Raw genomic sequence first — 57,671 nt, 5'->3', positions numbered from 1 at the left:
TAGATTGCCCCATGCCAAGTAGGGACTTAAACGAGAACATGCCCGTCTTGCATATTCCGGCTTAGAAATATGTTGATGGTAGTATTGTCCTCTAGCATCGAAAAAATCTTTTAATACTTGCCAAGCACGCCTTTCACCGCCTGGCTGCATCTTGTTTAATTTTTTTAACTTGTCTAAAACATCTTGCCGATAATAATTCGATTTCTCGCTAAAATGAGTGCCGGTTTGACTAGTAATATGACAATCAAACAGACCAAGCTCATCTAAATTTTTGCAAGCAGTATTGATGTTGTTGTGCTGGGTCCAGTCGACCCAATTAACGCTGTTTATATCAATATCATAGGTTTTCGTTCTAAAGTGACGATCCCAGTTTTGCTGCCATTGCTCACGGTGAGGCAAACCACGCATTACTGCGCCATACTGGGACTCAATATGGTTTATTTTCTTTTTCTTCAAATAGTTACTTACTGAAATGTCACGGTTATGCGTAACGCTCAACCCTATTTCTTGGTAACTCCTAACCGCTGAAATGGCGTAGTGCTGGGCAATAAATTCGAGCGCATCAATAACTTCACAGTGTAAGGTCAGTAAACGGGCGTCTGAAGGCAACTGGGCGTTAATGTCGTCGATACTTTGCTGGATAAATTGCCAATGACGCATGTCCATATGCGGGTCGGCTATAAGGGAAGGTTCCCAACAAAAAAGCGGAAGAATGTTTTCGTTTTTTTCAACTGCACGGTAGAGAGGCTCGTGGTCTCGAAGACGAAGGTCACGTTTAAACCATATGACAGTCACAGATTGTTTAGAATGTACTGGAACCATATGACGAACTAACTACAACCACTTTTTACGAAATTGGCCGTCCGAATCATAAATCTCAGTCTGCTTTTGAAGGTTGAACTGTCTGTGGCCTCGAGGGTCGCTTCCAACACCAGCTAAGTAAAGCCAATTGCCCCAATTACTCCCCACATCGTAATCGATTAATTGATGCTCAAACCACGCTGCACCGAATCGCCAGTCCTGCCTTAGTTCGTGAACAAAACAGCTCGCAACCAGTTGCCTGCCTCGGTTTGACATATAGCCAGTTTCAGCGAGTTGTCGCATGCAAGCATCGACTATCGGATAACCGGTTTTTCCTTCGCACCATAACGCAAAGGTTTCCGGACAATGCTGTGTCGACGGCTTTTTACCCTGGATACCGCCAAAACGAAACCAATTGGCCCCGTATTTACACTGTAACCAGTGAAAAAATTCGCGCCAAAGTAATTCAAAATATATCCAATAAGTGGAATCGTTTTTTTCAACGGTTGCTTCAAACTGTTGAACTTGCCGAATGACTTCCCGTGCAGACAGCGACCCGTTCGCTAACCAAGCCGAAAGCTTGGTACTGTCTTGCCAAGTATCTAAAGCGTTCCTTGTGTCTTTATACGTTGCTGCAGCTTTCCAATCGAAGAGATAAGTATTTAAATGCGTCAGCGCTGCTGTTTCACCTCCAACAAACGATGATTGAGACGGGCTTGGTAAATCAGTATCAATGGCGAATAAAAAAGACTCATCTAATTGCGGTGTAAAAGGGCTTGGTAAGCTTTCCATGGGTGGATGGACAGGTAATGGCTTACAGTGCTTTTCCACTTTTCTGCGAAACGGACTAAAAACGTCGGGCATCTCTTTTATGTTGAAAGGAAGGGTTTGTGCATCAAATAAGCCAAACGTCGGAGTTTCTATTACTGTTACCGAATCGAAAAAGCGCTTTACTGCATTTAATTGTGCTCTCTCATCAAAACCACAGTGCTCGCTTACCCCAAGGTGAGAATATTGTCCGGACTTCATCAATTGAACTAAACACTCAGCAGGGTCGCCTTTGACAATGAGCAAATCATGTCCGAGCTTAGCTAATTGCCGTTTTAAATCCACGAGTGTTTGAAGCAGGAATGTGTGCCTATGTTTCCCCATAGGCGCAAAACCATATGTCGTAGGTGTAAACGCTTTATCATCAAGAATATAAAGAAAAGTAACCTGCTGAACTGCTTCACACAGCGCAGAAATAGCAGCATTATCGTGAAGTCTAAGGTCATGTCGAAACCAATATAAACCTCGTTGATTGTTGTTCGTACGTTTTGTTTGTTGGTGGTGATTTATCATACTAATTTTGAGTACTTTTTTACTATTTCTACGGATCCTGAATCCGAGTTTTATCGTAGTACATGCAATACGAATAATATTAAGATTTGGCGCAATGCCTGAGGAAAAAAAGTGACCGTTCCCGTTAGTATAATGTGGTTCAGACAAGACCTTCGTGTAAAAGACAATCCGGCCTTAAACGCTGCCTGTGATATGGGAAAAATAGTACCCATCTACATATATGATGACACTGCACCTAATGGCAGAGAGCCTGGGGGGGCAAGTAAATGGTGGCTGCATCATTCACTCTCGTCGCTCAATAAACGCTTGAACGGACATTTACAAATATTTAAGGGTGACCCACAGACACTTATTCCAAAGTTAATGAAGTCATTTAACGCTAAAGGTATCTTTTGGAATCGGTGCTATGAGCCATGGCAAATAAACCGCGATAAAACGATCAAGAAAACCTTAATCGAGCATGATTATGAAGCCCATAGCTGTAACGGCAGCTTACTATGGGAGCCAATGAAAGTATTGAAGAAAGACGGTACACCGTATCGCGTATTTACACCCTACTACAAGAAGGGCTGCCTGCAGGTTGAAGAGCCTCGTTATCCCAAAGCACCACCCGCACGTATTACTTATGCGGATGTCGACAACGACAGCGATGGATTAACATCGCTAGACTTACTCCCTTCCATCAACTGGGATGCAACCATTGAAAAAGAGTGGTCACCAGGCGAAGACGGCGCCGCTGATAATTTAGCTGACTTTATTGAAAATTCAGCACGTAAATACAAAGACGGCAGAGACATACCGTCAGCCAATGGGACATCGCGTTTGTCGCCGCATTTACACTTTGGTGAAGTGTCTCCAAATCAAGTTTGGTACGCGATAAAAGACAAGTTTGGAAATAGTGAAGACAAAAGCATTGAAACCTACTTGAGTGAGTTAGGTTGGCGCGAGTTCAGCTATTATTTGCTGTTCCATTTTCCTACTTTGCCTAATAAGAACTTCAACGAAAAGTTCGATAAGTTTCCTTGGCGCACAGATGCGAAAGCGCTTAAAGCGTGGCAAAAGGGAAATACAGGCATTCCTATCGTAGACGCTGGCATGCGCGAACTGTGGCAAACGGGCTACATGCACAATCGAGTTCGCATGATCGTGGGCTCGTTTTTAGTGAAAAATCTATTACTCAGTTGGCATGAAGGCGAGCGATGGTTTTGGGATACATTGTTGGATGCCGACCTTGCGAGTAACAGTGCAAGTTGGCAATGGGTTGCGGGTTCTGGCGCTGATGCTGCGCCTTACTTCAGGATATTTAACCCAATACTACAGGGCGAAAAATTTGATAAAAAGGGCAACTATGTGCGTAAGTATTGCCCTGAATTGAACAAGCTGTCAGACAAGTATATCCATAAGCCATGGGAAGCCCCTTCGGCGATATTGAAAGATGCAGGTATAGAACTTGGTAAGGAATACCCAAAACCTATTGTTGATTTAAAAGCATCGCGTCAACGCGCGCTAGACGCATTCCAAACATTAAAAGAGTAGGGTATGGCAGCACTCATTTTAGTTTTAGGCGATCAGCTTACCGAGACGTTGCCAGCGATTGCTAACGCAGTAAAAAGCAAAGACACAATTTTGATGGCGGAAGTACGTGAAGAAGCCACGTACGTTAAGCACCATAAGAAGAAGATAGCGTTTTTGTTTAGCGCAATGCGTCATTTTGCCAAAGCGTTGCGAGAAGACAATTTTAACGTTAACTATGTTCATTATAGCGACAAAAACAATCAGGGCGATTTGCTCGCTCAGGTTAAGCATGAACTTAACGGAAATGATTTTGACGAAGTAAAGGTGACTATGCCCGGAGAGTACCGCTTACTCAAAAGCATGGAGCAATGGGAAAACGTGCTTGGCATACCCGTTAGTATATGTGATGACAATCGCTTTTTATCGTCCCCACATGAATTTACGGACTGGGCTGAAGGCAAGAAACAACTTCGAATGGAGTTTTTTTACCGTGAGATGCGTCGCAAACACAACGTGCTCATGGAAGGAAAAAATCCCATTGGCGGTAAGTGGAATTACGATGCCCAGAATCGCGAAGTAATGCCTGAAACCCAGAGAGTACCGAAGCATTCTACGTTTGAGATTGATGACATTACTTCGAAAGTTATCGAGCTCGTAAAAAGCGAGTTTAGCGATCATTTTGGCGATATCAATCACTTCCACTTTGCGGTAACTCGAAAAGACGCACTCAGCGTATTGAATACTTTTATAGAAGAAAGATTACCTAACTTTGGTCAGTATCAAGACGCCATGGTGGAAGGCAAGCCTTGGCTTTACCATTCACATATCGCGTTTTATTTGAACTGCGGTTTATTGACGCCAAAAGAAGCCATTCATGCAGCCGAGCAAGCTTACCATGCAGGGAAAGTTCCACTGAATTCTGCTGAAGGGTTCATTCGCCAGATTCTGGGCTGGCGGGAGTATGTCAGAGGGTTCTACTGGCACTTTATGCCAAATCTAAAAACTGATAACTACTTCAATAACAGCCGCGCATTGCCCTCGTTCTTTTGGGACGCCCAGACGAATATGAACTGCATGCGCCAGTGTATTAAAGAAACGCAGCAGAACGCTTATGCCCACCACATACAAAGATTGATGGTTATTGGTAATTTTAGTCTTTTAACTGAACTTAGCCCTGAGGAAGTGCAGGCCTGGTATCTGTTAGTGTATGCCGACGCATATGAATGGGTTGAACTTCCTAATGTTGCAGGCATGATTTTGTATAGCGATGGAGGTAACCTAGCAAGTAAGCCCTACGTCGCAAGCGGAAGCTACATCAACAAGATGAGCAATTACTGCAAAAATTGCGGATACCAAGTTTCTAAAAAGACCGGACCAAAAGCGTGCCCGTTTAACTACTTATACTGGCACTTTATTGACAAACACAAGGAAAAATTGAGTAACAATCACCGCATGGCCATGATCTATAAAACCTACGGGCGAATGAAAGAAGAAAATATCGAAACTATGAAGCAAGATGCCTCAACATTCCTGGCTAAGCTAACGAAAAATGAAGAAGTCTGATTTACCCACCAAAATTTGTCCGGTTTGTCAGAGACCATTTACTTGGCGCAAAAAATGGGAAAAGAACTGGGAAAATGTACGTTATTGCTCAAAACGTTGCGCTTCATCAAAAAAGTCAAAACATCAAGAGCCTTGCTGACACAAAGCGAAAGCGCAGGTAATGAATTCATACCGTGAAAAATATTAACCCTTACCAAGACGACAAAGTAACAATGCGTTAACAAGTGTGACAAATGTAACCTTAATTGATTGCGCCACATAACAAACTTAGGATTGCGTTATATTAATTTAGAGAAGTTGTAATGTCACTTTCTACAAAAGATGCAATCTTACACAACCCATTGATCGGCACTTTTTTTCAGCAAGCTTTCTTATCGCTCATAGGGCTTGTTGCTTTAACGACTGCAAGTCTAGTCGATGGCATCTTTATAGGACAATATGTCGGTGCATCTGGGTTAGCCGCAGTTTCATTACTATTACCCTACATCACCTTTCTGGTCGCTCTCTCGTTAATGCTAGCCATTGGAGGAAGCGTATCGATTGGTACTTTTATGGGGAAGGGCGACACAAAATCTGCCAGTGCGCTATTTACACAAATAATCGTTGTTGCTTTAACGCTTAATATTATGTTGGCAGTGGTAAGCTTCGTTGCAGAGCCTTTTCTATTCTGGCTTCTTCACATTCCGTCCGATGTCGTACCGTTGACTAGAGAGTATTTGTCAGTAATCCGATGGGTCTTCATTTTTCAATTTTCTACGATGGTGTTTTACTATCTTGTCCGTGCAGACGGTTACACCAAGCTTGCAACTATTGCATTAGCCTTGGGTGCAGTGACAAATATTTTACTCGACGCATTATTAGTGGCGTACTTGGAATACGGTATTAAAGGCGCAGCTTACGCAACGGCTGCTGCTCAAATTGTGCAGCTCTCTGTACTACTTCTTTATTTTGCTGACAAAAATCGTGCAATAACCTTTTCGACGTTTAATAAGCCATGGCGTCGTGTATTCAGAGCCGTAAAAAATGGATTATCTGAGTTTACTAATGAAATTTCTGTGGGTGTTCTTTTTCTTGTAATTAACACTCTGCTCGTTATCAATTCTGGCAGCATTGGCGTTGCGGCATACAGTGTAGTTAACTACTTTATCTTTTTAAGTATTATGCTTAGTTTCGGTATAGCAGATGCGCTTCACCTGCTCGTTAGCTACAACCGCGGAGCGAGCCACACGTCACGTGTTAATGCTTTCCTGCTTATAGCGCTAACTACAGCATTCATAGCAGGGCTAATATTGACGGTTTGTTTACTGTGGTTTAATCATGTTTTTGTGGCGCTTTTTATCGAGCCTTCCCAACAACAAGCTACTAAATACGCGCACACCATCATTTTATATGTTTGGCCACTGTTTCTTGTAAATGGCTGTAACGTACTGCTCAGTGTATTTTTGACTGCAATTGAAAAACCATTACATTCCGCTGTCATAGCGTTAGGTAGAAGCATTTTATTCCCTGTTAGTTTCCTAGTATTGCTATTTCACTTCACGCCATCACCCCTGGCTAATGAAGGTAACGACATCAACATTTCCTTCCTTGTTGCGCTGCCTGCGGCTGAATGGGTGACCTTTTTACTCGCAGTGGTTTTGGTTTATAAACATTACTACCTAAAAAATACCCACATGTAACAAATGTAAAATTTATTGCTAATGAGAACCATTCTCACTAGATTGGCCCGGTAATTTGCTCATCTTAAAAGGGTCTGTACATGACTTCAGTAGCTAAGAAACAAGCTAATATCGCGTCGTTTCAAGCGTTTTTTAATGCCTATATTAAAGAAATCGATTCCGGTGTTTGGCACACAAAAGAAGACTGGGTAATTCGGACAGGAATACAGTTACAACCAAACGACAACTATGCCGTAGAGCTATATTTAACCTCTACTAATACTCGACTTTCAATATCAGCATCCTACCGCTCTACAGTAGGTCGTCATGCATTCACAGCAGTTTTCAAGCAACTCCCCAATAGTTTTCAATGGGAAGAAGTATCACTAATGAACGCTATTTTGTTGCTTATTGACGAAATATACAGTGGTAGCAAAGAGAGCCATGAGCCAAATGATGCAGTCGACGAGCAGAGTTTAGAGCTTTACGCCAGAACAATCGAAAGCCATCAGATTATGGCGCTTTACTTAGAAAACCGTGATGGCGATCCCGATCTCGCAAGTAATAAGTTTATTGATTCTGAACAAGCTATACTTTTTGGTCATTGGTTACACCCTACGCCAAAGTCAAGACAGGGCATGCACCGATGGCAGCATGAACTTTTTACCCCAGAGCTTAAAAGCCAATTTAGACTGCATTATTTTGCTGCCAAGCAGGATATCACTCTTTCTAATAGTGCTGAGTCCATTTCAGCCTTTGAGATACTAGAAGATATTGTTTTAAGCGATGGCAAAGATTCTACAAAAACACTTATCGAAAAACTTCGAAAAGACAATTTAAAGCTGCTGGCTCTGCATCCGCTTCAAGCGGATTGGTTGTGCGCTAAGCCTCACATTCAAGATCTGCTCAACAAAGGTGAGTTGATTCAATTGGGCGAATTAGGGCCTCTATTTACACCTACGTCTTCCGTCAGAACGTTGTATAACGCCGAGCTTAATTACATGGTTAAGCTATCGATACCAGTAAAAGTAACGAATTCATTGCGAAAGAACATGCACCATGAGTTAGAGGCCGGAGTAACACTTTGTCGACTGCTTCAACGATGCGGCTTTTCAAGGCTTTATCCTAAATTCAAGTTCATCGACGACCCGGCTTATATTTCATTGAACGCTGGCGCCTCAAAAGAAAGTGGGTTTGAGTTGATACTCAGAAAAAATCCATTTAACTCAAAAAATGAAATCACAGGGCTTGGCGGAACGCAATCTATAGCCGCCTTGGTACAAGAGCCACTTGTACCAGGAACTTACTCGCGACTTGCCAAAATAATCCATATGTTAGCCCAGAAAGAAGGCGAGGAATGTGCTGATGTCGCGCTAACTTGGTTTGATAATTACCTAGACTGTGCAATTGAGCCAGCAATCAGACTTTTTGACCAGTGTGGTATAGCGTTAGAGGCGCACCAGCAAAATTCACTTCTGGATTTAAGCGAAGGTTACCCAACTGCTTACTATTATCGTGATAACCAAGGGTTTTATTTGTCAAAAGAAAGACAGCAAATTCTTGAGACTATGGAACCGCGACTCGCTCAGTGCGATGACCTGTTCTACGGTGAACAAATGATAATTAATCGCTTCACATACTACTTATTCTTTAATCAATTATTCGCTGTCATCAACCGCCTAGGTGCCGATCAACTTGTTCAAGAAGGTACGCTGCTTCAAAAAGTGTACACCAGGCTAAATTCCATTCTTCCCACTTTAGGTTCGTTGGGCACAGCATTCGTCACATCGGTATTGGAGCGAGAAAAACTGCCTTTCAAAGCCAATCTTCTGACTCGCGTTGAAGACGTGGACGAGTTAGAAGCCGAAGACGAGCTAGCTGTTTATGTTTGGGTAACCAACCCGTTTAAAAGCGTTGCGGTTCGAAGTGACACGCCATCGCTCGTTTGTAAACAAGCGAGTGAATTAGAAGAGGTGATTGCTGATGCTTGCTAGTTGCACTCTAGACATTACCGAAGAGCATCTCAGCGTGCCTACAGGAACAAGTGTAAAAGTATCGTGTAAAAGCGAGAAACGCGTTGTTCGACAATTAATTGAAGCGCTTATCTTCGAAGGCTTAGTTGATTTCTGTTTTGAGGATGGACTTTTCACATTTCAAGTGGGCGACAATTTTGTAACAGCTAATGGCAAACAAACGCTTTTCAGTCGGGTTCGTCTAGATGCCAATTCTATTAAGATAAACGGTGACCCTCTTACGTTATCTGACGCAGCGAAGATTATCCATACGCTTCCTTGCAGCAAAGAAAGACAAAATAAGCTAGTCGAAGAGTTAAAACATACACTGTTACTTTGCCGCTGGAATCAACAAAACCTGCTACAACTCTCAAGTAGACGAGCACTGAGCTATATTCGCTTAGAGTCTGCTTTAACTGAGGGCCACCCGTACCATCCATGCTTTAAATCAAGAAGTGGCTTTAGCATTGAAGACCACGAAAAATATGGGCCTGAAGCCAACAATACGTTTAAGCTTCATTGGCTTGCAGTAAAGCGTGAATACTTGTCCGTAAATTTCAACGGTGAAGTTGAGCAAAGTTTTTGGAAAAGAGAGCTAGGCCAATCTACCTACAAAATTCTGTCTGACAGCTTACGTAAACACGGCGGGGATAACCAACGTTACTGTTTTTTACCGGTTCATCCGTGGCAATATAACAAGCTAAAGCCTTCTCTTGAAAAACCGTTATCAAACGGTGACGTTTATTCTCTGGGCTTAGCTGGAGACGATTATCAAGCCAGTATTTCATTAAGAACCTTGCTCAATACAAGTAACGTCAACAAAGCGAGCGTCAAACTGCCGCTCAATATCGTCAACACGTCCTCTTTGCGCACTATTGAACCTCATTCAGTTTGTACTGCGCCACATATTTCAAATTGGTTGACTAACCTAATAGCCGAAGATGAATGGCTACATAGCCGTGATGCGCTATCTATACAAAGTGAATACGCAGGCATTGCGCTAAAGCAATCAGCGGATAGTGGAGAAAATGGCAGTTGGGCTGATGATTTATCCCCAAGCCTTAGTGTTATCTTTCGCGATGCCAGTGTGCTGAACGAACCGAATTATCAAACTGTACCATTCCCCGTACTTGCAAGTACTGAAGTTGACGGAAAGCCTTTCGTGGCGCATTGGATTGAGAAACATGGGGTAGAAAAATGGCTAGAAGCGCTTTTTAACACGGTTGTTCTTGCCGTCTGGCATTTATTGATTCATCACGGTATAGCCATTGAGGCACATGCTCAGAATACGTCCGTTGTACTGAAAGATGGATTACCTGTGAAAGTCATTCTGCGGGACTTTCACGAAAGTTTAGAGTTCGTGCCTGACTTTCTTGCGAACAAAAGTAACGTACCAGAATTCGATAAGATTAATCCAGAGTATGTTAACGCACCTGCCAATCTTTATTACTGGATGGAAGACGTCGAAGCCTTGCGAGAGCTATTTGTCGATACCGTGTTCGTCTATAACCTGACCGAGCTGTCGTTTCTTTTCTCTGAGCAGAACTATTGTGATGAGAACACTTTTTGGTCAAAGGTATTTAGTGTCTTACGTTCCTACAACGATAGTGGTGTGACGCCACATAGCCGAATTAACCGTCTCAATATATTTGAAACACAGGTTATTACTGAGTCGCTTTTGAAGAAAAAACTCTACGCAAGCAATGCGCATGAAGAGTTCCACCATACCATTACAAACCCTTTAGCAAAATTTGCCAAAGATACCTGCGGAGAATCGTATGCTTAGTATTGACGATAATGTCCTCTCAGCCCAAGACATCAGCTCGAAATTTAAAATCTTTTCAAACGCACCCTATCTGAGCTCAAAAAAGGGTAGTGTGGCTGTGTGCATAGAAAGCGTCAGCGACTGGCTTTCACTGTGTTTTTACGCGAAGGAAGCGGGCCTTACCGTGATGCCAATTAATGCCAGTACGCCAGAAAAACTAGCGAAAAAATACGCGGAAAATGCCGGTTGCTATGCCCTCATTTACCAAACTCTAAACAATGTAATTATATTCCCTAAAAACGAAAAGCCTGATAATACTCCAGGATTAATTCAAATGAGCTCTGGAACCACTGGTGCACCAAAGAGCATAAAACGGTCTTGGCGTAGTATCGATCAAGAGGTGTCTGCTTATGTTGCACATTTCAGTGCACCCAATTCAATGACTCCGGTGATTGCTTGCCCTGTTACTCATTCTTACGGGCTCATTTGCGGTATATTCGTTGGCCTTGCCAGAGGCAAGCACCCCAGAATCTTTACCAGTATAAATCCTAAACATTTGCTAAAAGCATTGCTCAAACTTGAGCAACCATTGCTGTATTCGTCACCGTTAATGATAGATACCGTATGTATGCTATGGCCCAAAACAAGCAAACTTCACGCTGTAATTACCTCTGGCACACTCATGTCAGGACCTGTCTTTGAGCGAGCCAAATCAAAAGTGGAACATTTTTATCAACAGTATGGATGTTCTGAGGCCGGGTGCGTTGCAATAAGTAAAACCTTTGAAAGCACAAATGTAATAGGCGAAGTCCTTCCTCACCTTAGCGTTAAAGCAGGCAGCAGCCAAAGTGCTCCCAGTGAAATAGTTATCAAAATTAAACAACCGCTTGATGGACAATCGGCCGAAATTTATACCAATGATCTCGGTTATTTTGAAGACAAAGATGGTGTGCACCAACTGTGCTTCGTTGCGCGCCAAGACGATACCATTATTGTATCGGGGCTTAATGTGTACCCCAAAGACGTGGAAGACGTTGTGCTTAGTCACCCTGACATTGACGATGCCGTTTTATTTAAAGTACAGGACAGAAGTACAGGCTATCGAGCTTATCTTCAATTTTGCGCGCCACATCGTTATTCGAATGAAGATAAGGCCGCGTTGCGAAGTTGGTGCCACAAGCAACTAGCCACATATCAGGTGCCGTTCGATTTCATACAGGTTGATGCGATCAAGCGCTTACCCAATGGCAAAGTAAATCGCAACGAAATTGCAAAGAATTTCCAGTTAGAAGCAGAAACAACAGCAGCTACAGCCTAGAGTGCGTTATGAATTCAGAGTCCTTAATAAACACAATTGAACACGTGCTGGCACATGATATGGATTGCAAGCACATGCAAAAATTTTCTCCACGAGCTCGTTTAAACGAAGATCTCTATATTGATTCAGTGTTGCTTATGCAGTTGCTTATCCATTTAGAGTTGAATCACGATATTGAAATACCGGAAAGTGCAATATCTCAAGAGGATGTTAATACTGTCGAGAGCCTTGCTCACTTCATTTTATCTTATCAGCAAACCAACAACATTGAGGTAAGTGATAGTGTAGATGAAGTGCCGTTCGAAGACATTAAAGTCCACTGTTTTGTAAGCTGTTTGTGTGAATGTATAAAAGCATCGCCCAAAGTCGATCATCGTCCTTTTTATTTTGGTGTGTGGGACGCGGAGGTAGTCGTCAATAAAGACCACATGCTTGCCTATCACGACGAATCTATTAGCCACGACTTTTTTATTCAATGGTATAAGGAAATTTATGGCGTAGAGGTTACCTCTTGGTATAACAATGAACAGACGAAAGCTCAGAACATTGCCAATTTGGAAAGGTTGCTCAATGACGCAACGCCTTCCCAGAACATCATGGTAATGCTAGATATGTACTTATTACCTGAGCGAGAAAATAAGTTTAACCAGAATCCTTTCCCTCACTATGTAATGCTAAAGAAGACGGAAGATACGGAACGGTGGCTTATGATGGACCCAGACTTCAGGTGGGAAGGAGAGGTTAAGCGTAAGGATGTTCTCAACGCTATTTCATCACCACATGTTGCGGGGGGCTACGTATTTGATAGTAATCATATAACGCATTCTTCTCTGCAAGCTATTTCCAGTTATTTCGATGCTACATTTTTCCCTGAACACAACGTGTTAACGGATGCAATCCGGAAAGTCATTGTAGCTCATCAACAAAAACCTGCTGATAGAGCATTGCTGGGTAATGCCCTTAAGCAAATCCCCGTTCTTGCAATTAGGAAATACGCCTATGAACATGGCTTTGCTTATTTCTGGAGAGATATTGGATTTCCAGAAGTAACATTCGAGCTTTGGTGTGATGAAATAGAAAAGCTGGTTTCTACATACAAAGCAATACAATACCGAGCGATCAAGCTCTCTGAATTAGCTAAAGAGAATCAAGACACATTACCGTTGTTTGATGAACTTTTCACATTACTCAATGAGCAAGATACCACGGAGAGAAAAATTAAATGTAAACTTCAAACTGTGTACCAAGACTGGCTAGTTTTTCACAACCTTCAAGATAAAAAAGCTAACAATACCGTGGGCGTAGAAAACTTGGAGGCCGCCGTATGAATCTTTCAGTATGCACCATCACTTTTAGGCACCAACTTATCTCAATCGCTGAAATTGCAAAATGGTCTGTGGCAAATGGTTTTCAGGGGATCGAATTATGGGGTGCACATGCTACGAATTTAGAAGACCAACCCGAGTATGGGAAAGAGTGGCTCTCAAGCTACGCGTTGAAAACATCCATGCTAAGCGATTATCTGCCACTTTTTGAAGGGAACGACGCTTTGTATTTTAAGGTTCATCGCCTTTGTCGTTTGGCTAAACACTGGGGGGCAACCAAGATTCGCACATTTGCTGGCAACGAAGGCAGCGCAGCCATACCTGAAGACCGAAAAAACCTGCTTTTCGAGCGGTTACAACTTGTTTGTGATTGGCTTAGCGACTATGGGCTTAACTTAGTTATCGAAACACACCCTAACACTTACGCTGACTCGGTGGGTTCTACCATTGAATTGTTTGAAAAAGTTAACAAAGACAATTTGCAACTAAATTACGATGTGTTGCATGTATGGGAATCTGGCGCTGACATTATTTCCTCTTGTGAACAACTCGCTCCATATATAAATCATTTTCACTTTAAAAACATAAGTAGCAGTAAACACTTAAGTGTGTTTGCTCCAGACAATGTGTATGCCGCAGCAGGCTCGCGAGAAGGCATGGTTCCCATTTTCGACGGTGCCGTAGATTATCAAGGGTTTATTGAATATCTGTACTCGAAACCATCTCTGCGAAATATTGACTCTTCACTCGAGTGGTTTGGGAACAATTGCAAGAATATCCTCAGTCAGGACAGATATAAATTACAGAAAATGAGTCAGGCCGCGACGACCGCTCAAGCCATTTAAGTATAACTGCAGAAATATATACAAAAGGACTTGTCGATATGTTTTCGATTTCAAATGTTCTCGCTTTACAAGCCATTTTCTGGGGATGTACAGCGCTTTATTTTTCGTCGGATCACCAAAGATCGTTCACTCAATCAATGCCAAAGGCTTTAGGCAACACGCTTTTTGTTGCCACTATCGTGCTGGCGGCCTTTCTTCTAGGAATGCAATACAACGCTTGGGCAATGATCTTTTCTACGATTACCATGATTATTTTTAATTTAGCGCTAGTGACGTTTACGGGTGCACACGAAAATCGTCCCTTAAGGCTACTTGCATATGGAACAGGCGTTAACGTTGCATTAGCGCTCATAGGAGGGGTTTATGTGGCGTAAAACCTATCTGTCCTTTCTAATTGGATTACTACTTAGCACAAGCATCATTTTGAATCTTAACTACTTTTTACCATTCGATGTAGATGTCAAATTGCTGGTGGGTTACATACTTGGCTTTTTGATTTGGGCGGGGTTAATGAGTTACTTTTTCTGTTTCGAAAAGACTAAAAAGCCAGCGCTTCAATGCCTTTCCGTTTTGACTTTTTCACTTGTGCTTAATGTACTAATTAAATTAGGAGTAGTTGCATGAAAGCCAGCGTGATTCGTTCAGCCTTGGAAGGTCACGGATGGATAGGGCTATTTATTTCCATTCCGCTATTCATCGTTTTTTGGGCAGGCTCTCTTACTTTGTTTTACCCGGAAATCAAAGCATGGTCTGTTCTACCTCATACAGAATATCGTTCAGTCTCGGACCAGCTGCCACTTAACAACATATTGGACACAGTGTTTTCAGAATATGATGTGAATACGCAACAAAGAATGTTTGTAGTCCTTCCAACTGAAACAATGCCTCTATACGAGCTTCATCTTCCAGTAAATGAAACCCCGTCGGCTAAAAATGCACTGACTTCAATTTATGTTGATCCGGTTAATGGAGAAACGGTAGCGTCTATAGACAGTTTTCACTTAGCTGATTTTCTCTATGGCCTCCATATTGACCTGAATTTGCCACTGGGCGACCACATTGTCGGTATTGTGACCCTGTTTTTTACCGTTGTCATTTTCACTGGGCTAGTCGTTCAGTTCAAAAAGCTGATCACGCACTTTTTCTACTATCGAGGTGGCAGCACTACTCTTCGATATCAACTTACAGACATGCATAACGTAGTAGGGGTCATGAGCTTACCCTATACATTCATGTACGCGCTTACCGGTCTAATGTTTAATTTAGGTTTGATTTCTCAGATTGTGACACTCTTGTTTATCTACGATGGAGACAGGACTGCGCTACTAAACGATACAGGGTTTCCAAGAGTAACCGAATCTTACACTGGCATTGAAAGAGAAATGCCAGACCTGAATACCCTTATAACTTCGTGGGAAGAGAAAGAGAATGCAAAAGCTTCCTCCCTCAGGCTTACAAACTATGGTGATGAAAACGCGCTAATTCGTATTATTGGGCAACATAGATCGAACTTTTCGCAACGGATAGATATGACTTACCGTGTGCGTGAAAATGAATTTTCAGCAGATTTAAATCCCGCTGAAAGAAATGCCTTCGCCGATGGGACACGTTTTCTGTACGCACTGCATTTTGGGCACTTCGCAGGCGTCGATATAAGAATTGTTTTCTTCGTACTCGGGCTGGGTGTATGCGGCTTAATTGTTGTTGGCAATATGTTGTGGCTTACTAAGTTTCAAAATAATCGCAGTATTTCTAGTCGCTTTAAACACAGCATATTTGCACTTACATTAGGCGGATGTGCTGGTATCGTACCGGCGACAGCGTTTGCATTTTTACTCGAGAGAGTGCTTGGTACAGATTTAAATTACAGGTCGTTTATTGTTGAAACTGCTTTCTTTGCGGTTTATGCCATATCGATCATAGGCGCTTTTTTCACTAAGCATGTACATTTAGCGATAAGCCGAACAGCACTGGCAAGCGGTCTCATTCTTGCACTTTTATCCCTTATCGAGACACTTGGCCATAACCAAGCAATAATCCAATTTCTAAATAATGGCTACACCGGGCCTTTTTCAATTTCCTTCGTCACTTTTGCTTTTGCCTGCCTGTTATTTTGGTTGGGTATAAAGTTGTCTGAGAAAGATGAAAAGAGTAAAAAATAGCAACACCAAGCATTTAAAAGACAAAATAAAAACAAGTGAAAACTATGAAACTATTTTATGTACCTACCCACTTTGGCACGCCAAGTATTAACAGGCAGAAAACTTTTGACGTAGCAAAAGGTGTTGCTGTTTTACTCATGGTTATGATCCATGTATTAGACTTTTATGGCTTACCTGAAGTGCGGTTTAGTGCATTTGGAGCCACGGTAAAATTCGCATTGGGTTGGCCAGCAGCATCAATGTTCGTCTTTATCATGGGGATTTTTGTAGGCCTATCTCCATCATCGACACTGAAAGCGGATATCAAACGAGCAATATCGCTGTTTGTGCTAGGTTACGCACTAAATTTAGTTCGCGGAACCATTCCCATGTGGCTTTCGATTAACATTGGGCTCGTCACGTACCAAGATGTAGCGCCTCACACTCCGCTGAGTGAATTTTTAATTGGTGATGTCTTTCAATTCGCAGGTATAGCGCTACTCCTTTGTACAGGATTGAAACATGCAACTAATAAAATCTCTATTTGGATCGGCGCGGCTATTGCCATTGCGTTTTTATCACACAGCGTCTGGGATAGGTACACGTCATTACCTATACTCAATGAGTTTTTGAAGCTTTTTGTAGGAAACGAAGAAGCGGGAGTTATGTTTCCTATTTTTCCTTGGGCGGCATACCCAATTGCTGGTATGGCATTTGGTCGCTTCTTAAAGCAACAAAATAAAGGCACGTTAAACTTTGTTTGTTGCCTTATATTAGGCGTAGTTTGTGTAATCCTCGGTACAGGACTCACGCTCACTAACCCTGCATATCACATTGTAACAAACCTAAGAAGCGGCCCTGGAATTGTTCTTCTAATGACAGGTATCGTGATGCTTTTTATTTACACCACTCACATACTCGTTGAACGCTTTAAGCAAAACTATGTGGTTACACTATTCGCTTTCTGGGGTAAAAACGTCACTGCACTATATGTTTTACAATGGATATTAATTGGATGGGGGCTAATGCTTGTTGGGCTGCAACAGCTTACGATGACATATACTTTGGTAGCCATGATAGTTGTTTTAACGGCCTGTCACTATCTAGTATTACCTTGGCATGAATATAAGTCTAAGAGTAGTAAAGCGTCAAAGCCTCATGTTTCTGCCGTTCCTTTGAGGCCTTGAATATAACATTTGTATAACGCTACCTTTTCGGTAGCGTTATATCAATTTGTAAACCTCCAATGCCTGCTGAGTCAGCTATCAAGTGGTTACACGCTTTAATTTTTCCTCCAACAGCAGTAATTTGCCGCTGCGCTAGCGCCAGTCCTAAACCAAACCCGCCGCGTTTTTGCCCAACAACATGAAGGCCATGAGACTTATCTACTCTAAAAAAAGGCTTAAAAATATCGCTAAGCATGCTTTCTGGAACACCATCTCCAAAGTCCAGGACGGAAAGCATATAGACATCTGCATTTTGCTTTAGCGTTACAATAACACCGCTATTCTCTGGCGTATATTTAAGGGCATTCCGGATAATGTTCTCTATCGCTTGGCCGAGGGCTTGTTGACTACTCTTATCAATTACCGCGATGTTAGGTAATTCGACATTTAGTCTTGTTTCGGAATACTCAAAAGCTGCATCGTCACAAATAACCTGAATCAATTCAGCAAGGTCAAAAGTCTCAGTGTTAAGTACAGGCGATTCATTGTTAAGCCAAGCAAGTGTCAACGTATCTTCGACTAATGCCCGCATATTGTTGGATTCATATCGAAGCCGAGTTAACGTATCACTGTCATTGATACCATTTTCAATAGTATCGATGGCCATATCCATACGCGTTAGCGGAGTTCTTAATTCATGAGACAGATCGGATAAAAGTTCTCTCTGGTTGTAAATTAATTTTCCAATTCGTGTGGCCATGCCGTCAAATGTTACGGATAAGTTGAAGAGCTCATCGCTTCTATTGCTAAATGATTTACTAACGCGCACATCAAACTGCCCTTGACTGAAAGCTTTCGTGGCATGCTCTAACTTTCTTAATGGCACCATTACGTGCCTGTAAAGCACTAAACTCACTACACACAGAACGACAAAAGGCAGTGCGACCTTGAGCAAAATATCCACAAAGGTGAGATAAACACCCGGTCTCATTCGCTGGGGTAATTGGATTAATAGATGTGATTTCTCATCTAAGAAAGGAACCTCCATGATAGGGTTATATTCAAAGTAGAGGTGAATTTTCCATTCCACGCTGCGGCCTATTCTAAATTCATCAATGTACTTTTGAGGAATGACGCTTCCCGCAATAGGTTGAATGTTTAACTTTACTACTGCTGCCCATGTTTTTTCTTTATCTTGAAATTCATGAAGCCAGTTCGATAAACCCAATTCACCTTCTTTTCGGTAAATTAAATCAGCCTCTTTGCCATATTCAACGAGTTCTCGCTGATGCTCTACTGATAGGTGACTCATTGATGTTTCTGTATGTGCTGACAGCCAATCAATAACCCAAATAAGAATAACCGTCCCTAAAGCTATAGTGACCAATAGCTTTCTCAATAACACTTTTTTCATGAGAATAAGTAGCCTTTGCCGTGCTGGGTTGCTAGACGAGTAGGGGACATTCCAGCTTCGATAAGTTTCTTTCGCACTCGGGACATGTGCATATCTAAGCTTCGGTCGTACCGGCTGAAACTTCTTTCCAGAACAGTTTGATAAAGTAATGGTTTGCTTAAAACCTCATTCTGATTTTCAAGCAGAACCCACAGAAGCTTAAACTGAGTCGACGTTAAATCTAGTGCTTTGCCAGCAAAATTGGCCTTCAGGTTTCTTCGGTCAAGTGTTATTTCGTCAACGACGATCGAGTTTCTCGTTACTTCATTTGATTTTACATTTAGAGAGCGACGCAATAATGCTTCAATACGAAGCATCATTTCCACAAAACTAAACGGCTTTGGCATGTAGTCATCTGCACCGTTACTATAGCCTTTTATACGCTCTTGTTCGGCACCACATGCAGTAACCATGATGACAGGAGTTTGTTTCCGTTTGCGAAGTTGGCTTAACAGCGAGAAACCATTTAGGTTAGGAAGCAATACATCTAAAAGAATAAGGTCGAACCTTTCACGAAGTGCAGTCACCAGACCTTGATTGCCGTCGTGGCATTGATGTACGTCGAAGCCTCGGTCTTTTAGCAAGGCAGCGATTTGTTTATTAAGAGTAATATCATCTTCAATGATAAGAATTTTTGTAGCGTCCATATTGATAACCTTAAAACTGTTTTAACCAATTTTAATGATATTGATTATCATTATCAATGATGTTTTATGCCAAGGCGGATCCTGCTAATTGAGTTGGGACAAATCAGAAAACACCTAACTGCCGTATTAAGTGAAATAAAGTTAATAAAAAGAGAAGAATGTGGAAGCACCGATTACCGTAGATAGACTGCGTTTCCTTTTATACAGTGTAAAAGAAAAGCTTTGGGTAAAACCTCTTGGCTTTTGTTTGCTCTCAATCTTTGCTGTATTCGTCGCTAAAGTAGCAGACGGGACTTCATTGGCTGAGCATATTCCTGAAATAAAACCCGAATCAGTTGAAACACTGCTTTCAATTATGGCATCTAGCATGATGGTGATCGCCACATTTTCTGCAGGTACCATGGTTAATGCTTATGCTTCGGCCAGTCAGTCGTCAACGCCGCGTTCTCTAAGCCTTATAATATCCGATGATGTATCACAAAATGCTCTGTCAGTTTTCATAGGCGCTTTTATTTATAGTGCTGTAGCGCTTACTGCAATGACTCAAGCTTTTTTCGATGAAGCCGGGCTTTTCATTTTGTTTTGTCTAACCTGTCTGGCTTTTTCGATAGTTATTTTAACTTTTATCCGGTGGGTAGACAGCGTTGCACGATTAGGGCGCGTGGGGTCAACGTTATTAAAAGTGGAGCACGCCACGACACGCGCAATTAAAAATAGAATAGATATGCCGTGCTTAGGCGCAGTACCGCAAGAGCAAATAAAAGAGCAGGGGACGCATGCCATTTATACTAAACAAGTGGGCTATATTCAGCTTATAGACATTGCCAAACTGCAACACTGGGCTAATAAAAACGACGGTTTTATCAATGTCGCCATGTTACCCGGTGAGTTTGTTTCACCAGAGCGTGCCATAGCATATTCAAATAAAAAGGTAGTATCAGATGAAATTGTTGACGCATTTACTATAGGTGAAGCCAGGTCCTTTGAGGCTGATCCTCGCTTTGGCTTTATCGTACTAGCCGAAATTGCATCTCGTGCATTATCCCCATCGGTTAATGACCATGGTACTGCAATAAATACCATTAGCAGCATTACACGCCTTATGTTGTTGTGGCACAAGCCCAAATCCGAAACTGAAACCGAAAACTCACAAAACGATAGTGCTCAGCATGAGGAGTTTAAATATGACCGCATTTCATTGCCTGCGTTAAATGTGAATGATCTATTTGACGATGCGTACACCAGCATTGCCCGTGATGGTGCTGCTAATATTGAAGTTGCTATCCGAATACAAAAGTCACTAAAAACAATTAAAGCGTGCTTTAAAGATGGAGGTACAAGCATAGAAAGAGATTTTGTTGAGGCGGCATCTAAGTTAGCGAAGCAAAGTTACGAACGTGCAAAGTTGGCATTGGATTACGAAGACGATATTAAGCGAATTGAGCGCGTTTATAATGATAACTAAACGTGTAAGTTATCACTGCCAAAATCACTGCTAAAAATGCTTAAAGTAAACAGCTAGCCAGTCTATATAATCTCTGCATTCCACAAACCATGTAATCTACGTAAATGATCGATCGAGTTTCTTTTTGTAGTTAATCAGATTAAATCTGATTAACTACAACTCAGATAAACACAGCAACATTTTAAATAGATAAAAATCTACATTTAATAAATTAAAGCCTAGTATAAAAATACAAAGACTGCGTCTTTCTGTTTGTTAGTTATACCCATAATTAATCAAAAAACTAACGTGACGCTACGTGAAATAAAATAAATTTCGCGAGGTGTAGTGCTACAGATTTCACGTAGCGCACGATTTATAAATTCCATGTCTAAATCCAAAGTTCATAGCAACTTTCAATAAAAACCACTGATACAAGTGAAGCAATTTCGGTAAGGCCGAAGCACTAAAACAGCTGCCGCGCATAAAGGTCTGTAAGTAATCACAGTCAACAAACCAATTAAATAGACCGACATCATCGCCCTAATCGTCCATATACATAATTACGCATAATGTATATTATGTTAAATAGAATATCAAAGTTGATAGTCAATGAGCCAGATGGAGCCTTGCAAGGAGCTTTACGCTATCCTTCTCGTAATATTTAGGTATTCGTAAGGTTTAATGACAACTAACACAGATAAATAATAGTCCTAATCAGGTTCCTAAAAACATTTATCGGGCTTTAGTCTTCTTTGCTTTAAATAATGAACGCACAGCTTGTATTATTAATTACTAGCTCAAATAACCAAAGGCTTAACGCTGATGAGTTAAATAAAGGAAACTAATTATTTCTAAGATAAGACGACTAGCTGTAAGGTTAAGGTTTTTCTAACATTTAGCGTTAAATGTAATATTTACGGCCGCTAAATCCTATTTATTAATTGCTCTTTATTTTAAACATCATCAATTATTTATACTTCTTATTAAATTAAACTTTGAGCATGAAGGCCGTTCGTTGTTTTAAAGTTGGGTGGCGTGGATAGCACGTAGAATTAAAAATAATCGACGCGATGTTTATTGAATTCATATCTGCGTAGACGTCGTTTATTCGGCAACGTACTGTATCGAAGTTTTATTATCGTCGTACCGTAGTCGCCATTAGATAGGCGCTCTATGAAAAGCATATAAAAAGCAAAGGTAATAACTACTAGGTTATCGCCTATCCCACTTTTGTAATGCCTACTTTTACCTCTAACTCATTTGGTTTTGAAAAGTGTGCGCCTAAGCAGTAAACATGTCGGAAGTAAATCATTGTGAAGTAATTCTTTAATGTATAAATTTTTAGGGTGTTTTTTCATTACTTTTCAGTTTATTTTTCAGGCGTCGCTACGTGAAATCTGAGCGCGCATTCGGGGTATTGCTTTGCAGATTTCACGTAGCGCACGATTTAAATTGTACAAAAAAAGGACTCTCTCAGCAGGCCACAAGCCTTATCTAGCGATATGGTTTGGAATAATTACGTGATAGGCCAGCAATCGACGGCATTGAAGCACTCAAACTGTTTATATATACAGTAATGTGGTAGAGTAGCACTGTACTTGAGATTATAACAGCAAAGCGGTTAGTGAAATGATGAATGGATTAGTGCGTAGCTTCACGCATGATAATTACAGTTATCATGCGTGAATAATGTTATATATCAATAACTTATCAAGTTCTGTTAAATCTAGCATAATAGTCACATTAATGTCTTCACCAGGTTGCTCAATGCCCTCAAAAACTACTAGCTCATACTTGCTCACAACTCAATTAGTTAACAGCAACAGTGATAGCAGCTCAAAGCCACAAGACTCAAGTAGCGCGACGGTTCCAGCTTTTGGTATCGAGTACTCTCGTGGTAAGCAGCACACGTCAGGTTCTGACGACCTAATAACAAGTCAATGTTCATCTTCTGATAAAAACGTTGAAAGCTATTATCAAGATATTTTTACCAAGCTTCCATACAACACACAACGGGCATACATTAGTGACTACAATGAGTTCGCAATTTTTTGTAAGCAAGCTGGATTAAGTGGCTTTAAGAACAACTTCGAACACAATGAGATCTGCATTAAACAATATGTCGAAGCGTTGTGTTGTTCTCCCCTAGCCTATAGAACCATTAAACGTCGGTTATCTGCCCTTAGTAAATTTTTAGGCGTGGCTAAATTGCCAAACCCAATTATTAGATCTGCGTATCTAAGAGATTTCATCCGTTTATCGCTTATAGAGAATCGAAAGTTTCGCTTGTCTCACAAACAAGCGGTTCCACTTACCATAGATATGCTTGAAAAAATAAACAATGCAATTATTCCTGATTCTTTATTAGAGCTCCGCGACCTTGCAATCATTAACCTGATGTTTGATGCATTGCTTCGCGCTGATGAATTAGTTCGAGTTTGCATTGAGGATATATCTGCGCGTAACAACACGCTGTTGGTTGTTTCTTCGAAAAACGACCAGTCTGGCCAAGGTCAATATCGCTATATTTCTTCCAGCACTATATCTATGGTTCAAGAGTATGTTAACGAAGCTAATCTTGACCCAAAAACTAAAGCAACGCGCCTTTCTTCAGATTTACGCGGCCTGCACAAAGGCGTTTTGTTTAGACGACTAACAAACCATAAAACAGCACTTCTGCCATTTGATGAGAACATTCCCAGCCATAAGGCAAATGTACTTAACTATTCGAGTGTCTATCGGATTTGGCAACGCATTGCTCAACGCGCAGGTATTAGCGAAAACATTACCCCTCATAGCGGTCGTGTTGGTGGTGCAGTTTCTCTAGCCGAAGATGGTGCATCTTTACCCGAGCTTCAACTGGCTGGAGGTTGGCAATCACCGGAAATGCCTGGGCATTATACAAAACAGGCTAACGTAAAGCGTGGTGGAATGGCAAAATTGTCGGCAAAACGGAAAAGATAAAGCTCGTAAATACAGCGACTTAGGGAATTTAAGGTTACGCGTAATCAACCACATCAATAACAATGTCTAACTCACCTACTCTCTTCATTCTTTAACCAATCTGAAACTGTATTACCCTCGTATCAAAAGGTAAATTTGCCTTACGCCTATATTAATGAATAGGTTTTCTAAGTTGGCAAACAATCAGGTAAAAGGAGTGATATATGAGTAGCGGTATTGATACAAAGCATGGAAAATTACTTGCGGAAATGGTGGTTCCCTCGTCGTCATGGAATGTCCAACCCGAGAAGCAAGACCCTTTCAAGTCACAAGAAGCAGCACTAGATTATTTAAACTCAAACAATGAGCCGTTATATCTCCTCGTGCCATTAGCTCAATCTGATGATTACGTGAGAATCTGCGTAACTTCACGAGGCGATGATGTTGTTTTTACGATAAAAGATATCAATAACGGTGGTGAGACTTCATTGCATTATTCGCACATTAAAAACTTAGATAGTACAATTAGAACCTTAGTATCAGAATGTTGTGACCAGAAAATCAAAGCCCTATAAATTAGGGCTTTCTTTCTGCCTATAAATCGCAAAGTGCACTACCAAAGAATGCTAATCCACGTAAAGCCGGCCATTATTAGGCTAACGAACACGGCTGCCGAGCCGATATCTTTAGCACGGCCTATTAATAAATGGATGTCTGTACTGACATGATCACAGAGTTTCTCAATAGCGGTGTTGAGTAGCTCAGTGATAAGCACAATGAGTAAAGATATCACCAGCAATATACGTTCTACATGCGTAACGTCGAAGAAAAACGCTACAGGTGTCATTATCAATATTGCGAAAACTTCTTGTCTGACCGCAGCTTCACTTAAAAAGGCTGCACGAAGCCCCTTAAGTGAATAGTAAGTGGCATAGAGTACCCGTAAAATACCTGTCCGTTTCGTTATCATGATAAGTAATTTTAAAATTAGTTACAGCCTTACAAAACGTAACTGACCTTCGTTACATCTACATGACGGCGAAGGTGTTTATCATGAATATTTACGGCATTTTCGACGCTAATCGCCGCATTAATTTATACTTTCACTGCTAGCACGTCTGTTTTAACACCATGTAGAACTGCATTGGCCGTTGAACCAAGTAACAAACGAAGACCGCTCTGGCCATGGGTGCCGATAACAATGAGATCTGCATTAACCTTTTCGGCCATATGGTGAATCTCATCAGCTGGTGAGCCTATCTCTACATTGATGTGGCTGTAAGGTATATCATGTTTTGCGGCAACGTCTTTTAATTGCCTTAATGCCTGCTCTCTTACTTCCTCCGAAAAATCCCGTTCTAAAAATAGTCCGTAAGGCTCTACATTGGTTTGTGGATAAGCAACATACAGGAGGTGAATTTTGTGACTATTGCCTGCTATTGCAATGGCTTTCTCCACCACTAATTCGTAGTCAGAATAAATATCTATAGGTACTAAAATTGTCTCGTAACCTTGCATGGTGGCTGTCCTCAACTTTTGTTAGGTAGTAGTGCTTTTCTACCATACCGTTAACTAATTCCATTAAATAGTAGTGCTATACAAATAATTATTCTTTGAGCTAGGTCAATGATTAGTCTGCAGCCTCATTCATAATGAGCGTATACACATTAGTTTTAGCGAACGCTACGTATCTTTACCGTAAAAGAAAGAGAGAAATGAGTATGAAAACGGCAATAGTTGTTATAGCAACGCTTCTCCTTTTCGCCTGTGACCAGGGTGCGCAGTCACCTCGCGGCTTTAGCTTGCCCGAAGGCAATATGGAAAAAGGCTATTTGGTATTTAAAAAGTATCAGTGCCAAGACTGTCACAGAATCGCAGGGGAAAAAGAGTCCGACAATGCGCAATACCTAGTCGCGAAGCCTATTCCGTTGGGAGGCAGCAGTGGAAGAATTAAAACTTATGCAGAGTTGGTGACAAGCATTATTAACCCATCACACAAACTTACTCCTCGACAGCCTGCCAGTTTCACCAGCGAAGACGGTGTGTCATTAATGCGGGTTGTAAACGACGAGCTAACCGTTTCTGAACTAATAGATTTAGTGGCGTATCTTCAGCCTAAATATAAAGTAACACCCTACAGAACTAGTGATTACCGCCTCTATCAACTGCGTATTCCAAGCGAACCATCTAAAGATTAACTCGCAGTTTTAGGCATTAAAAATCGTTAAGCGTGACTCCACAATCGGTATTTGATTAGGAGTCATGGCTTAGTTTTTTTAAGATACCGCTTTCGTTTCTTTCTCTATTTCTGCCAATAAACTACAAGGCATAAAGCTTTCAGAATTTGCTTCTTTTAAGTGTAATTTAAATCTATCGGGAACGTCGTCGGTTAAGAAACTTCCTGTTTTAACTAACGGGAAAATTTCGTCGTAACGCGCAATATTACACTGATCTACTCGCCTAAATATATGGGTACGATTTAGTTCGCTCGTTCTCACATGTCCTGTAGAAGACAAGATATCCATCAGCGCATGAATAGTTTTTTTGTGAAAGCGGTACACGCGCTCGTACTTGTCTTCAACGTTTAAGCCCTTGGCAAGCTTGGGGTCTTGCGTTGCTACACCGGTCGGACATTTATTCGTATTGCATGACAGCGACTGAACACATCCAAGTGCCAACATCATTCCTCTGGCACTGTTACATAGATCGGCGCCTAAACTTAGATTTTTCGCTAACTGAAAAGCGGTAATGATTTTTCCAGAAGCAATGATTTTAATTTTGTCGCGAATACCAAAACCAGTGAGACAATCGTCAACAAACGCCAACGCTTCACGCAGAGGAAATCCTATAGAGTTTGTGTACTCAAGCGGTGCGGCGCCGGTACCTCCTTCGCCCCCGTCTACCGTTATAAAATCTGGCGTTACGTCCTTCTCTACCATGGCTTTGCACATGGCAATAAACTCACTTTTTCTACCCAGCGCCAGCTTAATACCCACTGGTTTATATCCACTTAACTTGCGTAACTGACTAATAAAATCAACCATTTCTAAAGGCGTTGCAAACGCTTTATGTCTAGGGGGAGAATCAACTTGAGTTCCAGGCTCAACCCCTCTTATTTTAGCTATTTCAGGGGTATTTTTATACGCAGGTAAAATACCACCATGTCCAGGCTTAGCGCCCTGGCTTAGCTTTATTTCTATCATTTTTACATTGTCGAGTTTGGCTTTTTCTTCAAAAAGAACAGGATCGAAACCGCCATCTTTACTTCTACAACCAAAGTATCCCGTACCAATTTGCCAAACGATATCGCCACCATTTTCGAGGTGATATGGGGTTAGACCACCCTCACCTGTGTTATGGTAAAACCCGCCTTTTGCAGCACCTTTATTTAGCGCCAAAATGGCATTTTTTGACAAGCTTCCAAAGCTCATTGCGCTTATGTTAAGTATGCTTGCACGATACGGCTTTTTGCAATGAGGGCCACCTACCGTCACTCGGGGATCTTCATCCATGTCTTCCACTTCGCGAGCAGATAAAGAATGGCCAATCCACTCATACCCATCTTTATACGTATCTAGCTGAGTACCGAAGGGAACAGTTTCTCTACTGTTTTTCGCACGTTGATAAACAATCGAACGAAACATGCGGGAAATAGGTGCTCCGCCAGTATCGGTTTCTATGATGTATTGCTGGATGTAGGGCCTTAGTCCCTCGACAGTCCATCGTACCCTGCCAATTAATGGAAAGTTCTTTAAAATGGCATGTTTTGTTTGGAAGGCATCATATAGACCAAAAATGAGTAGCGTGACTGATAAAAGTAAAAACCACCACACGGGCGCCCACAATACGCCAATCACCACATTGAAAGCGACCAGCAGGGTTAGCACAGTTAGAATTGTTAAACGCATTCAAAATCCTTCTTTATTTTTGGTCATATCTAAACAAAATAATATGCCTACAACCCTGTTCAATACACCTGAAATCGGGAACTAGATTTACTTTAGCGGTAAATGACTGATTTAGGGGTTAAATATACTGAGCCGGCTTTTAGCTCAATTGGGTTACGCGTTACCAAAATGTGCAATTACAATGCTTTTTTAGCTGCGAAAACAAGCCATTGCATGCTAGTCTAAAACCTTTCAATTAGCGAGTTGAGAGAGCGATTTGTAGCTATCACTGGTTAATAGATGATGTGACCTATACAAAGGTAACGAATTTTACGTTCAACATTTTCTGAAAGGTAATTCATGGAGTATGCATTTCTTCTTTTCGCATTTGTTTGCGGCTTAACGGTTAAACTTATTGGCATTCCTCCTTTAGTTGGCTACTTGGTAGCTGGCTTTTTATTAAATTTTGCAGGCTACACGCTCACTGAAGATTTAACCCAAATAGCCAACTTGGGCATCACCATTATGCTTTTTACCATCGGTCTGAAACTTAACATCCGCGATTTGAGTCGTCGAGAAGTTTGGGCGGGAAGCGTTTCACATACCTTAGTATGGGTGGGCGTTATTACCTGTTGCGTCTATGCGATTGGTGCGGTTGCTGCAAATTTCGTTGATGGGCTTACATGGAAAAGCGCTGCGCTTATCGCTTTTGCCCTTAGTTTCAGTAGCACAGTGTGCGTGGTTAAAGTATTAGAAGAAAGTGGCGAAAGTAAAACCCGCCACGGCCGCCTTGCCATTGGCATTTTGGTCATGCAAGACGTTTTTGCTGTTATCTTCCTTGTTGCAGCAACTGGAAAGCTCCCCTCTGTGTGGGCGCTTGCGTTGTTGGCCTTATTCCCAGCAATGCCAATCATAAACAAAATGATTAATAAGTCGGGCCACGGTGAACTGCTTCCGCTTACTGGCTTTATCCTCGCCTTAGGTGGCTATCACTTGTTTGAGCTGGTTAACATTAAAGGCGATCTTGGGGCACTAATCTTTGGAATCATGTTAGCCCAACATGAAAAGGCTTCGGAGCTAGCGAAGTCGCTGCTTAGTTTTAAGGATCTCTTCTTAATCGGCTTCTTCCTTACTATCGGTCTTACCGCCCTTCCCGATCTTAGTATGATTGTCCTAGCTATCGTGTTCTGCTTATTTATACCGTTAAAAGCAGCACTCTTTTTCGGCTTATTTACGTCGCTTCGCCTTCGCGGTCGCACGGCATACTTGAGCAGCTTGGTGCTTTCAAATTACAGTGAATTTGGCCTTATTGTTGGCGCGCTAGCCGTTTCATTAGGTTTATTGGCAAACTCTTGGTTAGTGGTGATTGCTTTAGCCGTATCTATTTCATTCGTTATTACCAGCGTGCTCTATCGCAATTCCCATTCTCAATATCACAATCATAAACACACCATTAAACGTTTTGAGAAAAACGAGCGCTTAAAAGAAGACATTTATCCTACTCTCCACAACGCGGAGTTTTTAGTGTTGGGGATGGGACGAGTTGGTCGCGGTGCCTTCAATGCGTTATCTAAATTAAGTGATGTGAGCGTATGGGGAATGGACGCCGACCGAGTAAAAGTAAAAGAGTTATCAGACGAAGGCTTAAACGTAATATGCGGCGACGGTGAAGACGTCGATTTGTGGGATAATTTAGATATCAAACAGATTCAGCTTGTTTTGCTTGCTCTGCCTTCTATCCAGGACTCAATAAACATCACACGTCAGCTTAAAAACGCGGGCTATGTTGGAAAAGTCGCAGCCATTGCACGCTATGAGGATGAAGTGTCACATCTATTAGAAAATGGTGTAGATAAAGTCTTCAACTTCTTTACCGAAGCAGGGCTTGGTTTTGCTGAAGAAAGTCTTGCTTATGCGCATGCACAACAGTAATGCTGTTCTAAATGCGAACAATGGATGAATTGAGAAACGTTATCGTTTGTAAACAACTGTTTTACAAAGACTTTTTTGACATGCGGTCAAATTTAGACTAAACTTCACGCAAATACGTTAATAGGGTTTACACAATGCAAGGTGATAAACAAGTTGTTGCAAAATTGAACGAAGTACTGACAAGTGAACTTACTTCGATAAATCAATACTTTCTGCACGCTCGTATGTTCAAAAACTGGGGTTTTTCTGAACTTAACGAAAAGAATTATAAAAAGTCTATCAAGGACATGAAGCAAGCGGACGATCTTATCGAGCGCATTTTATTCCTTGAGGGCCTTCCTAATCTTCAAGCGTTAGGCAAACTTTATATCGGTGAAGATACCGTTGAAATGCTGTCATGTGATGCGCGTTTTCAAAAAGAACAGCTTCCACTACTTCGTGAAGCTATCGCGCTATGTGAAGAAAAGCAGGATTATGTTTCTCGTGATTTGCTTGAAGACCTTCTTGAATATGAAGAAGAGCACCTAGACTGGATTGAAACGCAAGAATACCAAATTGATGCTATGGGTATAGAGAACTACCTACAAGCGCAAGTAATGGGAGATGACTAATGAAAGGTAACCAAGCAATCATCAATGGCTTAAACGAACTACTCTCTTATGAGTTAGCCGCCATGGATCAGTATTTCATTCACTCTCAGATGTATCTTGATTGGGGTTTGAATAAGCTTTACGAACGCATCGATCATGAATTTGATGACGAGCGTGGACATGCAACTAAGCTAATAGAACGCATGCTGTTTTTAGAAGGTACGCCTGACATGACGAAGCGCACAGGCTTCAAAGTGGGTAAAGATGTACCTGAAATGCTTGAAAGCGATTTACGTGTTGAATATGAAGTTGATGCAAAGTTACGTGAAGTTATTGCGCTTTGTGAAACCGAGAAAGACTATGTTACTCGTGACATGCTAATTGTACTACTAGACGATACAGAGATGGATCACGCACACTGGCTAGAGCAGCAGCTTGGCCTTATTAAGCGACTAGGTATTCAAAACTACCTTCAGTCTCAAATGTAAGAAATAGCGTTCACGCTACAATTTACAGGTAATTAATAAAAGGCCGCTCTTAAATAAAGAGCGGCCTTTTTTGCTTGTTTACTCCCCTTTCTTTAGGGAGAGTCTTATTGCTTTTAATACAGTTACTGCTGTGTAACAAAATACAAATAGCTGGGGCTTTCTTTATCTTTAATATTTAGACGTAGCTGCCATTTCATCACTGGCTCACTACAGCTACCTAACATAAACCAACCTGACCACTTTCCTTGACCATCGTTATCTAACAGCACGGGAATTTTGCCCATATACATGTTTACCCCTTCAATCCATGCGCTCTCTATTTCCTCTCCCTCAGGAACTAAGAGCTTAACCGTTACTGACTCTTCGGCTTCAGGCATGGCTGAAAAAGTGGCAATTGCTAACCTGTCATCAATTAAGAATTCGCAAGTTTCATTGACAAAGTTGCAGCTGTTTCCTATTCCATTAACTACGCTAGTGTCTTTTAACACCGATGACTGGAATTTATGTGCAAGGTATACACACACGGCTACAACAATAATAGCCACTAATGGAAGCTGGGAATGTAAAATTTTTGATCGTTTATTGTTATCGTTATTTAGCATTTCTTAAATTTTGTGTATTTCTTCATTGACGGAGATCAAGCTTAGGTAGTTTATGGTATCTTTTTGTAATTAAAAACCTTATCATCCGCGTACCAACTGGCTTGGAGACAATAATTATTACTCTTTCCGAGCTCGGTGTGAAGCGTTATTCCTTAGCTGATACACGTCTCGACCGTACTATTCCGGCAGTTGGAGACCATAGTTCATTTGAAGTGGAAGATTCATTAAAATGAGTGAAATAAGCCAAGCACAACCTGACTACAATTATAAAGTAGTTAGGCAATTTACCATCATGACCATAGTCTGGGGTATCATTGGTATGGGCCTAGGGGTATTTATTGCCGCGCAGTTATTTGCACCTATGCTTAACTTTGACACACCATGGCTAACATTCTCACGTTTGCGTCCGTTGCACACTAACGCCGTTATTTTTGCCTTCGGCGGCTGTGCGCTATTTGCAACGTCGTACTACATCGTTCAGCGTACCTGCCAGGTAAGACTGTTCAGTGACAAACTTGCCGCATTTACCTTTTGGGGTTGGCAAGCCGTTATCGTTTTAGCTGTTATCACCCTGCCTATGGGTTTGACCAGCTCAAAAGAATACGCTGAACTAGAATGGCCAATTGATATCCTTTTGGCACTGGTTTGGGTCGCTTATATCATTAACTTCTTCGGAACCCTAGTAATCCGTAAAGTTTCGCACATTTATGTTGCAAACTGGTTCTTAGGCGCGTTCATGTTAACTGTTGCAATTCTTCATATTGGTAACAGCATGGCTATTCCGGTATCTTTCACTAAATCGTATTCACTGTATGCAGGCGCAGTAGACGCTATGATGCAGTGGTGGTACGGCCATAACGCGGTAGGCTTTTTCCTGACTGCGGGCTTCCTTGGTATGATGTACTACTTCGTACCTAAGCAAGCTGGTCGCCCGGTTTATTCATACAGACTTTCAATTGTTCACTTCTGGGCACTTATCTCTCTGTATATCTGGGCTGGTCCTCACCACCTTCACTACACTGCCCTACCAGACTGGACTCAGTCACTAGGTATGGTGATGTCTATTATCCTATTCGTTCCATCTTGGGGTGGTATGATTAACGGTATTATGACGCTATCTGGCGCGTGGCATAAACTTCGCACCGACCCAGTATTGCGTTTCCTTATTGTTTCATTGTCTTTCTACGGTATGTCTACCTTCGAAGGCCCAATGATGGCAATCAAGACCGTTAATGCACTGTCTCACTACACTGACTGGACAATTGGTCACGTACACTCTGGTGCTCTAGGTTGGGTTGCAATGGTTTCAATTGGTTCAATTTACCACTTAATTCCAGTGCTATTCGGTCAGCGCGCTATGTATAGCACCAAGCTAGTTAACGTACACTTCTGGTTCGCAACTATCGGTGTTGTTCTATACATCGTAGCAATGTGGATGTCTGGTGTACTACAGGGTCTAATGTGGCGTGCAGTAAATGCTGACGGTACGTTAACCTATAGCTTTGTTGAGTCATTAGAAGCGTCTAAGCCTTTCTATGTGGTTCGTTTCATTGGTGGTTGTTTCGTGGTAGCAGGTATGCTTGTTATGGCATACAACACATGGAAAACCGTTCGTGCACCTAAAGGCAGTATCGCTGCAGACCCAGCGACTCAGCCGGCGTAGTAAAGGAGACGAATAATGAAAAACGCACATGAGTTAATTGAAAAGAACGTCGGTCTGTTAACGGTATTAATCCTTATCGCTATCAGCTTTGGTGCCATGGTTCAAATAACGCCGTTGATGTTTCAACAGCAAACCATGGAACCGGTAACAGGCTTACGTCCATATACCGCGCTTGAGCTTGAAGGCCGTGATATCTACATCCGTGAAGGTTGTGTAGGTTGTCACAGTCAGATGATCCGTCCATTCCGCGCTGAAACAGAGCGTTATGGTCACTACAGCGTTGCTGGCGAATCAGTATGGGAGCACCCTTTCCTTTGGGGTTCTAAGCGTACTGGTCCTGACCTAGCACGTGTTGGTGGTCGTTACAGCGACGAATGGCACCGAGTTCACCTGCTTAATCCTCGTAACGTGGTACCAGAGTCGAATATGCCAGGTTTCCCTTGGCTTGCGGAAAACACGCTTAATGGCGAGTTAACAGCTGAAAAAATGGAAGTATTCCGTGGATTTGGCGTTCCGTATACCGACGAAGATATCGCGGGTGCGAAAGCGGCAGTACAGGGCAAAACGGAAATGCAGGCCCTTATTGCTTATCTACAATCTCTTGGCACACATTTGAAATAATATGGACCAGGGAATTGTAGGCAGCATTTTTACTGTCATCGTCTTTGTAAGCTTCATCGGTGTTGTATGGTGGGCGTTCAGCAGCCGCAACAAGAAAAAATTCGATGAAGCTGCAAACCTAGTGTTTGCAGACGAAGAAAAAGAAAAATCAAAAGAAGATTAGCAGGAGTCTCGAACTCATGAGTATGTTTTGGACAATTTGGATTTCAGTGATAACCCTAGGGTTAATCATTGGTTGCTACTTCCTTCTTCGCTGGTGCCTTTCTAACAAGACTGGCGTAGCTGAAGGTGAGTCAATGGGCCACGAATTTGATGGTATTGAGGAGTTGAACAACCAACTTCCTCGCTGGTGGACAATTATGTTCTACATGACCATCGTTTGGGGCTTTTTATACCTAGCGCTTTATCCTGGCCTAGGTGCGTATGAAGGTATTTTGGGTTGGAAGAGCTCTAACCAAAATATTCAATCGCTAGAAGAGTCAGCTCAGGCGCGTATTGATGCTAAAGAGCAAGGCTACCTAGTAGAATATGATCGTGAACTAGATTTTGCTGCCGAGAAGTTCGATCCGATCTTCGAAGCGTATGCACAAGTTCCTGTTGAAGAACTGGCTAAAGACCCAGAAGCAAATAAAGTAGGTCAGCGTTTGTTCCTACAAAATTGCTCTCAGTGTCACGGTTCTGATGCACGTGGTCAAAATGGCGGCTTCCCCAACCTAACGGACAACGACTGGTTGTACGGTGGTTCAGGTGCGAAAATCGTTGAAACTCTTACGCTTGGTCGTAAAGCAGCTATGCCAGCATGGCTAGATGCTATGGGTGAAGACGGTATCGAAGAAGTGGTTAACTACGTACTTAGTTTAAGCGGTCGCGATGTGGACCCTCAGCTTGCAGAAGCAGGTAAAGCTCGTTTCGCAGCGTGTGCGGCTTGTCACGGTATGGACGGTAAAGGTAACCAAGCACTTGGTGCACCAAACCTTACTGACAATATCTGGCTATACGGCGGCAGCCACAGAGCGGTAACAGAAACGCTTACTTACGGTCGTAACGGTGTAATGCCTTCATTCAAGAAAACCTTGGGTGATGACAAAATTCACGTTGTTGCAGCGTATGTATACAGCCTTTCAAATGATTAATGATTTAAATCATTAAATATCTTAAAAAGCCTCGTTACTACGGGGCTTTTTTTATGAGAAAATACAGCGGTATAGAGAGTGCCATGCGAACATTCTTTGTACACTTTTAACATGTCTCGCCAACACTATATTTATCATTATTTGCCGGCTTTACGTGTAGTTGGGGAAGTAAAAATAAATATGTTGTTAGTGAAGTAAATACGAGAAAAGATTTCGATGAATAGACCCTGGTATAAAGAGTTCTGGCCCTGGTTTTTAATTGCCGTTCCTATCATTACCCTCATCATGGGTGGCGTGTTATTAAACCTTGCTATTTCTACCGAAGATAGCTTGGTGGTAGACGACTACTACAAAGAAGGAAAAGCAATTAATGCCCGTCTGGACAAAGAAGCCATAGCCCGTCGCATGAACATTACCACTGATTTAACCATTGAAGATGGAAGCATAGCGCTGCAATTTCATTCGGGGATTCCTCAAGAAGGTAACGCGGTTAAATTAAGTTTCTATCACGTAACGCTAGAAGAGCGCGATGTTAGTGTTTTATTGAGTCGCGACGCTAACGGTATTTATCGCGGCTTTATTGAAGAAAACCTTGACGGTAAATGGCGCGTATCGCTAACCCCGATTGATGATAGCTGGAAAATTCAAAACACCGTCTATCTGCCCCACACTGGCAAAATGAAATTCAATCCATAATGACAAAGCACGACTGTTACCATTGCGGCTTGCCTATAGCGAGTCCAGACAATGGCAAATTTACTACTGTCATTTTAGGGCAACAACGAGACATGTGTTGTCCTGGCTGCTTAGCGGTAGCTGAAGCGATCGTTAACAACGGCCTTGAAGACTATTACCAGTTTAGAACCGAACCGGCGCAAAAATCTGACGACGGTATTTTAGAAACGTTAGATAAGCTCAAAGTCTATGACGACCCTTCCCTTCAAGAAGAGTTCGTGTTTGAAGAAGGTCAGGACAAGCAGATACAATTGACCCTTGAAGGTATTACGTGCGCTGCGTGCGGCTGGCTTATCGAAAAGCAGTTGTCGAAAGTAGAAGGAATAAAGCAAGTCGCGGTGAATGTACAAGAGCGCCGCGCACTGGTTACCTGGTCACCGTTTCAAATTAAGCTTAGCCAAATTCTATCTACGCTAAAACGCATTGGTTATGTTGGGTCACCATTTCACCCCGACGAACACGAAGCCAGTTATAAACGCGAGCAAAAGACCTTTCTAAAAAAGCTTGGCCTAGCAGGCATTATGACCATGCAAGTTATGATGCTAATGACTGGGCTTTATTTTGATTGGTTCGGCGCCATTGAGTTAGAGACACGCCAATATTTTTATTGGGTTGCCCTTACGCTTACTACACCTGTGGTGCTGTATTCAGGCAGCACCTTTTATGTGGGCGCCGCTAAAGCGCTAAGCGCCAAAACGGTTAATATGGACGTACCCGTTACGCTCGCCATATTCGGTACTTACATTGCTGGAATTCGCTCTACAGTATTAGAGCAAGGTGAAGTGTATTTCGAATCCATCTGTATGTTTATTTTTCTGCTGTTACTTAGCCGATTCTTAGAACATCGCAGTCGTCATCGCGCCGCACAGATCTCTGCCAATATGATGCAGTATGTGCCCGTATCAGCGACCAAACTAAATCCAGATGGCAGCCTAACCGAGTGTCTGGCTAAGCAGCTAAAAATTGACGACGTAGTGCTAGTGAAGCCTGGTGAAACAGTCCCCATTGATGGGGTGGTAACCGACGGCAACGCAGCGGTTGACGAATCTATGCTTACCGGCGAGTTTAACCCCGTGCGTAAGTCGAACAGTAGCCCGGTATACGGCGGCACGGTTTGTCAAGATGGTACGCTAACCATTACGGTTACGCAGACCCTTAAAAATGCGCTGGTAAATCAAATTGTACGACTGCAAGCAAGTGCCATGGCGAGTAAACCTAAAGCAGCGCAGATAGCCGATAATTTTTCTCGCTATTTCGTTACCGCGGTATTGCTGATTTCGGCGTTAACCTATGGCTTTTGGGCGTATCAGGGGAGCGACGAGGCATTTTGGATCACCATATCAGTGCTGGTTGCAACCTGCCCTTGCGCACTAGGGTTGGCCACGCCATCAGCGTTAACTTGCGCTATGGCAAAGTTAAACCGACAAGGTATTTTACTAAAACGGGCAGATGCGCTAGAACAAATTACTGACATTGACACCATCGCTTTAGACAAAACCGGCACGCTCACAAAAGGCAAATTTACTATTTCAAATGCCTGGTACGCTGACGGCGTGGATAGTAATAGTGCGCTATCAATTGCGCGCGCTTTGGAGTCACGCTCTGAACATCCGATTGCCAAAGCCTTTAGCGACGGTATAGCCTTTAGCGACGGTGTAGCCCTAAGCGAGACTTCTGCCTCTAGCGGCAGTGCTGACGCTATCGATAACACGGTACACAAAGTGACTAATTTTACCGTTACGCCAGGAGGTGGTATCAGCGGTGAGATCAATGACACGTTGTTTTCTATGGGTTCTGCAGCATTCAGCGTTCACGAATCACAGCTAAAACTCATTGAAGCGTTCCCTTCAGCTAACGTGTTTCTCACGGTTAAGGGGCGTATTATGGCGGCGTATGAAGTAAAGGATTCACTAAGAGAAGATACGCAAGAAACTCTCGATATATTAGCTGCAAGCCATACCCTCGCCGTTTTAAGTGGTGATACACAGCAAAACGTTAATGCGCTTACCGCACCATTGCCAATTTCGACCGCTAAAGGTGGCCTAACACCTGAGCAAAAGTACGAAGCCGTTCAAGCTATGCAGCAATCTGGCGCGAAAGTGATGATGATGGGTGACGGTATTAACGACGCTCCAGTTCTTGCCAGCGCTGATGTGGCAATTGCAGTGGGTAATGCCACAGACGTGGCTAAAACTGCCGCCGACGTGATACTGCTTGGCGATCAGCTGCTTTCTGTACCAGAACTTATTCGAACTGCGCACCAAGTGAAGCAAAAAATAAGGCAAAATATTGGCTGGTCGGTAGGTTACAACGTTTTGATCTTACCTTTCGCCGTATCAGGCCTACTTTCACCGTGGATGGCTGTTGTTGGTATGTCGTTAAGCAGTATCATTGTGGTCACAAACTCAACGCGACTTTTGAGCAAATAGCATGAGTATTATTTACGTATTAATTCCAATCGCCATCATCATTGTTGCCGTCGCTATCGTGATATTCTTTTGGGCGGTGAAAACCAATCAATTTGAAGATTTGGATCGCCAAGGGTATAGCATACTGTTTGACGATGATCTTCCGCCAGAAGAAAAAAAGCTAGCTGAGCAACGCAAGCAACTTCAAGACAGTAAAGTAGACAAAAGCCAAGCGCCACATGGAAGGGATTAACTACTTCTCTGCCTTTCTTATCGGCTTAGCCGGTGGAGTTCACTGTGTGGGAATGTGCGGTGGAATTGTCGCTGCGCTAAGGATGGTATCGCCTAAAGGCGCTTCAGCACTACCCTATACCCTTGCCTATAACATGGGACGTATAGTGAGCTACACCATCGCCGGAGCAATAACCGGGGCACTTGGAAAAATTGCAGCAGATTATATACCTCTTGCCAACTATGCCCTTTCCCTACTTAGCGGAATCATGTTGCTTCTACTGGCGTGTTATTTGGGTAAGTGGTGGACTGGCTTAACAGTGCTGGAAAATGCGGGTAAAGGCCTATTTTCCAAAGTCCAGCCGCTTTCAAAACGCTTTTTGCCATTTAAGACCCCTTTAAGTGCGTTGCCTTATGGTTTTATTTGGGGTTGGCTTCCTTGCGGTTTGGTGTATTCCACACTTACCTGGTCTCTCGCGGCGGGTAACGCGCTAGAAGGCGCTGCTATTATGTTCTTCTTCGGTTTGGGTACATTACCCACCTTGCTCGCCGCAAGCGCTGGTAGCCAATATATTGTTCAAAGTTTTCAACATAACCATTTTAGACAAATTATTGCAGTAATAATGGCAATATATGCAGCTTATCTTATTCATGGCGCAATCGTTTAAAAATGGGTGTATTATTGTCGGGTATTCTTTTAGAGAGCGTGCATTATGAGCAAAGGAAGCCAATTTTCTATTCACTGTCAAAACTGTAGTTTCAGTCACCTGTGTTTACCGGTGGCGTTAAACAAAACAGAAATCGAGTCTCTTGACGATATTATTGAACGCAAGAAGCCGCTTCATAAAGGTGACACGCTGATTCAAACTGGTGATAAATTCCGTTCTCTATTTGCAGTGAGAACCGGTTCATTCAAATCATTTGTGACTAATACCGAAGGTGAAGAACAGATTACCGGCTTCCACTTTCCTGGTGATATTATCGGTTTCGATGCACTAAGAGAGAATAAACACCAAAGCTATACTTCTGCGTTAGAAACTGCCATGGTGTGTGAGCTTCCCTACGAGACCCTCGACGAAATGTCAGTGCAATTTCCAAAGCTACGCCACCAGATCATGAGCTTCATGAGCGCTGAAATAAAACAAGATCACGACATGATCATGCTTTTAAACAAGCGAACTGCAGAAGAGCGCTTACTGTATTTCATCTCACACCTGTCGCAACGCTTTGAAGAGCGTGGCTTTTCCCATAGAGAATTCCACTTAACCATGACGCGCAACGAAATTGGAAACTATTTAGGATTAACGATTGAAACGATTAGCCGTCTGTTAAGCCGTTTTCAAAAAGACAACATCATAAAGGTAGACGGCAAGCTTATTACTATTTTGGATTTCGATAGGCTAAACACCAAACTAGCGGCGCTTAACGGCCCTAGCGTTGTCTGCGGTTAGTCCTTTTTAAGTGTTAAATAAGGCGCGCACTAAGCGCGCTTTTTTGTAACCTGTGTTAGCCACCTATCTACCCTTTCAGCGCCACGCCGGTTGCTCCATATTCAATTAGGTACGTTCACTCATGGTCGCCTCGTAAAATTCTTGATCTAAAACAACTTACGTTTTTCCCAATGTCGTTTATAGTTAGTATTAGAAAGCTTCGATTTCGACAGCCGCTACTAAGTTTCGTAGTTAGGGGGACGTTATGATTGAGTGTAAACGAATTCTGGCCGTGGTAGATGCCGAGCGCGATAACCAACCTGCACTGAGCCGTGCTTATGAACTCGCTTCAAAAACAGGCGCTTCAGTTACCGCAATGATGGTGGTATACGACTTATCTTATGATATGACGACCATGCTTAGCCCGGATGAGCGCGAGTCAATGCGCGATGCAGTTACAAAGGAGCATGCAAAATGGCTTGCCACCCACTTAAGAGAACAAGGATTCACTGAAACTGATATCGTTGTAGAATGGAATAATCGTGCGTATGAGTCGATTATTTACTACACCCTAAACAATCAGATAGATTTAGTGGTAAAGGCAACCAAAAAGCACGACGATCTTGCTTCTGTTATTTTCACCCCCACCGACTGGCATTTAATGCGTAAATGCCCTCGGCCAGTATTGCTCGTTAAAGAGCACGACTGGCCAGAAGGAGGAGAGATTATTGCTGCTGTAAACGTAGGCAGTGAAGACGATGAGCACGCCGCACTTAACGATAAGCTCACCCTCATTGCTAACGACTACGCCTCTTTATTGAAAGGGAGCGTAAATTTGGTCAACAGTTACCCTTCTACACCACTTAATATCGCCATAGAAGTGCCTGAGTTCGACCCCGATACCTATCACGACGCGGTAAAAAATCATCATTTAAAAGAAATGCGTAGTCACGCGTTAAAGTACGGTATTCCTGAGAACAAATGCGTAGTAAGAGAAGGCCTTCCGGAAAAGGTCATCCCGCTAGTGGCAAAAACACTGGATGCAGAGCTGGTTGTTATTGGTACCGTTGGCCGTGTGGGCATTTCAGCGGCCCTAATTGGTAACACTGCAGAACACGTGATCGACGAACTCAATTGCGATGTGCTTGCTATTAAGCCAGATGGATTTGTGTCGCCGTTGTCGGTGTAATCTTTTCATCAGTACCGCATAGCCCGTGTTTTCCGTTACTTAGCGGCCAACACGGTATGTCACCAACAAATTTAACTTCACAAGCATGGTCTCGAAAAGCCGCTTTAATGTATAATGGTGGCTTTATCACAAACCAAGCTAGTTAATTATGAGTTTAGGCACAAACAGTGCTGACGCGTCGCCATTAAATGCTGCGCAAAGTAAGCAAAAGTACAACTTCAACAAACTTCAGAAACGACTTCGCCGCAATGTGGGTAAAGCCATTGGCGATTTCGGTATGATTGAAAACAACGACAAAGTAATGGTGTGTTTATCTGGCGGTAAAGACAGCTACACCATGCTAGATATTTTATTGTTTTTAAAGAAGATTGCGCCTATTCATTTTGATATCGTTGCGGTTAATCTTGACCAAAAGCAGCCTGGTTTCCCCGAACATATCTTGCCTGAATATCTAGAAAGCATTGGCGTTGACTACAAAATTGTAGAAGAAGACACCTACTCTATTGTTAAAGACAAAATTCCAGAGGGAAAGACAACATGCTCTCTCTGTTCTCGCTTGCGCCGTGGTATTTTGTACCGCACGGCAAAAGAGTTAGGTGCGACTAAAATTGCATTAGGTCATCACCGCGACGACATGCTAGAAACGTTTTTCCTCAATATGTTTCATGGTGGCAAGCTTAAGTCTATGCCGCCAAAGCTAGTCAGCGATAACGGTGAACACATCGTTATTCGTCCATTGGCGTACTGCACAGAAAAAGACATCGAGAAATATTCTCAGGCCGCTGAATTTCCGATTATTCCTTGTAACCTTTGTGGCTCACAAGAAAACCTACAGCGCCAAAACATAAAGGCTATGCTACAAGACTGGAACCGTCGCTTCCCAGGTCGTATAGAGTCGATGTTCCGTGCGCTTCAAAACGTAGCGCCTTCACACTTAATCGACAGCAACCTTTATGATTTTAAAGCTATAGCTACACAAGAAGGCCCGGTAGAAGACGGTGATATCGGGTTCGATGAACCTTCTTTCACTACAGAAAATAGTACGGACTTCAGTGATGAAGATAATACTATTGAAGTAATAAACATTATGGAACCTAAGTAAATGAAAATTGGACTTGCGCTAGGTGCCGGTGCCGCAAGGGGCTGGACTCACATTGGCATAATTGAAGCATTAGAAAAACTCGGCGTAAAAATTGACGTTGTAGCGGGATGCTCTATTGGTGCCTATGTTGGTGCTGCCTACGCAAGTGGCAAGCTGGAAGGATTGAAAGAGTGGGCCTGTTCCCTTAGCGACTGGCAGGTACTTGCTCTTATGGGTGTAGGACTTAGACGCGGCGGCATTGCCAGCGGACAGAAGGTTTTCGACAAGCTAGCAAGCGAGTTTTGTGAATCGACTTATGAAGACATGCTTAAGCCGTTTGCGGCTGTGGCTACCGACCTTTATACCGGCCGTGAAGTAGTGTTTAACTCTGGTCCTATCGGAGACACCATTCAAGCATCCTGCGCTATTCCCGCACTTTTTGCGCCCGTAGCACATGGTGATCGTTGGTTGGTAGACGGTGCCGTTGTAAACCCTGTACCGGTGAACTTATGTCGCCAATTAGGGGCCGATTTTGTAATCGCGGTTAACCTTAACGCCGATTTTCGACCACTTCGTCTTGAAAAGTTGAGACAAGATCATGAAGAAAACCAGCGCAAAACCGAGGACTTTTTTACAAAGAGTCAAAACGTACTACGCCAATGGTTTTCTCCTGACAACAAAGAAGAAAAAGCCCTAGAGAAAAAAGATGAAAAAGACAGCGTCTCGGCTGGCAACGTAAAGACTGAAGAAGGCATTGCTTCTGATGTGATTGAAAAAGTGGAAGAAGAGTTGACCGAAGTCCCCGCTAAAGTGAACAAGCGAAACCCGCCGGGAATTATGAGCGTGATGAGCAGTTCACTTGAGATACTTCAAGCTCGCGTCACACGCTCACGTTTGGCTGGCGATCCGCCTGACATTCTTATTGAGCCTCAGCTTACCGATGTGGGTATTATGGAATTCCACAGAGCCGAAGAGCTATGCGCAAAGGGCGAAGAGACCATCGCGCGTTTAGCAGAGCAAATAAGGTATCAGCTTCTTACCTAATCCCAAATATGCATTTAGCTTGAAGCCATAGCGGTAACACGTAGCGGCGCATGAGGCAGTGTTAAGCCTTTTGCGTCGTTGATCCAATCTTGTTCTAGATGCAATACGCCGTTATTGATTTGCACACCTTGTGGTGTAATGAAATCTAAATTCTTGTCATCAAACTGAATCATCAAGCCCTTTACCGAAGGCATCATGAAAGACAAAAAGCTTCCCATTTCATTAAAGAAAGCTTCGTACTGACCATACAAAAAAGTAAGGTCGTCTTTTGTGTAATACTGCTTAAGATATTCTGGTTTGGTTTCAAGTTGTACCGACATATCACACACGTTCGCGCGTTCGTTTAAATCGATGCGAACCAGTGCGTTGGCAAGTTTCAGGGCCTTTTCAGTAGGCACCGTGAATCGCCCTTCACCACTCACTTCTAAGGGCATTGTTTTCTTATCGGTTACGATAGACGCTCCGTTAACTTCACATAAACGCCCTTCGCCAACACGAACAAACCCGAATGCAAACTGAAGTGCTTGGGTATCTTCATTATCCAGCTTTTTGACATGGCTATAGAAACGGCTGTACTCAACATCTATCGTTTCAGCAGCAACGGAAGAACTGCCTACACCAATAAACAGAGATGAAGCAAAAAATAAAGCAGCGCGTATCATTCGGATAAAAACTCCTCGTTAAATAGGATCATAGTTTGAAGCTCTTCAACATAAGCGGCTCCTCGCTCAGAGTAATTCATTAGCCCTTCAGCTAACGCAACACCAGTTATAGGAATTTGGTTTGCACGCAGTCGGCTGCGGATCTCTCTTAAATCCGCATACGCGTCGTGGCGGTTTAAATTTCGCATGTAGGTGTACGTTGCACGCGACAAACTGTCGAATTTGGCAACTTCATGAGATGCCCCATCGTTTCGACGGTTAGGAACAAAGCCACACCCCTTAGAGAAACACCATAAGCCAAAGAAGTTATAGCCCTTTCTTGCGAACCGGCTGGTGCCCCAAGCTGACTCATTCGCGGCTTGCACGAGCACGAGTTCGGCTGGTAGAACATCAATCTTTTGTAGCAAAGCTAGCAATTTTGATTTTAGCGGCTGCGTTGGCTTAACTCGATATTCCTCTTCTAACCATTCAAGCCTTGCCATATCTTCTTCAGAGAGCGTTTCGTTAGCTAACGCCTTTCTATATAAGGTTTGTACGTAATGTCTAAGCGTGAGTAGATACGCATTCTGCTTCTCTATTTCGGGACGTAAATAGTTAAAAAATGCCTCTTTCTTCTCTTTTACATCTGTATAGGCAGAGAAGTTAGGCACCGGCTTTTTAGCTTCAACCGTTTGCGGTATATCTAAAATATCCGGTTCGTCCTCAGTAAAAATTATGGCGTTAATGACGATTACCGCCAATACGCCTAACGTAATGAGGACAATTTTAAAGGTTTCACGCTTATGCATCGAAGCTAGACTCATTCACATCGTTTTCAGATGCTTCCGTGCTTACTCCCTGCTCGCCAATCAGTTCCTGATAGAGCAAGCCCATCATACTAAAATAAAAAGGTAATACCCAAATAAGTGAAAAGCCCAGCGTTAATGGCACCGACACAAACAGTAAAAAGAACACACCAAATATGCTGGCGATTTGAGCCCAGTATGCATTAAATACGCGACACGACAGGATGATCGCGCTAATTGGCGTTAACTTTCTGTCAGCAACCAACATAAGTGAAAAGGACGAGGCTAAATAAAAATAAACGCCGGGTATAATAAGCAACATTATACCAAGTTGAACAAGAATACTGTTCACTAGCTGAGTTAGCGCCAGCAAAAATATCAAGGGGAAAAACTGGAAAACGGTAAATACTGAAGTTTTAGTGCCGCGGGCAACAAAAACGCCCATCATATACAACCCCGTCAACAGCGGGGCAACGATGCAGATTGCAACAATTTCTATGATAGACTGATGCTCGAATACATAGGTCCCATCGTCATTTATTGTGATGTACTGCTGAGCAAATACACCTAACACGACAAACGTCAAAAATAGAACAACACTTCCCTGCAGCAATGATGAAAAGTTTGCCTTTGTTAAACCGGCAGCGCGGCGCAATAGACCTTTGGTATCAAATTGATACTGTTTAGACAACGTATTGTTCAGGCGGTCTTGGTTTACGTCTTTCACACAACTCTCTTATCTTTTTGAAAAATCGGCGCGATTATACCAATTCACAAAAACAAATGCCTGTTTGTAAGGTAAACAAACGTTAACCTAGTACTAATTTCGCAGCTAAACCGACGAGTAGCACCCCCATCGCACGGTCTAACCAATACCCTTTTTTACCAATAAGCTCAGCTACTTTACTGGTGCTCAAAAGGTATGAAAGAAAACAGAACCACAGTCCAGTAGCTATAGCTAAATAGATACCGTAGCCAAGTTTCACTGTAAATGGAGTATCAATACTAATAATTGCAGTAAACAATGAGAGGAAAAATAGCGTTGCTTTTGGGTTTAGTCCATTTGTGAGAAAGCCCATCCAAACTGCGCGCTTTGCAGATATGTGGGATGTTTTCTTTTCAGCGTTAACTGCCTGGTCCTGCTTTACAGGCCCGCTTCTAAGCGCACCAAACGCAAGGTACAGTAAATAAGCTGCGGCGGCATAGCTAAATGTGGTGAATAACCATGGAGTAGTTGCAATAACCACACTAAGCCCCACTAACGAGTAAGCCACATGCAGTAATATAGCTAAGCCAATCCCTATACTGGTGTACATGGCGATACGTCTGCCATAGGCCACGCTGTTTCGAACAACCACCGCGAAATCTGGCCCTGGGCTAGCAACAGCCACAAGGTGTACCAACGCAATGGTAAGAAACTCATTCATATACTGCATGTTATGCGCCTCCTACAGCGCGTACTTTGACATTAATTGATCAACCCATTGTGGGACGATGTGAGAAGCAGGGCCTGTTAGCGATTCATCGAACAATGCATTAGTTACGCCCGGCTCCAAATTTGCCTCTATGGTGTGTGCGCCACTTTCTTTAGCGATCTGAACAAAACCCGCGGCAGGATAGACATTACCTGATGTGCCAATAGCAACAAACACATCAGCCTTTGAAAGCGCATCGTAAATCTCTTCCATGTACATGGGCATTTCACCAAACCACACGATATCCGGTCGTAAGGTTACTCTGTTGCAACACGGGCATTTAGTGGTGTGATCAAAACTATCACTCCAGTCAAAAGTTTGCTGGGTTATAGCGCAGCGCGCCGATAGCAGCTTGCCATGCATATGGTAAACAGACTGGCTTCCACCGCGCTCATGCAAGTCATCCACATTTTGAGTAACCAACATCAGGTTGCTACCGAACGCTTTCTCAAGTTTGGCCAGCGCCTCATGCGCTGCATTAGGATTCACGTCGTCTTGCTGTAACTGCGCACGTCGAGCGTTGTAAAAGCGATAAACTAAGCTAGGATTTTGTTCAAAAGCCTCTGGGGTGGCCACCTCTTCTACGCGATGATTTTCCCAAAGGCCGTCATTATCCCGAAATGTCTTTAATCCAGATTCAGCGGAAATACCCGCACCGGTAAGAATAACAATATTGGGTAGAGATTGATCAGATGGCATCAGGTTGTTCTTACTCTGTAGTTATAGCGCTAATTATACGATTAGCATGTTGTATATTTACTTAGTTAAAAGCCGCGACTCTTTACATATCTTTGACCACAGGATATTGAGTATCAGCGCCCCACTCTGACCAAGAGCCATCGTATACTGAAACCTGAGTAGCGCCGCACAATAATGCCGCCACACCAATTATGCAGGCGGTAACGCCAGAACCACACGTACAAATAATAGGTTTGCGTAAATCGATATTAGCGCGGTCAAAAATAGCCTTAAGCTGATCAACTGGCAAAAAATGCCCGCTTTTGAGTAAAGTGTCAAAAGGAATATTAAACGCACCAGGCATATGACCTGAACGTATTCCTTCACGAGGCTCTGACACTTCTCCTTTGAATCGCGGCGCGCTGCGCGCATCAACAAGTTGTGCTTCAGTATTTATTGCCTGAAGTACTGCACCGGAATTTGCGAACCAACCAGGCCTAGGCGTAGCTTGATAGGTTAATTTTCCGTATTGTTGTTGTTCTGAAACCGGCAGCGCTGCTTTTTCCCATGCAGGCTGTCCGCCATTTAATATATAAACATCTTGGTGGCCCAACGCTTTTAACATCCACCACACTCTTGGTGCAGAATATATTCCACGGGTATCGTATACCGTAATAGGTGTATTCGCTGTTATGCCCTGATTACCAAGATAAATAGCAAGGTCATTTGCAGAAGGCATACTGTGAGGGAGACCTGTAGTGTGATCGCTTCCTTCACTATCTAAGTCAAAGTCGACTGACGCAGGTAAAACCATTGCCGTGCGCGTATCTGGTGTTTTTGAAACGGGGTCGTCCATTAACGCTCGTACAAGCGTTGCCGGCTTTTGTTGCATTACATTGGCTAATTCACCAACTGAGAGCAATACCGATGCCATTACATTCTCCTAAAAGGCACCCACATCAGCGAGTGCCCTGTATTACCCCGATAAAACAAATCGGTACGTATTCAAACACATCACATAGTTAGCTAATTAACTAACCTATGTTGCGGATCTACTTAGCTAAGAGCTGCGATAGCCGCGTCGTAGTTCGGCTCTTCTGTTGTTTCTGCAACTTGCTCTGTGTAAACCACTTTGCCTTCGGCATCGATAACCACTACTGAACGAGACAGCAGCCCAGTAAGCGGCGCTGATTCAAAGGTAACACCATAGTCATCACCAAAGCTTGAGCGGAAAGTCGAGCCTGTAAGTACATTTTCAATACCTTCAGCACCACAGAAGCGACCCGCTGCAAACGGAAGATCTGCCGATACACAGATAACTGTAGTGTTATCCAATTTTGCCGCTTCCTCGTTGAATTTACGCACAGACATTGCACATGTTCCCGTGTCGATAGAAGGGAAAATGTTTAATACCACATTTTTTCCTGCAAGCTCAGACAGTGTTACTTCACCCAAATCTGCTTTCACTAATGTAAAGTCTGGTGCAGATGTACCTACTTCAGGAAGCTGACCCTTTGTCGTAACTGTATTGCCTTGAAAAGTAACTGATGCCATTCGCTTTCTCCGTGTTTTGTTAATATGAAATAGTGGATGTAAAACAATACTTTCGCAAATAAAAGTGACGCTTTTTAAATGTTACTTTTAACCTGCGACTCTGCAAACGCAAGCTTATGCTGCAAATGCGGCTTACCTTTTAAATATTCCCGTCTAAACACACTGAAATAATGCGCTAAGGTTTGTGCCCCTTGCTTCTGTTCTGCAAGGTCTAAAACGCTAATACCAACTTCAGCAGTACAGTGTTGGAAATCATGGGTAGATTCGCGTAGTAAATAATCTGACGCTACGTCCATACTCACGCCCAACACAGGAAAGTCATGCAAGTAAGGGCTCTTCACGAACATTTTTTTTGCTTCACGCCACGTTCCATCCAAGAAAATAAATAGTAACGTTTTCCCAGTATTCAATGGTGGCGTATCAATACAACGTTCAGCTGCAGCATATTCGTGTGGAAATACCACGATAGGAAAATATCTTTCGTTGCGAAGTAACGCCAATAGCGCCTCTTCTGGCTCGGTGCGCTTCCACAAAAATGCGTGGTTATCTTTAACCACGTCCGCAATTAAACGACCGGTATTAGTAGGCTTATAATATTCGCCTTTGTACATCAAGAACAAAACCGCCACATCAGTGCCAGCCTCAGGCTTAAATTCACAAATACAGTTTTGCGTTGGAAGCAGACATGCGTCGCAGCGAACTACTTTACTCCCACGAGCGTGGAATGGACGTTCAGCACGAGATAACTCGTCTAAACGAAGTGACATAACAGAATTCAAGATAGTACGTCTTTGCCAAAATTTTTATGGATTTTACCATAGTAATTTGTGATAAAAGAGCGCAATTATCTTATCAATTTTTTGATTAAAATTTGGAATGTTTGGGAGTAGATAAATGGTGCCCGGGGCCGGACTTGAACCGGCACGCTGTTACCAGCGAGGGATTTTAAAACCCATCAACTCTTAAAAAAGTCCTATTTTATTTGACATGCAGCCATGCCTACATATTCTATGAACAGCTAAGGGGGGTGTATGACAGAAAATGCTTCTCAATGGCATGAGCTCGAAGATGGTTTCGCAATATATAAACAGCCAAGCTCAAGAAACTGGTATCTATACGTTCGTATAGATGGGCAACAGATAAGACTGAGTTTAAAAACGTCTGACTTTGCTGAGGCAAAAAGTGATGCACTATTTTTTATGGGTGCAAAATAGCGTGGGATTGAAAGTGTCAGTTCTATGCTCTCGCCTCCCAAGAAGTCTGTCAGTGTAGCATGTGACAATGCACTCGATGCAGTAGAAGCCAAGCAAGTCAGTACACGGTCTAAAAATGATTACTGTAAAATAATTGAAGAAGTACGAGTCCGTTTCGGAAAGAAATCGTTTAAACACTTCTCAGAACATGACATCCAGACAATACTGAGCTCTCATAAAAGCAAGAGCCGAATATCTACAGCTAAAGCAGCTTTGAATATCCTTATCGAAACAGCTGTACAAAATTCATTGAATGAGCGTAGAGACGCTCAAAAACTACCTTCAGTACAATCCAAAAGTCAAAAACGACGCCAGATACTTACTAAGGATGAACTAGCCTTGATTGAGGAAAGCTGGGATGAATTTATAGATAGTTCGACTAATTTTAAGACTGAACAAAGACGCACTGTATTCAAAAGTTACTTCATCTTTATGCTAGAAACTGGTGTAAGGCCCGGGGATGAAATGGATGGACTTAAATGGGGGATATAAAACGGGAAATTGATAATGATGGAGCTACAAATTTCGCTACCGCGGTTATTAATAGCGGAAAAACAAAACACTATAATCACGTTATGCCGCGAGAAATAGTCCTAACTCGCAAGGCACAGTACGCGCTGTCAAAGATCGCTAGTTTACATGGAAACTATTTTGGATTTACTGAATTAGAGCTTGGCGAATTTGGCTTATTAGATGATGTCGGAATAGCAAAAGCGATTGCCATAAAAGCAGGAAATGAGCGACAGTGGAAGAAACATGATCAAGATAGAACCAAACCGCCGCGATATACTACCCGTAGTCGGTTACTATCAAATAAACATATTTTTCGAACTCCTTATGCACCAGACAAGAAAGTAGATCCAAGTGGAATCTTCAATCAACTACTCTCCTTTTGTGATATAGATAAAGGAGATAGGGACACATACTCTCTTAGACACGGATATATTACCGATAGAATTAAGGATGGTATTGCGCTTTCTCATATAGCCAACCAGTGTGGCACAAGTGTTCCGATTATTGAAAAGCACTACAGTAAATTTTTAGTTTCTAAAAATGCGAAGGATTTCTTGAAATCGGAAAGGCTATAGTGGACAACCCATAATAAGATAGTTGATGCAGTCAGAATCGACTGCGCTTCTTTCAGAAGCAGCTTGGCACGCAAGCTATCGGCTCTCACAAGTGAGAGAGAATACAGCTTTAACTATTTAAAATGGGTGATTCATGAACTACCAATTCATAAGATTAGATGCATATAGCCTTAATAGAAAAGGTGATAGACCCGACGCTATAGGCGTACTCAAAGAAGCGAGAAGAGAGGAAACACACGCCAAACATATTGCTGGACCATTCAAGTCACGGCAAATATACGGAAAATGCCTAAATACTGTCGAAGCTGAAGTATGTCAATTTGAATACAAAAAGATAAATGGTAAATTCATACGAAAGGGCTCGAGACTTTTGATGGCTGGGGTTGCCTCTTATCCTCTTGCATTTACGGACACGGAATACAATAGAGCTCAGATGCTTAGATGGGTTATCGCTACGACAAAATTTCTCAAACACAAATTCGGAAACAATTTAAAAGCGGTAATACTCCATGAAGACGAAGCATATCCACACCTTCATTTTTATTGTTACGACACTGATTCAAATAGCGTGAGATCCTTCCACCCGGGTAATGTTGCTGAACTACAATGCAAATCGAGCTGCAAGAAAGCTAAGCTTAGCGCTTACAAATCCGGACTAGTAAGTTTCCAAAATGATTATTTTAGAGAAGTATCATCGAAATTCGATATGTTACGTAAGAAGGATGGAATATCGGTGAGATTTAATAAAGAAGCAAAAAAGGCATTCGACAAATTGGTCTATAAAATTAAAAAAGCGACCACAGAACTAAATCGGGCTTTTTCCCAATGTAGAAAACTAGAGTAAACTATTAAAGAACAAGCAGAGCTTATAGGGCAGTTAAAGCGTGAATCGCACAAAAAAAACCTTGAGATAGATCAGTTAACAGTAACAGTAGACAATATTCACTCTAAAGCGTACACAGCTGCTAGAGATGAAATTCTCCGAAGTTTAAAACTTAAAAAAATTCACAATACAAATCTTGCAGAGAGCGAATCAGTTTTAAATATCGGTCCGTAGTATCGCTACGAGACGAAGCTGATAAGAAAAAAGGCCATTGACAACTGTATATCCATACATGTGCTGTTGACAAATGGGTGATAAAATGACAGATTATAACATTTTTAGAATAGACGATCGTGTATAGAATGGAAACCATAAGCTAATGAATAAATTGAAAAAAAATATAACTGTAAGGTTTTATTCTATTGAAACAAACGACTCTTTTTTCGCGGGGCTAGTGTCGAACTACGAGGCCATGCAAAACATAGGAAATTTAACTCGCATCATAAGTATTCGAAACAAAAAACATCTAATCAAAGCTTCTGATGAAAATTTTTATTCTGGGCTAAAAGTTTATCCCATAACTGTAATTAGAGAGAGAAATACTTGGCAAACTAAAGCAACTATAGATGGAAAAATCAATCCAATTGAAGTAAATCAGGGGATAATTGGTGATCCTTACTTCTTTTTGATTGTTCCTGAAAGTAAAATTGTTGTTGGTTTTACTACTGGCCCAAGTGTAAGTATCAAAAGTGTTGGAAAATCTCTCTTAGAACAATTTAGAAATGATCGAGCAACAAGCATCGACTTAGAACTTATTCCTAAAGAGAAGGAGTTCTCTAGGCTAACAGAAATTAACGACTATAGTAGTCTACATTTTAAAATAAGCTCATCGTCATTGACAGATGTGTCAGATAACGCCCCGCAATTAATCCGAGATCTCAGCAGCGCCCCTTACCTTGAAGGTAACATGCAGCTTTCTCTTGATTTAGCTATAGATGAGCACGATGATATTGGCTTATCCAAAGAGAATGTAATAGAAATTGTAAATTATTTATCTAATCATGACGATTGTACTGTCCTTAAAGTGAAAGGTAAAAATGAGGACGGCTCAAGTATAAATCTAGATTTCAGCAATGCTTTTTTTAATTATAAAACCGACATTACCACTCGACATAAATACATTGGTGAGAAGACCGCCCATGAAATATTAAAAGATGCGCTTAAAAACTTTATTACTGCAAATCTTTAATGGCTTGAATCAAAAATCTAAAAGTGAGACAGAAAGTCCAAACTTAAATATTTTCTCACTGGAAACGAAAGTTAGCATTTATAAGATCTACGATTAATAGAACCAACATACCTGAAAGCCAAGTTACTTCTTCTTCTTCTTTATTCAGCGGAACCAATCTGAAGCCAGATTCAATGTTTTCAGCGTGAATTAGTTTGTTTCTGGCAAAGTAAGCATATTTTAAACATAGTGTCGCTGCCAGATGAGAATTATTCACTTTTTCTTCATTATTGTTAATATGCTCTATAACTTCATTATAAAAACCCTGAGATTTAAGAAATTCTTCACGAACAGTAAGAGTTTCCTTAAAGATTTTTATCAGCCTGTGATCTTCATTCCGTATTAGGAAATCTTTAAAAGCAGAAGTTTGTTTAGCAGTGGGAAAATCATTTTGGATAAACTTTATCCAACGCGTATTACTTCTAATGCTTTGTTCTGTTAATCCTGAGACTTTAGCTAAAACTAGGGGATAGAAATTTGGATTTTCTATAATATCTTTTCTTATAAACCGATGGCAGTCGAAGTCCCTTGTGAAATTTGAAACTGCTTTATAAATCGCATTAAAAGCTTTCCATTGATTCTCAAACGTACCGTGCTGACTATCTGAGTGAAGTGATTTGATAAAATACGTTAAACCAAAAAGAAAGCCATGAGCTCTGTTGTTTTCTTTAAAAATCAGTTTTAAAGAATCTAAATCAATATCATTTAGTGCCCCTAGCCTCGCCTTGCTACTTACTGCCTGTTTTATGTCTTTTCTTTTTAATAAAACATGATTTACTGAGCTCTTAGTAATATGTTCTATCTTTATACTTTCGATCTGTGTGGGCTCTTTCGCTGCACAGTAGTAATAAACAAGAGATTTTGTAATTTGCCGGTACAAAGCACTTTGATGATTAATAAAAACACCATTTAAATCAACCGCACTGGAGCGATGAGCGATTATCTCTATTTTGTTTTTTCTGATTGTGATTTCGTCATAATAGGACTTAGATTGAGGGTAAGGAACCTGTTCTTTGTTTAACAATAAACTTGAAGAGTCTATGTCCATATCAATAGTGATATGATATTTGTTCGTCCTAGTGTTCTTGACTGATGCCAATGCCTTCTCCTAGCTTCTCATCATCTCAGAATAGAGACTTCACAGCCTTGCTACTGTAATCTGCATTCATCAACTAATAAATTATTTTAGTAAAACCCTGCTGCTGAATATGTAATGATTCAAATTTTTGACTTCAAGTCTCTTTGGCTTTCAAAGTTGAAGAATAGAACGCCTAAGAAATAATATTAATTCACTAAAACCTGATATTTCTATTTCGTCATAGATAGTATCTCTTTCATAGTAATTGGATGAATCTCTTTCATTAAGCCTTGAGCGATGTAATTCAAAAGTTCATTTACATTTTGTATTTTAAGTTCGCCTTTGAGAACATCATTAATTTCAGAAGCGGCCTCGCGTGATAACCCGATGTTGATGAGATTTACCATCCTTTCATCACACGCCCCTATTTCTAAAAAGGTGTGAAGCTTTGTTGTTGTAACTTCAGATTTTTTGATAGCAATGACATTAGATAGCAAAACATAATAGCACCGTAATGCATTAGCCATTCTAAAACGTATATCATTATTAATTACTTTGATTACATCACGTACTGCCTTATTTGGGTTAACATGATCATCTTCATCGTTTTTAGAATTTTTGACCATCCATTCTATTTGCTCGGATATAATGCTTTTTAAACTGTCTCCCCTAACCCACTTTGCGGCAACTACACTTGTATAAGACGAGTGATACTCACCCGTTGGCACGTAGATGCCAAACTCTTCGAGTTTGGAACAAACCTTTATTAATGAGTCATAAAGTTCTGGTGATTTGGGATGGGGTAAAGACCAACCGTCCAAGTTGTCAAGTTCGCTTAGAAAACTGAATAATTTATTCTGTTGAATATAGCCAATTGTAGGGCTTGCTTCCAAAGTGAATGGCGCAATCTTAAGTCCCTGTTGTGCCTCAATTACTGAGTCAGAAAGTAAAGCGACTTGATGCTTATCTAACGTAAGTTCGGGAGCTTTAAGCGTCTTTTCTAGTTTACCTTCTGAAATTTCCTTTAATAGCTTGTTAGCTATAGTGTAATATTTGTACTGTCCATCGGCGTCATGTGGAAAACTCCCTTTCAATGCTTCGAGAACTGAAGGAAGTTCTTCGTTTAACGATTTAAAGTAAGTTGCTATCTTCTCTTCTTTTTCTTCTCTATCTTCAAAGTAGTCTTTTATCTGCCATTCATCTGGCTTAATTATGAATATATTGCCAGCAAAATGCTCAAGCATTCGACCAGCTCTGCCAGTGATATTGTTTAACTTTACATCTTCAAGTCGCTCTGGTGCGCCCATAGCTTTTGGTTGCATTGGCTTAAATAAAAACAAGTTCTTAGCAGGCAAATTGACCCCTTCAGCAAGGGTACTTGTACTAGCGATAAAATTTATACGGCCTTCTTTCACTAAATTTTCGACCATTACTCTGATAGAACTTGGTAGAGGACCGTAGTGAAAAGCTACGCCTTTTCTTAGATTGTTTGCTAACGAGAATTCATCATGAATAAACTTTTCGACATAATCAGCAGCTTCTTCTAGCTCATCAAGTGGTTTTGAGTCAACAATCTTATCTGCTATCTTCTGCGCCATGTTTTCACAGTGGTCGGTCTGGTTCCTGTAGATTATATTGCTACTGCCTTTACCCAGCTTATAAACAATGTCAGATAGATGAGTTCCTTTAAACCCTTTAGGGATTTTTACTGCTTCATTCGTATTAAGTCGTTCAATTACTAAGTCTCTGTTCTTCGGTGTTACTTCCATCATAATCTTTGCAACAGGAGATAAGGATGTAATCTCCTGTTTGAAATCCACATCTTCAAACAAAGTAGTAAAAGCATTCTTATAGCTTTCAGATGGCATACTAACAATTACTTGCGGAAGACTGTTCTCTAACAGCTTTTCTATTGTTAGGTGAAGCAACACGCCCCTACTTTCATCCGCTATATTATGTGCTTCATCTATGAATAAGAAATTAAACGCTAAGTCACCACTTTGCAATGCATCAAATAGCCTCTCTTGAGTCATAACGAAAAACGTCTTATCAGCATACCCGTCGTCTTTGGGAACAGTACATATTTCTAGATCTTCTTCAAAATTCTGCTCTTTAGCTATCTCATATAATTTACTTGCTATTTCACTAATTAAGGCCCTAGTCGGTACAACTATTGCCGCAAATGCTCCCTCTGAATTCTTCATCTGCATCACCAAATAGCTCAATATAATATGAGTTTTACCTGCAGAAGTTGGTGCAACAGTAATGACATCTTGGTCGGATACGAGGTTGTGCCAGAGCCCTCTTTGAAAATCTGTCAAAGGAAAGTTCAATTCCTCAACTGTATTCAACTCTTGCCTGAACTCATCTTCAGCTTCAGACATGAAGCTATATCTGAAGTTGAGTTCTGGGTTTCTTGACCTCAATAAGCTTACGTTTGGAAAATCCCCGGTGCGAGAAAAAACTTTTCGAGCAATTGCTAGAACCTCAGGATACTTTTCTCCAGAAACTTCAATTAACATCGACAGAATTGAAGCCCCTTCTTTGCGAAACTTTGGTGAGTCTACTTGGTATAAGTACTGGGCAACTAAAATAAGTTTCTTCACTATATCTTCGGAAACTTCTTCCTCTAGGCCGACAAGCTTATGTACATAGGAGCTAAACAACTGTCCACTTAAAACATAGTACTTTTCGCTAGCCAACATCTTGCTCGATAATCTTTCGAAAAACCTACTCATTGTTGAATATCCATATATCTTATAAATTCTTCTACTAAATTTTCGATATCATTGAACGGAAGTATCATCAGAACTGATTTATTAATATCAACACCTTCGTCTTCGAGCTTTTTAAAAAAATGCCTAACGTGATTATTAGCTAACTCAACATACTTGTTTTCGAACTCATCGCCTAAATGATCGAACAGTTCGGGATTCGCAAAACCGATAAAGCATGATGAATGCAACACCTCATCAATGCTTTCATTACTGAGTGGATCGAGTATTTCCAACAAAATATTTTCAAGATCTTCATCTAAATCATAGAAGTCCCTATGACTTTCAATCAAATCAAACTCTTTTTGATATTTTTCATTGGCTGACTTTATCGACTTCGCTGCCTTGCTCGCTGCCGAATTGAAACTTTTATGTAGTTTTGACTCACCGAGGTATAACTTAAACTGACCGTCATAGAACTGGCCGTGTACACCGTCAGCGCCAAAAACTGGCATGGTATTCGCCGTCTTAGTGGAAATTTTGGTTAAAAGCTTTGGTGCCTCTAGATAGACATCAAGTAAGGTAAACATGATAAGCTCACCAAGCTCTCCTTGCGCGGTATGTTTGCTGAGTTGCCTAACAGCTTTGTTAAACAATCTCTCGGCAGCACCTTCCTTGTGTATGCGCAACTGTCTTTCAATGTCTGAGCACTTAAGGACAAAATTGGCCAAAATACCTTCTTTGACTACGGAGAAGAACTTATTTAGAGGATCTGGGTTTCCGTCGAGAGGCATGTACACCAGCAATGTTTGTACATCTCTATCATCATGAGACTTAAATGATACTTCGACATTTTTTAATACCGCGTCTAGCTCATTTTTTATTTTTAGTTGTGGTTGCAGACGTTTTTCCATGTACTGACTCATATATCCTTTATATAAATCAATAATAACAAAAACTCGGCTCTTAACAATTATCTACAGACACGAATATCCGTATAAGTTTAAATAACTTAAACTAAAAATAAATACTAAAGACGGATAACGTTGTCTAACCCACCTCCACGTCCTTGACCTCCAACCTGTCCAAGCAAAGCGATAACTAGGAGCAGTTCGAACCGCAATAAGTATTTACTTGTACCAAACTTTTCTATTAATAGAACGAAACTAAATGAGATTCGCGGTCCACCGAAAGATTACAATAATTTTGAGCTGTAACAAATGGAGATTACTATGAACGACTATGAACAGATAATTTATGGAAAGCTATCGAAAAATCCATCAACCGACTAACTGTAAG

Annotated in this window: 55 protein-coding genes (1 of these 55 running past the window's edge); 36 read left to right on the top strand and 19 right to left on the bottom strand. The window is 41.8% G+C overall.

Going from position 1 to position 57,671, the window contains the following annotated elements; genetic code table 11:
• On the bottom strand, nucleotides 1-822 hold the 5' portion of the coding sequence (locus ACFI6J_RS02065) for a cryptochrome/deoxyribodipyrimidine photo-lyase family protein (RefSeq protein WP_049586300.1). It extends 810 nt beyond the left edge of the window; 822 of the gene's 1,632 nt are visible here — the first part of the coding sequence; it begins with the start codon at nucleotides 820-822; the stop codon falls past the left edge of the window.
• Between the two features lie 12 nt (nucleotides 823-834).
• The gene (locus ACFI6J_RS02060; RefSeq protein ID WP_069944364.1) at nucleotides 835-2,142 is read right to left on the bottom strand and encodes a DASH family cryptochrome; all 1,308 of its coding nucleotides are present in this window, start codon (nucleotides 2,140-2,142) and stop codon (nucleotides 835-837) included.
• A 111-nt stretch (nucleotides 2,143-2,253) separates the two neighbouring features.
• Here ACFI6J_RS02060 and ACFI6J_RS02055 point away from each other — a divergent pair, with 111 nt between their 5' ends.
• The 12 genes from ACFI6J_RS02055 (at nucleotide 2,254) to ACFI6J_RS02000 (ending at nucleotide 17,471) form a co-directional block, all read left to right on the top strand.
• A complete protein-coding gene (locus ACFI6J_RS02055) occupies nucleotides 2,254-3,678 on the top strand; it encodes a cryptochrome/photolyase family protein (RefSeq protein WP_069944365.1) in 1,425 nt (474 codons plus the stop codon).
• A 3-nt stretch (nucleotides 3,679-3,681) separates the two neighbouring features.
• On the top strand, nucleotides 3,682-5,220 hold the full coding sequence (locus tag ACFI6J_RS02050; RefSeq protein ID WP_069944366.1) for a cryptochrome/photolyase family protein: 1,539 nt from the start codon (nucleotides 3,682-3,684) through the stop codon (nucleotides 5,218-5,220).
• Complete coding sequence (locus ACFI6J_RS02045) at nucleotides 5,207-5,359, top strand: DUF2256 domain-containing protein (protein WP_014949565.1); 153 nt, start codon at nucleotides 5,207-5,209, stop codon at nucleotides 5,357-5,359. The genes ACFI6J_RS02050 and ACFI6J_RS02045 overlap by 14 nt, the downstream gene beginning before the upstream one ends.
• Nucleotides 5,360-5,522: 163 nt before the next feature.
• Entirely contained in the window at nucleotides 5,523-6,899 is a 1,377-nt protein-coding gene (locus ACFI6J_RS02040) for an MATE family efflux transporter (protein WP_069944367.1), read from the top strand.
• Between the two features lie 80 nt (nucleotides 6,900-6,979).
• Complete coding sequence (locus ACFI6J_RS02035) at nucleotides 6,980-8,872, top strand: IucA/IucC family protein (RefSeq protein WP_069944368.1); 1,893 nt, start codon at nucleotides 6,980-6,982, stop codon at nucleotides 8,870-8,872.
• On the top strand, nucleotides 8,862-10,676 hold the full coding sequence (locus tag ACFI6J_RS02030; RefSeq protein WP_081333998.1) for an IucA/IucC family protein: 1,815 nt from the start codon (nucleotides 8,862-8,864) through the stop codon (nucleotides 10,674-10,676). The genes ACFI6J_RS02035 and ACFI6J_RS02030 overlap by 11 nt, the downstream gene beginning before the upstream one ends.
• On the top strand, nucleotides 10,669-11,973 hold the full coding sequence (locus tag ACFI6J_RS02025; protein WP_462585641.1) for an AMP-binding protein: 1,305 nt from the start codon (nucleotides 10,669-10,671) through the stop codon (nucleotides 11,971-11,973). Before ACFI6J_RS02030 ends, ACFI6J_RS02025 begins: the two co-directional genes overlap by 8 nt.
• 74 nt (nucleotides 11,974-12,047) lie before the next feature.
• Nucleotides 12,048-13,301 carry a DUF6005 family protein gene (locus ACFI6J_RS02020; protein WP_240491585.1) on the top strand — a complete coding sequence of 418 codons (1,254 nt, stop codon included), beginning with the start codon at nucleotides 12,048-12,050 and terminating at the stop codon, nucleotides 13,299-13,301.
• Nucleotides 13,298-14,143, top strand: coding sequence for a sugar phosphate isomerase/epimerase family protein (locus ACFI6J_RS02015; RefSeq protein WP_039227687.1), 846 nt, complete (start codon nucleotides 13,298-13,300; stop codon nucleotides 14,141-14,143). Before ACFI6J_RS02020 ends, ACFI6J_RS02015 begins: the two co-directional genes overlap by 4 nt.
• Before the next feature lie 38 nt (nucleotides 14,144-14,181).
• A complete protein-coding gene (locus ACFI6J_RS02010) occupies nucleotides 14,182-14,517 on the top strand; it encodes a hypothetical protein (RefSeq protein ID WP_069944371.1) in 336 nt (111 codons plus the stop codon).
• 246 nt (nucleotides 14,518-14,763) lie between these two features.
• Complete coding sequence (locus ACFI6J_RS02005) at nucleotides 14,764-16,305, top strand: PepSY-associated TM helix domain-containing protein (RefSeq protein ID WP_069944373.1); 1,542 nt, start codon at nucleotides 14,764-14,766, stop codon at nucleotides 16,303-16,305.
• 44 nt (nucleotides 16,306-16,349) lie between these two features.
• Nucleotides 16,350-17,471, top strand: coding sequence for a heparan-alpha-glucosaminide N-acetyltransferase domain-containing protein (locus tag ACFI6J_RS02000; RefSeq protein WP_278711865.1), 1,122 nt, complete (start codon nucleotides 16,350-16,352; stop codon nucleotides 17,469-17,471).
• Between the two features lie 19 nt (nucleotides 17,472-17,490).
• On the opposite strand, the gene ACFI6J_RS01995 is transcribed toward ACFI6J_RS02000, so the two are convergent.
• Nucleotides 17,491-18,864, bottom strand: a complete 1,374-nt coding sequence (locus ACFI6J_RS01995) for a sensor histidine kinase (protein WP_069944375.1) — start codon at nucleotides 18,862-18,864, stop codon at nucleotides 17,491-17,493.
• Nucleotides 18,861-19,550 (bottom strand): response regulator transcription factor, encoded by a 690-nt coding sequence (locus tag ACFI6J_RS01990; protein WP_014949577.1) that lies wholly within the window; start codon nucleotides 19,548-19,550, stop codon nucleotides 18,861-18,863. The genes ACFI6J_RS01995 and ACFI6J_RS01990 overlap by 4 nt, the downstream gene beginning before the upstream one ends.
• Before the next feature lie 160 nt (nucleotides 19,551-19,710).
• Between ACFI6J_RS01990 and ACFI6J_RS01985 the strand changes: the two genes are divergently transcribed.
• The 3 genes from ACFI6J_RS01985 (at nucleotide 19,711) to ACFI6J_RS01975 (ending at nucleotide 24,515) form a co-directional block, all read left to right on the top strand.
• Nucleotides 19,711-21,015, top strand: a complete 1,305-nt coding sequence (locus ACFI6J_RS01985; protein WP_069944376.1) for a DUF2254 domain-containing protein — start codon at nucleotides 19,711-19,713, stop codon at nucleotides 21,013-21,015.
• 1,749 nt (nucleotides 21,016-22,764) lie between these two features.
• Nucleotides 22,765-23,961, top strand: a complete 1,197-nt coding sequence (locus tag ACFI6J_RS01980) for a tyrosine-type recombinase/integrase (protein ID WP_435787144.1) — start codon at nucleotides 22,765-22,767, stop codon at nucleotides 23,959-23,961.
• Between the two features lie 203 nt (nucleotides 23,962-24,164).
• Nucleotides 24,165-24,515 carry a hypothetical protein gene (locus ACFI6J_RS01975; RefSeq protein WP_239240729.1) on the top strand — a complete coding sequence of 117 codons (351 nt, stop codon included), beginning with the start codon at nucleotides 24,165-24,167 and terminating at the stop codon, nucleotides 24,513-24,515.
• Nucleotides 24,516-24,553: 38 nt separating this feature from the next.
• Here ACFI6J_RS01975 and ACFI6J_RS01970 read toward each other — a convergent pair whose 3' ends face one another.
• Both ACFI6J_RS01970 and ACFI6J_RS01965 read right to left on the bottom strand, forming a co-directional pair.
• On the bottom strand, nucleotides 24,554-24,910 hold the full coding sequence (locus ACFI6J_RS01970; RefSeq protein WP_342285694.1) for a diacylglycerol kinase: 357 nt from the start codon (nucleotides 24,908-24,910) through the stop codon (nucleotides 24,554-24,556).
• A 125-nt stretch (nucleotides 24,911-25,035) separates the two neighbouring features.
• On the bottom strand, nucleotides 25,036-25,458 hold the full coding sequence (locus tag ACFI6J_RS01965) for a universal stress protein (protein ID WP_342313403.1): 423 nt from the start codon (nucleotides 25,456-25,458) through the stop codon (nucleotides 25,036-25,038).
• A gap of 203 nt (nucleotides 25,459-25,661) precedes the next feature.
• Here ACFI6J_RS01965 and ACFI6J_RS01960 point away from each other — a divergent pair, with 203 nt between their 5' ends.
• Nucleotides 25,662-26,138, top strand: a complete 477-nt coding sequence (locus ACFI6J_RS01960; protein WP_061096378.1) for a c-type cytochrome — start codon at nucleotides 25,662-25,664, stop codon at nucleotides 26,136-26,138.
• A 78-nt stretch (nucleotides 26,139-26,216) separates the two neighbouring features.
• Here the strand turns inward: ACFI6J_RS01960 and ACFI6J_RS01955 are convergent, their stop codons facing one another.
• Nucleotides 26,217-27,848, bottom strand: coding sequence for an FMN-binding glutamate synthase family protein (locus ACFI6J_RS01955; RefSeq protein WP_075177956.1), 1,632 nt, complete (start codon nucleotides 27,846-27,848; stop codon nucleotides 26,217-26,219).
• Between the two features lie 339 nt (nucleotides 27,849-28,187).
• Here ACFI6J_RS01955 and ACFI6J_RS01950 point away from each other — a divergent pair, with 339 nt between their 5' ends.
• The 3 genes from ACFI6J_RS01950 (at nucleotide 28,188) to bfr (ACFI6J_RS01940) (ending at nucleotide 30,837) form a co-directional block, all read left to right on the top strand.
• Nucleotides 28,188-29,759, top strand: a complete 1,572-nt coding sequence (locus tag ACFI6J_RS01950; protein ID WP_014949585.1) for a cation:proton antiporter family protein — start codon at nucleotides 28,188-28,190, stop codon at nucleotides 29,757-29,759.
• A 134-nt stretch (nucleotides 29,760-29,893) separates the two neighbouring features.
• A complete protein-coding gene (gene bfr / locus ACFI6J_RS01945; RefSeq protein ID WP_014949586.1) occupies nucleotides 29,894-30,370 on the top strand; it encodes a bacterioferritin in 477 nt (158 codons plus the stop codon).
• The gene (gene bfr / locus ACFI6J_RS01940) at nucleotides 30,370-30,837 is read left to right on the top strand and encodes a bacterioferritin (RefSeq protein WP_014949587.1); all 468 of its coding nucleotides are present in this window, start codon (nucleotides 30,370-30,372) and stop codon (nucleotides 30,835-30,837) included. Before bfr (ACFI6J_RS01945) ends, bfr (ACFI6J_RS01940) begins: the two co-directional genes overlap by 1 nt.
• Nucleotides 30,838-30,959: 122 nt before the next feature.
• On the opposite strand, the gene ACFI6J_RS01935 is transcribed toward bfr (ACFI6J_RS01940), so the two are convergent.
• Nucleotides 30,960-31,439 (bottom strand): hypothetical protein, encoded by a 480-nt coding sequence (locus ACFI6J_RS01935; protein WP_039227669.1) that lies wholly within the window; start codon nucleotides 31,437-31,439, stop codon nucleotides 30,960-30,962.
• A 229-nt stretch (nucleotides 31,440-31,668) separates the two neighbouring features.
• On the opposite strand from ACFI6J_RS01935, the gene ccoN reads away from it, so the two are divergent.
• The 12 genes from ccoN to ACFI6J_RS01875 all read left to right on the top strand — a co-directional run bounded on the left by ccoN (nucleotide 31,669) and on the right by ACFI6J_RS01875 (nucleotide 42,974).
• Nucleotides 31,669-33,102, top strand: coding sequence for a cytochrome-c oxidase, cbb3-type subunit I (gene ccoN, locus ACFI6J_RS01930; RefSeq protein WP_014949589.1), 1,434 nt, complete (start codon nucleotides 31,669-31,671; stop codon nucleotides 33,100-33,102).
• Between the two features lie 15 nt (nucleotides 33,103-33,117).
• Nucleotides 33,118-33,723: a cytochrome-c oxidase, cbb3-type subunit II gene (ccoO, locus tag ACFI6J_RS01925; RefSeq protein ID WP_014949590.1), complete on the top strand. Its 606-nt coding sequence runs from the start codon at nucleotides 33,118-33,120 to the stop codon at nucleotides 33,721-33,723.
• Between the two features lies 1 nt (nucleotide 33,724).
• On the top strand, nucleotides 33,725-33,886 hold the full coding sequence (locus ACFI6J_RS01920; RefSeq protein ID WP_014949591.1) for a cbb3-type cytochrome oxidase subunit 3: 162 nt from the start codon (nucleotides 33,725-33,727) through the stop codon (nucleotides 33,884-33,886).
• Between the two features lie 16 nt (nucleotides 33,887-33,902).
• Nucleotides 33,903-34,856, top strand: coding sequence for a cytochrome-c oxidase, cbb3-type subunit III (gene ccoP, locus ACFI6J_RS01915; RefSeq protein ID WP_014949592.1), 954 nt, complete (start codon nucleotides 33,903-33,905; stop codon nucleotides 34,854-34,856).
• 216 nt (nucleotides 34,857-35,072) lie between these two features.
• A complete protein-coding gene (locus ACFI6J_RS01910; RefSeq protein ID WP_435787143.1) occupies nucleotides 35,073-35,552 on the top strand; it encodes a FixH family protein in 480 nt (159 codons plus the stop codon).
• A complete protein-coding gene (locus ACFI6J_RS01905) occupies nucleotides 35,552-38,020 on the top strand; it encodes a heavy metal translocating P-type ATPase (protein ID WP_462585635.1) in 2,469 nt (822 codons plus the stop codon). The genes ACFI6J_RS01910 and ACFI6J_RS01905 overlap by 1 nt, the downstream gene beginning before the upstream one ends.
• A 1-nt stretch (nucleotide 38,021) precedes the next feature.
• On the top strand, nucleotides 38,022-38,252 hold the full coding sequence (gene ccoS, locus ACFI6J_RS01900; RefSeq protein WP_014949594.1) for a cbb3-type cytochrome oxidase assembly protein CcoS: 231 nt from the start codon (nucleotides 38,022-38,024) through the stop codon (nucleotides 38,250-38,252).
• On the top strand, nucleotides 38,239-38,898 hold the full coding sequence (locus tag ACFI6J_RS01895) for a sulfite exporter TauE/SafE family protein (protein WP_014949595.1): 660 nt from the start codon (nucleotides 38,239-38,241) through the stop codon (nucleotides 38,896-38,898). The genes ccoS and ACFI6J_RS01895 overlap by 14 nt, the downstream gene beginning before the upstream one ends.
• A gap of 45 nt (nucleotides 38,899-38,943) precedes the next feature.
• On the top strand, nucleotides 38,944-39,681 hold the full coding sequence (gene fnr, locus ACFI6J_RS01890) for a fumarate/nitrate reduction transcriptional regulator Fnr (protein WP_014949596.1): 738 nt from the start codon (nucleotides 38,944-38,946) through the stop codon (nucleotides 39,679-39,681).
• Nucleotides 39,682-39,925: 244 nt separating this feature from the next.
• Nucleotides 39,926-40,849: a universal stress protein UspE gene (gene uspE / locus ACFI6J_RS01885; protein ID WP_014976624.1), complete on the top strand. Its 924-nt coding sequence runs from the start codon at nucleotides 39,926-39,928 to the stop codon at nucleotides 40,847-40,849.
• Nucleotides 40,850-40,997: 148 nt separating this feature from the next.
• Complete coding sequence (gene ttcA / locus ACFI6J_RS01880) at nucleotides 40,998-41,951, top strand: tRNA 2-thiocytidine(32) synthetase TtcA (protein ID WP_014949598.1); 954 nt, start codon at nucleotides 40,998-41,000, stop codon at nucleotides 41,949-41,951.
• Complete coding sequence (locus tag ACFI6J_RS01875; RefSeq protein WP_014979378.1) at nucleotides 41,952-42,974, top strand: patatin-like phospholipase family protein; 1,023 nt, start codon at nucleotides 41,952-41,954, stop codon at nucleotides 42,972-42,974. It abuts the gene before it with no gap.
• A gap of 14 nt (nucleotides 42,975-42,988) precedes the next feature.
• Here the strand turns inward: ACFI6J_RS01875 and ACFI6J_RS01870 are convergent, their stop codons facing one another.
• The 8 genes from ACFI6J_RS01870 to ACFI6J_RS01835 form a co-directional block, all read right to left on the bottom strand.
• On the bottom strand, nucleotides 42,989-43,636 hold the full coding sequence (locus tag ACFI6J_RS01870) for a DUF2987 domain-containing protein (RefSeq protein WP_014976627.1): 648 nt from the start codon (nucleotides 43,634-43,636) through the stop codon (nucleotides 42,989-42,991).
• Nucleotides 43,633-44,424: a glucosaminidase domain-containing protein gene (locus tag ACFI6J_RS01865; RefSeq protein WP_014949601.1), complete on the bottom strand. Its 792-nt coding sequence runs from the start codon at nucleotides 44,422-44,424 to the stop codon at nucleotides 43,633-43,635. Before ACFI6J_RS01865 ends, ACFI6J_RS01870 begins: the two co-directional genes overlap by 4 nt.
• Entirely contained in the window at nucleotides 44,417-45,148 is a 732-nt protein-coding gene (locus ACFI6J_RS01860; RefSeq protein WP_278343586.1) for a YciC family protein, read from the bottom strand. The genes ACFI6J_RS01865 and ACFI6J_RS01860 overlap by 8 nt, the downstream gene beginning before the upstream one ends.
• Nucleotides 45,149-45,230: 82 nt before the next feature.
• Complete coding sequence (locus ACFI6J_RS01855) at nucleotides 45,231-45,857, bottom strand: LysE family translocator (RefSeq protein WP_014949603.1); 627 nt, start codon at nucleotides 45,855-45,857, stop codon at nucleotides 45,231-45,233.
• A 12-nt stretch (nucleotides 45,858-45,869) separates the two neighbouring features.
• Nucleotides 45,870-46,595, bottom strand: coding sequence for a Sir2 family NAD+-dependent deacetylase (cobB, locus tag ACFI6J_RS01850; RefSeq protein WP_278343587.1), 726 nt, complete (start codon nucleotides 46,593-46,595; stop codon nucleotides 45,870-45,872).
• An 82-nt stretch (nucleotides 46,596-46,677) separates the two neighbouring features.
• A complete protein-coding gene (locus tag ACFI6J_RS01845) occupies nucleotides 46,678-47,508 on the bottom strand; it encodes a sulfurtransferase (protein ID WP_278343588.1) in 831 nt (276 codons plus the stop codon).
• Nucleotides 47,509-47,630: 122 nt separating this feature from the next.
• Nucleotides 47,631-48,128 (bottom strand): thiol peroxidase, encoded by a 498-nt coding sequence (tpx, locus tag ACFI6J_RS01840; protein ID WP_014949606.1) that lies wholly within the window; start codon nucleotides 48,126-48,128, stop codon nucleotides 47,631-47,633.
• 74 nt (nucleotides 48,129-48,202) lie between these two features.
• On the bottom strand, nucleotides 48,203-48,895 hold the full coding sequence (locus ACFI6J_RS01835; protein WP_462585632.1) for a tRNA-uridine aminocarboxypropyltransferase: 693 nt from the start codon (nucleotides 48,893-48,895) through the stop codon (nucleotides 48,203-48,205).
• Between the two features lie 264 nt (nucleotides 48,896-49,159).
• Between ACFI6J_RS01835 and ACFI6J_RS01830 the strand changes: the two genes are divergently transcribed.
• From ACFI6J_RS01830 to ACFI6J_RS01810, 5 genes are all read left to right on the top strand, one after another.
• Nucleotides 49,160-49,342: a hypothetical protein gene (locus ACFI6J_RS01830; protein WP_338851383.1), complete on the top strand. Its 183-nt coding sequence runs from the start codon at nucleotides 49,160-49,162 to the stop codon at nucleotides 49,340-49,342.
• 24 nt (nucleotides 49,343-49,366) lie between these two features.
• Nucleotides 49,367-49,873 carry a hypothetical protein gene (locus ACFI6J_RS01825; protein WP_338851384.1) on the top strand — a complete coding sequence of 169 codons (507 nt, stop codon included), beginning with the start codon at nucleotides 49,367-49,369 and terminating at the stop codon, nucleotides 49,871-49,873.
• On the top strand, nucleotides 49,861-50,469 hold the full coding sequence (locus tag ACFI6J_RS01820) for a hypothetical protein (protein ID WP_338851385.1): 609 nt from the start codon (nucleotides 49,861-49,863) through the stop codon (nucleotides 50,467-50,469). Before ACFI6J_RS01825 ends, ACFI6J_RS01820 begins: the two co-directional genes overlap by 13 nt.
• A gap of 133 nt (nucleotides 50,470-50,602) precedes the next feature.
• Nucleotides 50,603-51,313, top strand: coding sequence for a plasmid recombination protein (locus tag ACFI6J_RS01815; protein ID WP_338851386.1), 711 nt, complete (start codon nucleotides 50,603-50,605; stop codon nucleotides 51,311-51,313).
• 358 nt (nucleotides 51,314-51,671) lie between these two features.
• The gene (locus ACFI6J_RS01810; protein WP_462585630.1) at nucleotides 51,672-52,541 is read left to right on the top strand and encodes a DUF6731 family protein; all 870 of its coding nucleotides are present in this window, start codon (nucleotides 51,672-51,674) and stop codon (nucleotides 52,539-52,541) included.
• Nucleotides 52,542-52,596: 55 nt separating this feature from the next.
• On the opposite strand, the gene ACFI6J_RS01805 is transcribed toward ACFI6J_RS01810, so the two are convergent.
• The 3 genes from ACFI6J_RS01805 to ACFI6J_RS01795 all read right to left on the bottom strand — a co-directional run bounded on the left by ACFI6J_RS01805 (nucleotide 52,597) and on the right by ACFI6J_RS01795 (nucleotide 57,286).
• Nucleotides 52,597-53,679: a hypothetical protein gene (locus ACFI6J_RS01805; protein WP_338851389.1), complete on the bottom strand. Its 1,083-nt coding sequence runs from the start codon at nucleotides 53,677-53,679 to the stop codon at nucleotides 52,597-52,599.
• Between the two features lie 209 nt (nucleotides 53,680-53,888).
• Entirely contained in the window at nucleotides 53,889-56,396 is a 2,508-nt protein-coding gene (locus ACFI6J_RS01800; RefSeq protein WP_462585628.1) for a DEAD/DEAH box helicase, read from the bottom strand.
• Nucleotides 56,393-57,286: a HamA C-terminal domain-containing protein gene (locus tag ACFI6J_RS01795; RefSeq protein WP_462585627.1), complete on the bottom strand. Its 894-nt coding sequence runs from the start codon at nucleotides 57,284-57,286 to the stop codon at nucleotides 56,393-56,395. The genes ACFI6J_RS01800 and ACFI6J_RS01795 overlap by 4 nt, the downstream gene beginning before the upstream one ends.
• Between the last annotated feature and the right edge of the window lie 385 nt (nucleotides 57,287-57,671).

The organism is Alteromonas sp. G4i13 (genome assembly GCF_054960505.1).
This window is presented reverse-complemented; position numbering and strand designations above follow the sequence as displayed.

Excerpts from the sequence above, each read along its gene's own strand:
- ACFI6J_RS02060 (WP_069944364.1), bottom strand. The coding sequence starts at position 2,142 with ATGATAAATCACCACCAACAAACAAAACGTACGAACAACAATCAACGA.
- ACFI6J_RS02050 (WP_069944366.1), top strand. The coding sequence starts at position 3,682 with ATGGCAGCACTCATTTTAGTTTTAGGCGATCAGCTTACCGAGACGTTG.
- ACFI6J_RS02045 (WP_014949565.1), top strand. The coding sequence starts at position 5,207 with ATGAAGAAGTCTGATTTACCCACCAAAATTTGTCCGGTTTGTCAGAGA.
- ACFI6J_RS02040 (WP_069944367.1), top strand. The coding sequence starts at position 5,523 with ATGTCACTTTCTACAAAAGATGCAATCTTACACAACCCATTGATCGGC.
- ACFI6J_RS02035 (WP_069944368.1), top strand. The coding sequence starts at position 6,980 with ATGACTTCAGTAGCTAAGAAACAAGCTAATATCGCGTCGTTTCAAGCG.
- ACFI6J_RS02030 (WP_081333998.1), top strand. The coding sequence starts at position 8,862 with ATGCTTGCTAGTTGCACTCTAGACATTACCGAAGAGCATCTCAGCGTG.
- ACFI6J_RS02025 (WP_462585641.1), top strand. The coding sequence starts at position 10,669 with ATGCTTAGTATTGACGATAATGTCCTCTCAGCCCAAGACATCAGCTCG.
- ACFI6J_RS02020 (WP_240491585.1), top strand. The coding sequence starts at position 12,048 with ATGCAAAAATTTTCTCCACGAGCTCGTTTAAACGAAGATCTCTATATT.
- ACFI6J_RS02015 (WP_039227687.1), top strand. The coding sequence starts at position 13,298 with ATGAATCTTTCAGTATGCACCATCACTTTTAGGCACCAACTTATCTCA.
- ACFI6J_RS02010 (WP_069944371.1), top strand. The coding sequence starts at position 14,182 with ATGTTTTCGATTTCAAATGTTCTCGCTTTACAAGCCATTTTCTGGGGA.
- ACFI6J_RS02005 (WP_069944373.1), top strand. The coding sequence starts at position 14,764 with ATGAAAGCCAGCGTGATTCGTTCAGCCTTGGAAGGTCACGGATGGATA.
- ACFI6J_RS02000 (WP_278711865.1), top strand. The coding sequence starts at position 16,350 with ATGAAACTATTTTATGTACCTACCCACTTTGGCACGCCAAGTATTAAC.
- ACFI6J_RS01995 (WP_069944375.1), bottom strand. The coding sequence starts at position 18,864 with ATGAAAAAAGTGTTATTGAGAAAGCTATTGGTCACTATAGCTTTAGGG.
- ACFI6J_RS01990 (WP_014949577.1), bottom strand. The coding sequence starts at position 19,550 with ATGGACGCTACAAAAATTCTTATCATTGAAGATGATATTACTCTTAAT.
- ACFI6J_RS01980 (WP_435787144.1), top strand. The coding sequence starts at position 22,765 with ATGCCCTCAAAAACTACTAGCTCATACTTGCTCACAACTCAATTAGTT.
- ACFI6J_RS01975 (WP_239240729.1), top strand. The coding sequence starts at position 24,165 with ATGAGTAGCGGTATTGATACAAAGCATGGAAAATTACTTGCGGAAATG.
- ACFI6J_RS01970 (WP_342285694.1), bottom strand. The coding sequence starts at position 24,910 with ATGATAACGAAACGGACAGGTATTTTACGGGTACTCTATGCCACTTAC.
- ACFI6J_RS01965 (WP_342313403.1), bottom strand. The coding sequence starts at position 25,458 with ATGCAAGGTTACGAGACAATTTTAGTACCTATAGATATTTATTCTGAC.
- ACFI6J_RS01960 (WP_061096378.1), top strand. The coding sequence starts at position 25,662 with ATGAAAACGGCAATAGTTGTTATAGCAACGCTTCTCCTTTTCGCCTGT.
- ACFI6J_RS01955 (WP_075177956.1), bottom strand. The coding sequence starts at position 27,848 with ATGCGTTTAACAATTCTAACTGTGCTAACCCTGCTGGTCGCTTTCAAT.
- ACFI6J_RS01950 (WP_014949585.1), top strand. The coding sequence starts at position 28,188 with ATGGAGTATGCATTTCTTCTTTTCGCATTTGTTTGCGGCTTAACGGTT.
- bfr (WP_014949586.1), top strand. The coding sequence starts at position 29,894 with ATGCAAGGTGATAAACAAGTTGTTGCAAAATTGAACGAAGTACTGACA.
- bfr (WP_014949587.1), top strand. The coding sequence starts at position 30,370 with ATGAAAGGTAACCAAGCAATCATCAATGGCTTAAACGAACTACTCTCT.
- ACFI6J_RS01935 (WP_039227669.1), bottom strand. The coding sequence starts at position 31,439 with ATGCTAAATAACGATAACAATAAACGATCAAAAATTTTACATTCCCAG.
- ccoN (WP_014949589.1), top strand. The coding sequence starts at position 31,669 with ATGAGTGAAATAAGCCAAGCACAACCTGACTACAATTATAAAGTAGTT.
- ccoO (WP_014949590.1), top strand. The coding sequence starts at position 33,118 with ATGAAAAACGCACATGAGTTAATTGAAAAGAACGTCGGTCTGTTAACG.
- ACFI6J_RS01920 (WP_014949591.1), top strand. The coding sequence starts at position 33,725 with ATGGACCAGGGAATTGTAGGCAGCATTTTTACTGTCATCGTCTTTGTA.
- ccoP (WP_014949592.1), top strand. The coding sequence starts at position 33,903 with ATGAGTATGTTTTGGACAATTTGGATTTCAGTGATAACCCTAGGGTTA.
- ACFI6J_RS01910 (WP_435787143.1), top strand. The coding sequence starts at position 35,073 with ATGAATAGACCCTGGTATAAAGAGTTCTGGCCCTGGTTTTTAATTGCC.
- ACFI6J_RS01905 (WP_462585635.1), top strand. The coding sequence starts at position 35,552 with ATGACAAAGCACGACTGTTACCATTGCGGCTTGCCTATAGCGAGTCCA.
- ccoS (WP_014949594.1), top strand. The coding sequence starts at position 38,022 with ATGAGTATTATTTACGTATTAATTCCAATCGCCATCATCATTGTTGCC.
- ACFI6J_RS01895 (WP_014949595.1), top strand. The coding sequence starts at position 38,239 with ATGGAAGGGATTAACTACTTCTCTGCCTTTCTTATCGGCTTAGCCGGT.
- fnr (WP_014949596.1), top strand. The coding sequence starts at position 38,944 with ATGAGCAAAGGAAGCCAATTTTCTATTCACTGTCAAAACTGTAGTTTC.
- uspE (WP_014976624.1), top strand. The coding sequence starts at position 39,926 with ATGATTGAGTGTAAACGAATTCTGGCCGTGGTAGATGCCGAGCGCGAT.
- ttcA (WP_014949598.1), top strand. The coding sequence starts at position 40,998 with ATGAGTTTAGGCACAAACAGTGCTGACGCGTCGCCATTAAATGCTGCG.
- ACFI6J_RS01875 (WP_014979378.1), top strand. The coding sequence starts at position 41,952 with ATGAAAATTGGACTTGCGCTAGGTGCCGGTGCCGCAAGGGGCTGGACT.
- ACFI6J_RS01870 (WP_014976627.1), bottom strand. The coding sequence starts at position 43,636 with ATGATACGCGCTGCTTTATTTTTTGCTTCATCTCTGTTTATTGGTGTA.
- ACFI6J_RS01865 (WP_014949601.1), bottom strand. The coding sequence starts at position 44,424 with ATGCATAAGCGTGAAACCTTTAAAATTGTCCTCATTACGTTAGGCGTA.
- ACFI6J_RS01855 (WP_014949603.1), bottom strand. The coding sequence starts at position 45,857 with ATGCAGTATATGAATGAGTTTCTTACCATTGCGTTGGTACACCTTGTG.
- cobB (WP_278343587.1), bottom strand. The coding sequence starts at position 46,595 with ATGCCATCTGATCAATCTCTACCCAATATTGTTATTCTTACCGGTGCG.
- ACFI6J_RS01845 (WP_278343588.1), bottom strand. The coding sequence starts at position 47,508 with ATGGCATCGGTATTGCTCTCAGTTGGTGAATTAGCCAATGTAATGCAA.
- tpx (WP_014949606.1), bottom strand. The coding sequence starts at position 48,128 with ATGGCATCAGTTACTTTTCAAGGCAATACAGTTACGACAAAGGGTCAG.
- ACFI6J_RS01835 (WP_462585632.1), bottom strand. The coding sequence starts at position 48,895 with ATGTCACTTCGTTTAGACGAGTTATCTCGTGCTGAACGTCCATTCCAC.
- ACFI6J_RS01830 (WP_338851383.1), top strand. The coding sequence starts at position 49,160 with ATGACAGAAAATGCTTCTCAATGGCATGAGCTCGAAGATGGTTTCGCA.
- ACFI6J_RS01825 (WP_338851384.1), top strand. The coding sequence starts at position 49,367 with ATGCTCTCGCCTCCCAAGAAGTCTGTCAGTGTAGCATGTGACAATGCA.
- ACFI6J_RS01820 (WP_338851385.1), top strand. The coding sequence starts at position 49,861 with ATGGGGGATATAAAACGGGAAATTGATAATGATGGAGCTACAAATTTC.
- ACFI6J_RS01815 (WP_338851386.1), top strand. The coding sequence starts at position 50,603 with ATGAACTACCAATTCATAAGATTAGATGCATATAGCCTTAATAGAAAA.
- ACFI6J_RS01810 (WP_462585630.1), top strand. The coding sequence starts at position 51,672 with ATGAATAAATTGAAAAAAAATATAACTGTAAGGTTTTATTCTATTGAA.
- ACFI6J_RS01800 (WP_462585628.1), bottom strand. The coding sequence starts at position 56,396 with ATGAGTAGGTTTTTCGAAAGATTATCGAGCAAGATGTTGGCTAGCGAA.
- ACFI6J_RS01795 (WP_462585627.1), bottom strand. The coding sequence starts at position 57,286 with ATGGAAAAACGTCTGCAACCACAACTAAAAATAAAAAATGAGCTAGAC.